The organism is Streptomyces sp. NPDC038280, from assembly GCF_055600045.1.
Window position 1 is genome coordinate 1 of record NZ_JBVJYZ010000018.1, and the last position, 54,495, is coordinate 54,495.

At 71.1% G+C, this 54,495-nt stretch carries 57 protein-coding genes (1 of these 57 only partly in view); 25 read left to right on the forward strand and 32 right to left on the reverse strand.

Annotation, left to right across the window (positions count from 1 at the left end; genetic code table 11):
• Positions 1 to 84: 84 nt before the first annotated feature.
• The 4 genes from ACZ7J0_RS27980 to ACZ7J0_RS27995 are packed head-to-tail and all read right to left on the reverse strand — an operon-like array spanning position 85 to position 3,856.
• Positions 85 to 750, reverse strand: a complete 666-nt coding sequence (locus ACZ7J0_RS27980) for a response regulator (RefSeq protein WP_470891900.1) — start codon at positions 748 to 750, stop codon at positions 85 to 87.
• The gene (locus tag ACZ7J0_RS27985) at positions 747 to 2,045 is read right to left on the reverse strand and encodes a sensor histidine kinase (RefSeq protein ID WP_470891902.1); all 1,299 of its coding nucleotides are present in this window, start codon (positions 2,043 to 2,045) and stop codon (positions 747 to 749) included. The genes ACZ7J0_RS27980 and ACZ7J0_RS27985 overlap by 4 nt, the downstream gene beginning before the upstream one ends.
• 24 nt (positions 2,046 to 2,069) lie before the next feature.
• Positions 2,070 to 2,936 carry an ABC transporter permease gene (locus tag ACZ7J0_RS27990; RefSeq protein ID WP_470891904.1) on the reverse strand — a complete coding sequence of 289 codons (867 nt, stop codon included), beginning with the start codon at positions 2,934 to 2,936 and terminating at the stop codon, positions 2,070 to 2,072.
• The gene (locus ACZ7J0_RS27995) at positions 2,933 to 3,856 is read right to left on the reverse strand and encodes an ATP-binding cassette domain-containing protein (RefSeq protein WP_470891906.1); all 924 of its coding nucleotides are present in this window, start codon (positions 3,854 to 3,856) and stop codon (positions 2,933 to 2,935) included. The genes ACZ7J0_RS27990 and ACZ7J0_RS27995 overlap by 4 nt, the downstream gene beginning before the upstream one ends.
• 147 nt (positions 3,857 to 4,003) lie before the next feature.
• On the opposite strand from ACZ7J0_RS27995, the gene ACZ7J0_RS28000 reads away from it, so the two are divergent.
• Positions 4,004 to 4,564 (forward strand): GNAT family N-acetyltransferase, encoded by a 561-nt coding sequence (locus ACZ7J0_RS28000; RefSeq protein ID WP_470891908.1) that lies wholly within the window; start codon positions 4,004 to 4,006, stop codon positions 4,562 to 4,564.
• Positions 4,565 to 4,875: 311 nt separating this feature from the next.
• Positions 4,876 to 5,316, forward strand: coding sequence for a hypothetical protein (locus ACZ7J0_RS28005; protein ID WP_470891909.1), 441 nt, complete (start codon positions 4,876 to 4,878; stop codon positions 5,314 to 5,316).
• 10 nt (positions 5,317 to 5,326) lie between these two features.
• Here ACZ7J0_RS28005 and ACZ7J0_RS28010 read toward each other — a convergent pair whose 3' ends face one another.
• The 6 genes from ACZ7J0_RS28010 to ACZ7J0_RS28035 all read right to left on the reverse strand — a co-directional run bounded on the left by ACZ7J0_RS28010 (position 5,327) and on the right by ACZ7J0_RS28035 (position 12,488).
• A complete protein-coding gene (locus ACZ7J0_RS28010; protein WP_470891911.1) occupies positions 5,327 to 6,910 on the reverse strand; it encodes a type IV secretory system conjugative DNA transfer family protein in 1,584 nt (527 codons plus the stop codon).
• A gap of 1 nt (position 6,911) precedes the next feature.
• Entirely contained in the window at positions 6,912 to 8,306 is a 1,395-nt protein-coding gene (locus tag ACZ7J0_RS28015; protein WP_470891913.1) for an ATP-binding protein, read from the reverse strand.
• Positions 8,307 to 8,327: 21 nt separating this feature from the next.
• Complete coding sequence (locus tag ACZ7J0_RS28020) at positions 8,328 to 9,881, reverse strand: SCO6880 family protein (RefSeq protein WP_470891915.1); 1,554 nt, start codon at positions 9,879 to 9,881, stop codon at positions 8,328 to 8,330.
• Positions 9,878 to 11,242 (reverse strand): hypothetical protein, encoded by a 1,365-nt coding sequence (locus ACZ7J0_RS28025; protein ID WP_470891917.1) that lies wholly within the window; start codon positions 11,240 to 11,242, stop codon positions 9,878 to 9,880. Before ACZ7J0_RS28025 ends, ACZ7J0_RS28020 begins: the two co-directional genes overlap by 4 nt.
• Complete coding sequence (locus ACZ7J0_RS28030) at positions 11,232 to 12,041, reverse strand: DUF8175 domain-containg protein (protein ID WP_470891919.1); 810 nt, start codon at positions 12,039 to 12,041, stop codon at positions 11,232 to 11,234. Before ACZ7J0_RS28030 ends, ACZ7J0_RS28025 begins: the two co-directional genes overlap by 11 nt.
• Before the next feature lie 138 nt (positions 12,042 to 12,179).
• On the reverse strand, positions 12,180 to 12,488 hold the full coding sequence (locus ACZ7J0_RS28035; protein WP_017945892.1) for a hypothetical protein: 309 nt from the start codon (positions 12,486 to 12,488) through the stop codon (positions 12,180 to 12,182).
• A 371-nt stretch (positions 12,489 to 12,859) separates the two neighbouring features.
• Here ACZ7J0_RS28035 and ACZ7J0_RS28040 point away from each other — a divergent pair, with 371 nt between their 5' ends.
• Both ACZ7J0_RS28040 and ACZ7J0_RS28045 read left to right on the forward strand, forming a co-directional pair.
• A complete protein-coding gene (locus ACZ7J0_RS28040) occupies positions 12,860 to 13,879 on the forward strand; it encodes a C40 family peptidase (protein WP_470891921.1) in 1,020 nt (339 codons plus the stop codon).
• A 290-nt stretch (positions 13,880 to 14,169) separates the two neighbouring features.
• A complete protein-coding gene (locus tag ACZ7J0_RS28045) occupies positions 14,170 to 14,877 on the forward strand; it encodes a phosphatase PAP2 family protein (RefSeq protein WP_470891923.1) in 708 nt (235 codons plus the stop codon).
• Between the two features lie 63 nt (positions 14,878 to 14,940).
• Here the strand turns inward: ACZ7J0_RS28045 and ACZ7J0_RS28050 are convergent, their stop codons facing one another.
• The gene (locus ACZ7J0_RS28050; protein ID WP_470891925.1) at positions 14,941 to 15,108 is read right to left on the reverse strand and encodes a hypothetical protein; all 168 of its coding nucleotides are present in this window, start codon (positions 15,106 to 15,108) and stop codon (positions 14,941 to 14,943) included.
• Positions 15,109 to 15,261: 153 nt separating this feature from the next.
• Between ACZ7J0_RS28050 and ACZ7J0_RS28055 the strand changes: the two genes are divergently transcribed.
• Together ACZ7J0_RS28055 and ACZ7J0_RS28060 are read left to right on the forward strand one after the other, a co-directional pair.
• Entirely contained in the window at positions 15,262 to 16,089 is an 828-nt protein-coding gene (locus ACZ7J0_RS28055; RefSeq protein ID WP_470891927.1) for an SCO4651 family lipoprotein, read from the forward strand.
• Between the two features lie 174 nt (positions 16,090 to 16,263).
• Positions 16,264 to 16,428 carry a hypothetical protein gene (locus ACZ7J0_RS28060; protein WP_468712629.1) on the forward strand — a complete coding sequence of 55 codons (165 nt, stop codon included), beginning with the start codon at positions 16,264 to 16,266 and terminating at the stop codon, positions 16,426 to 16,428.
• Between the two features lie 21 nt (positions 16,429 to 16,449).
• Here ACZ7J0_RS28060 and ACZ7J0_RS28065 read toward each other — a convergent pair whose 3' ends face one another.
• Entirely contained in the window at positions 16,450 to 16,815 is a 366-nt protein-coding gene (locus ACZ7J0_RS28065; protein ID WP_470891929.1) for a metal-sensitive transcriptional regulator, read from the reverse strand.
• Between the two features lie 194 nt (positions 16,816 to 17,009).
• Here ACZ7J0_RS28065 and ACZ7J0_RS28070 point away from each other — a divergent pair, with 194 nt between their 5' ends.
• Positions 17,010 to 17,630 carry a DUF47 domain-containing protein gene (locus ACZ7J0_RS28070; protein WP_468712624.1) on the forward strand — a complete coding sequence of 207 codons (621 nt, stop codon included), beginning with the start codon at positions 17,010 to 17,012 and terminating at the stop codon, positions 17,628 to 17,630.
• 6 nt (positions 17,631 to 17,636) lie between these two features.
• Entirely contained in the window at positions 17,637 to 18,635 is a 999-nt protein-coding gene (locus ACZ7J0_RS28075; protein ID WP_470891931.1) for an inorganic phosphate transporter, read from the forward strand.
• Positions 18,636 to 18,747: 112 nt separating this feature from the next.
• Here ACZ7J0_RS28075 and pstB read toward each other — a convergent pair whose 3' ends face one another.
• The 11 genes from pstB to mshD all read right to left on the reverse strand — a co-directional run bounded on the left by pstB (position 18,748) and on the right by mshD (position 30,559).
• Complete coding sequence (gene pstB / locus ACZ7J0_RS28080) at positions 18,748 to 19,524, reverse strand: phosphate ABC transporter ATP-binding protein PstB (protein WP_470891933.1); 777 nt, start codon at positions 19,522 to 19,524, stop codon at positions 18,748 to 18,750.
• A gap of 24 nt (positions 19,525 to 19,548) precedes the next feature.
• Positions 19,549 to 20,628: a phosphate ABC transporter permease PstA gene (pstA, locus tag ACZ7J0_RS28085; protein WP_470891935.1), complete on the reverse strand. Its 1,080-nt coding sequence runs from the start codon at positions 20,626 to 20,628 to the stop codon at positions 19,549 to 19,551.
• A 91-nt stretch (positions 20,629 to 20,719) separates the two neighbouring features.
• Complete coding sequence (pstC, locus tag ACZ7J0_RS28090; protein ID WP_470891937.1) at positions 20,720 to 21,715, reverse strand: phosphate ABC transporter permease subunit PstC; 996 nt, start codon at positions 21,713 to 21,715, stop codon at positions 20,720 to 20,722.
• A 101-nt stretch (positions 21,716 to 21,816) separates the two neighbouring features.
• Entirely contained in the window at positions 21,817 to 22,950 is a 1,134-nt protein-coding gene (gene pstS / locus ACZ7J0_RS28095) for a phosphate ABC transporter substrate-binding protein PstS (protein WP_470891939.1), read from the reverse strand.
• Between the two features lie 502 nt (positions 22,951 to 23,452).
• Entirely contained in the window at positions 23,453 to 23,860 is a 408-nt protein-coding gene (locus ACZ7J0_RS28100) for an NUDIX hydrolase (protein ID WP_470891941.1), read from the reverse strand.
• A complete protein-coding gene (locus ACZ7J0_RS28105) occupies positions 23,857 to 24,840 on the reverse strand; it encodes a CHAD domain-containing protein (protein WP_470891943.1) in 984 nt (327 codons plus the stop codon). Before ACZ7J0_RS28105 ends, ACZ7J0_RS28100 begins: the two co-directional genes overlap by 4 nt.
• Positions 24,827 to 27,067, reverse strand: a complete 2,241-nt coding sequence (locus ACZ7J0_RS28110) for an RNA degradosome polyphosphate kinase (RefSeq protein WP_470891945.1) — start codon at positions 27,065 to 27,067, stop codon at positions 24,827 to 24,829. The genes ACZ7J0_RS28105 and ACZ7J0_RS28110 overlap by 14 nt, the downstream gene beginning before the upstream one ends.
• 214 nt (positions 27,068 to 27,281) lie before the next feature.
• On the reverse strand, positions 27,282 to 28,256 hold the full coding sequence (locus ACZ7J0_RS28115) for a hypothetical protein (protein WP_470891947.1): 975 nt from the start codon (positions 28,254 to 28,256) through the stop codon (positions 27,282 to 27,284).
• Positions 28,253 to 29,122 carry an ABC transporter ATP-binding protein gene (locus tag ACZ7J0_RS28120; protein WP_470891949.1) on the reverse strand — a complete coding sequence of 290 codons (870 nt, stop codon included), beginning with the start codon at positions 29,120 to 29,122 and terminating at the stop codon, positions 28,253 to 28,255. Before ACZ7J0_RS28120 ends, ACZ7J0_RS28115 begins: the two co-directional genes overlap by 4 nt.
• Positions 29,119 to 29,508 carry a GntR family transcriptional regulator gene (locus ACZ7J0_RS28125; protein ID WP_468712670.1) on the reverse strand — a complete coding sequence of 130 codons (390 nt, stop codon included), beginning with the start codon at positions 29,506 to 29,508 and terminating at the stop codon, positions 29,119 to 29,121. Before ACZ7J0_RS28125 ends, ACZ7J0_RS28120 begins: the two co-directional genes overlap by 4 nt.
• Before the next feature lie 124 nt (positions 29,509 to 29,632).
• Positions 29,633 to 30,559, reverse strand: coding sequence for a mycothiol synthase (gene mshD / locus ACZ7J0_RS28130; protein WP_470891951.1), 927 nt, complete (start codon positions 30,557 to 30,559; stop codon positions 29,633 to 29,635).
• A 263-nt stretch (positions 30,560 to 30,822) separates the two neighbouring features.
• Here mshD and ACZ7J0_RS28135 point away from each other — a divergent pair, with 263 nt between their 5' ends.
• The gene (locus tag ACZ7J0_RS28135; protein ID WP_470891953.1) at positions 30,823 to 32,634 is read left to right on the forward strand and encodes a bifunctional metallophosphatase/5'-nucleotidase; all 1,812 of its coding nucleotides are present in this window, start codon (positions 30,823 to 30,825) and stop codon (positions 32,632 to 32,634) included.
• Between the two features lie 152 nt (positions 32,635 to 32,786).
• Positions 32,787 to 33,644, forward strand: coding sequence for a phosphatidylinositol-specific phospholipase C (locus ACZ7J0_RS28140; RefSeq protein WP_470891955.1), 858 nt, complete (start codon positions 32,787 to 32,789; stop codon positions 33,642 to 33,644).
• Here the strand turns inward: ACZ7J0_RS28140 and ACZ7J0_RS28145 are convergent.
• The 5 genes from ACZ7J0_RS28145 to ACZ7J0_RS28165 form a co-directional block, all read right to left on the reverse strand.
• Positions 33,624 to 35,045: a sensor histidine kinase gene (locus ACZ7J0_RS28145; protein WP_470891957.1), complete on the reverse strand. Its 1,422-nt coding sequence runs from the start codon at positions 35,043 to 35,045 to the stop codon at positions 33,624 to 33,626. The two genes, ACZ7J0_RS28140 and ACZ7J0_RS28145, sit on opposite strands and share 21 nt — an antisense overlap.
• Complete coding sequence (locus tag ACZ7J0_RS28150; protein WP_470891959.1) at positions 35,042 to 35,794, reverse strand: response regulator transcription factor; 753 nt, start codon at positions 35,792 to 35,794, stop codon at positions 35,042 to 35,044. The genes ACZ7J0_RS28145 and ACZ7J0_RS28150 overlap by 4 nt, the downstream gene beginning before the upstream one ends.
• 20 nt (positions 35,795 to 35,814) lie before the next feature.
• On the reverse strand, positions 35,815 to 36,798 hold the full coding sequence (locus tag ACZ7J0_RS28155) for a S1C family serine protease (protein WP_470891961.1): 984 nt from the start codon (positions 36,796 to 36,798) through the stop codon (positions 35,815 to 35,817).
• 163 nt (positions 36,799 to 36,961) lie between these two features.
• Positions 36,962 to 37,984: a LacI family DNA-binding transcriptional regulator gene (locus ACZ7J0_RS28160; RefSeq protein ID WP_470891963.1), complete on the reverse strand. Its 1,023-nt coding sequence runs from the start codon at positions 37,982 to 37,984 to the stop codon at positions 36,962 to 36,964.
• Between the two features lie 24 nt (positions 37,985 to 38,008).
• On the reverse strand, positions 38,009 to 38,806 hold the full coding sequence (locus ACZ7J0_RS28165) for a response regulator transcription factor (protein WP_470891965.1): 798 nt from the start codon (positions 38,804 to 38,806) through the stop codon (positions 38,009 to 38,011).
• Positions 38,807 to 39,108: 302 nt separating this feature from the next.
• Between ACZ7J0_RS28165 and ACZ7J0_RS28170 the strand changes: the two genes are divergently transcribed.
• From ACZ7J0_RS28170 to ACZ7J0_RS28200, 7 genes are all read left to right on the forward strand, one after another.
• A complete protein-coding gene (locus tag ACZ7J0_RS28170) occupies positions 39,109 to 39,927 on the forward strand; it encodes an alpha/beta hydrolase (RefSeq protein WP_470891967.1) in 819 nt (272 codons plus the stop codon).
• Between the two features lie 45 nt (positions 39,928 to 39,972).
• Entirely contained in the window at positions 39,973 to 40,227 is a 255-nt protein-coding gene (locus ACZ7J0_RS28175; protein ID WP_468712582.1) for a MoaD/ThiS family protein, read from the forward strand.
• A 10-nt stretch (positions 40,228 to 40,237) separates the two neighbouring features.
• On the forward strand, positions 40,238 to 41,317 hold the full coding sequence (locus tag ACZ7J0_RS28180; protein ID WP_470891969.1) for a hypothetical protein: 1,080 nt from the start codon (positions 40,238 to 40,240) through the stop codon (positions 41,315 to 41,317).
• A 97-nt stretch (positions 41,318 to 41,414) separates the two neighbouring features.
• Entirely contained in the window at positions 41,415 to 42,104 is a 690-nt protein-coding gene (locus tag ACZ7J0_RS28185) for an LmeA family phospholipid-binding protein (protein WP_470891971.1), read from the forward strand.
• Between the two features lie 394 nt (positions 42,105 to 42,498).
• Positions 42,499 to 43,338, forward strand: coding sequence for a sulfurtransferase (locus tag ACZ7J0_RS28190; RefSeq protein ID WP_470891973.1), 840 nt, complete (start codon positions 42,499 to 42,501; stop codon positions 43,336 to 43,338).
• Between the two features lie 67 nt (positions 43,339 to 43,405).
• Positions 43,406 to 43,693, forward strand: a complete 288-nt coding sequence (locus ACZ7J0_RS28195) for a DUF1416 domain-containing protein (RefSeq protein ID WP_328399094.1) — start codon at positions 43,406 to 43,408, stop codon at positions 43,691 to 43,693.
• A 175-nt stretch (positions 43,694 to 43,868) separates the two neighbouring features.
• On the forward strand, positions 43,869 to 44,132 hold the full coding sequence (locus ACZ7J0_RS28200) for a DUF3099 domain-containing protein (protein WP_468712574.1): 264 nt from the start codon (positions 43,869 to 43,871) through the stop codon (positions 44,130 to 44,132).
• A gap of 38 nt (positions 44,133 to 44,170) precedes the next feature.
• Here ACZ7J0_RS28200 and ACZ7J0_RS28205 read toward each other — a convergent pair whose 3' ends face one another.
• Positions 44,171 to 44,533 (reverse strand): DsrE family protein, encoded by a 363-nt coding sequence (locus tag ACZ7J0_RS28205; RefSeq protein WP_470891975.1) that lies wholly within the window; start codon positions 44,531 to 44,533, stop codon positions 44,171 to 44,173.
• A gap of 176 nt (positions 44,534 to 44,709) precedes the next feature.
• On the opposite strand from ACZ7J0_RS28205, the gene ACZ7J0_RS28210 reads away from it, so the two are divergent.
• From ACZ7J0_RS28210 to ygfZ, 6 genes are all read left to right on the forward strand, one after another.
• A complete protein-coding gene (locus ACZ7J0_RS28210) occupies positions 44,710 to 45,438 on the forward strand; it encodes a hypothetical protein (protein ID WP_470891977.1) in 729 nt (242 codons plus the stop codon).
• Entirely contained in the window at positions 45,435 to 46,268 is an 834-nt protein-coding gene (locus tag ACZ7J0_RS28215) for a hypothetical protein (RefSeq protein WP_470891979.1), read from the forward strand. Before ACZ7J0_RS28210 ends, ACZ7J0_RS28215 begins: the two co-directional genes overlap by 4 nt.
• Positions 46,265 to 47,236, forward strand: a complete 972-nt coding sequence (locus ACZ7J0_RS28220; RefSeq protein WP_470891981.1) for a hypothetical protein — start codon at positions 46,265 to 46,267, stop codon at positions 47,234 to 47,236. The genes ACZ7J0_RS28215 and ACZ7J0_RS28220 overlap by 4 nt, the downstream gene beginning before the upstream one ends.
• A 213-nt stretch (positions 47,237 to 47,449) precedes the next feature.
• Positions 47,450 to 48,022 (forward strand): heme-binding beta-barrel domain-containing protein, encoded by a 573-nt coding sequence (locus ACZ7J0_RS28225; RefSeq protein ID WP_469123156.1) that lies wholly within the window; start codon positions 47,450 to 47,452, stop codon positions 48,020 to 48,022.
• A gap of 83 nt (positions 48,023 to 48,105) precedes the next feature.
• Positions 48,106 to 48,543, forward strand: a complete 438-nt coding sequence (locus tag ACZ7J0_RS28230) for a Fur family transcriptional regulator (protein ID WP_470891983.1) — start codon at positions 48,106 to 48,108, stop codon at positions 48,541 to 48,543.
• Positions 48,544 to 48,553: 10 nt separating this feature from the next.
• The gene (gene ygfZ / locus ACZ7J0_RS28235) at positions 48,554 to 49,534 is read left to right on the forward strand and encodes a CAF17-like 4Fe-4S cluster assembly/insertion protein YgfZ (RefSeq protein WP_470891985.1); all 981 of its coding nucleotides are present in this window, start codon (positions 48,554 to 48,556) and stop codon (positions 49,532 to 49,534) included.
• A gap of 65 nt (positions 49,535 to 49,599) precedes the next feature.
• On the opposite strand, the gene dtd is transcribed toward ygfZ, so the two are convergent.
• Positions 49,600 to 50,025, reverse strand: coding sequence for a D-aminoacyl-tRNA deacylase (gene dtd, locus ACZ7J0_RS28240; RefSeq protein ID WP_470891987.1), 426 nt, complete (start codon positions 50,023 to 50,025; stop codon positions 49,600 to 49,602).
• A 117-nt stretch (positions 50,026 to 50,142) separates the two neighbouring features.
• Between dtd and ACZ7J0_RS28245 the strand changes: the two genes are divergently transcribed.
• Both ACZ7J0_RS28245 and ACZ7J0_RS28250 read left to right on the forward strand, forming a co-directional pair.
• Positions 50,143 to 50,745 (forward strand): RsiG family protein, encoded by a 603-nt coding sequence (locus ACZ7J0_RS28245; RefSeq protein WP_470891989.1) that lies wholly within the window; start codon positions 50,143 to 50,145, stop codon positions 50,743 to 50,745.
• 71 nt (positions 50,746 to 50,816) lie between these two features.
• On the forward strand, positions 50,817 to 52,061 hold the full coding sequence (locus tag ACZ7J0_RS28250) for a GNAT family N-acetyltransferase (RefSeq protein WP_470891991.1): 1,245 nt from the start codon (positions 50,817 to 50,819) through the stop codon (positions 52,059 to 52,061).
• A 22-nt stretch (positions 52,062 to 52,083) separates the two neighbouring features.
• Here the strand turns inward: ACZ7J0_RS28250 and ACZ7J0_RS28255 are convergent, their stop codons facing one another.
• Together ACZ7J0_RS28255 and ACZ7J0_RS28260 are read right to left on the reverse strand one after the other, a co-directional pair.
• Positions 52,084 to 53,055, reverse strand: a complete 972-nt coding sequence (locus tag ACZ7J0_RS28255; RefSeq protein ID WP_470891993.1) for a zinc-binding dehydrogenase — start codon at positions 53,053 to 53,055, stop codon at positions 52,084 to 52,086.
• 210 nt (positions 53,056 to 53,265) lie between these two features.
• Positions 53,266 to 54,495, reverse strand: partial view of an MFS transporter gene (locus tag ACZ7J0_RS28260; protein WP_470891995.1) — the 3' portion only. Its footprint extends 243 nt past the window's final position; only the last 1,230 of its 1,473 coding nucleotides appear in the window; its start codon lies off the right edge, out of view; it ends in the stop codon at positions 53,266 to 53,268.

The following is a 54,495-nucleotide window of genomic DNA, read 5'->3' on the forward strand; positions in this document are numbered from 1 at the left end:
GGGAAAGCCCCGCACCTTATGGTGCGGGGCTTTTCTGCGTTCAGGACCCGTTCTGCAAAGGCCCCTCCCCCTCCAGCCCGAGCATCAGGCCGGGGTCACCAATTGCGTGTCGTACGCCAGGATGACCGCCTGGACCCGGTCCCTCGCTCCCGTCTTCGCCAGAATGCGGCTGACATGCGTCTTCACCGTCGATTCGGCGAGGTGGAGCCGTTGCCCGATCTCCGTGTTCGTCCAGCCCTGACCGATGACCGTGAGGATCTCCCTCTCCCGCTCGGTGAGGGCGGCGATCCGGTCGTCCAGGTGTGGCGGGCCGCCCGGGGAGGCGGGCAGGTGGTGGACGTACGCGTCGAGGAGCCGGCGGGTGAGGCTCGGGGCGACGACGGCGTCGCCGCTCGCGACGGCCCGGACGCCCGAGAGGAGCTCCTCCGGCAGGGCGTCCTTGATCAGGAAGCCGCTGGCGCCGGCGCGCAGCCCCTCGTAGGCGTACTCGTCGAGGTCGAAGGTCGTGACGATGAGGATTCGGGTCCGAGCGCCCGCGGCGATGATGCGGCGGGTGGCCTCGATGCCGTCCAGGCCGGGCATCCGGATGTCCATCAGGGCGACATCCGGGCGGTGTTGGGCGACCATGCGGATGGCCTCGGTGCCGTTCGACGCCTCACCGACGACCGTCATGTCGTCCTGGCTCTCCAGCAGCATGCGGAAGCCGAAGCGCTGCATCGGTTGGTCGTCCGCGATGAGCACAGTGGTCACGAGGGGGAGTCCTCCAGGGGGAGTCGGAGTCGTACGCGCCAGCCGCCGGTCGCGAGGGGGCCGGCTTCGAGTGTGCCGTCGTAGAGGGCAGCTCGCTCCCGCATTCCCGCAAGTCCCTGACCGGGGGCGTCATCGGCGACGGGGCTTGTGCGAGGTTCCACGCCCCTGCCCGTGTCGGTCACCACTGCCTCCAACTCCCGTTCCCCCACCTCACTTCCGTAGGTGAGCCGGACATCGGCCGTCGCGTGCGGGCCCCCGTGCTTCAGCGTGTTCGTCAGGGCCTCCTGCACGACTCGGTAGACGGTCAGCTGGCGGCCGGCCGACAGGGGAGGTACGGGGGCGGGGAAGAGGGCGCGTACGGGCAGGCCTGCCGTCCGTACCGCCTCGACAAGAGCGTCGAGGTCGGCGAGCGTCGGCTGGGGGGCCCGGGCGGCTTCGGCCGGCTGGTCCCGCAACACGCCCAGCAGGCGACGCAGTTCCGCGAGGGCTTGGCGGCTGGTCGTGCCAATGGCTGTCAGGGCCTGGGCCGCGCGCTCCGGGCTCTTGGCCGCCGCGTAGGCGCCCCCGTCTGCCAGGCCGGTGATGACGGAGAGGTTGTGACCGATGATGTCGTGCATCTCCCGGGCGATGCGGGTCCGTTCGGCGGCGGCGGCGAGCTGGGCCTGCTGGTCGCGTTCGACCTCCAGCCGGCGGGCACGCTCGACCAGCGCGGCGGTGTAGTCCTGCCGGGTGCGGACCGCGATGCCGAGCAGGGCGACCATCGCGTACGCCCACAAGGTGGGGACGATCTGCTGGTCCCAACTGCCCCGTGGGTAGCGGGCGGCGCCCACGATCAGCGGTGGCGCGATCAGGGCGCACGTCCAGGTGAGTGTGCGCAGGGGCAGGCGAAGGGCGACGTTGAAGACGACGACGAGCTGGAGGAAGGCGGCTTGGAGGAGGGCGCCCGACCAGGAGTTGAGGACGGCGACGGCCGTCATCACGACGAGGACGGGCAGCGGGTGCCGCCGCCGCCACAGCAGTGGGAGTGCGAACCCCAGGCTCATGGCGACGACCAGCCACACCGGCACGTCGGCGTCGCGCGCGTTGTATCGCCAGCCTCCGTTCGCGTCCACGAGGACGGCGACGAGCCAGAAGAGGGTCAACACCGCGTCCCAGCCCCAGGGGTGGCGCCGGTCGAAGGCGCGTACGCGCTGCGCCCCGCGCTGGATGTACTGGCTGAGGGGCGGGGCGCCCTCGGACCAGTCCTGGTCCGGGGCGCCCCCACCCTCACCGCTCGCGTTCCTCTCGGTGGTCACGTGATCATCCTCGCCGTCCGTGCGTCACACGTCCCGGCGCTTGAGAAGAAAGAGCGGTACGGCGAGGGCGGCCGCCGCCCAGAGGCACAGGGCGAGGAGCGCCGGTCCGGCGGCGGCTGCTCCGGGGAGGGGGTCGGCGGCGCCGAGGGCTCCGGCCGCCTGGGTCGGGAAGTACCGGACGGCGGTCTCCACGGCGTCGTAGGGGAGCATCCCTAGGATCTCCGGGAGGATCATGACGCAGCCGATGAAGGCACCGATGGCGCCGGGCACGGAGCGCAGCAGCGCGCCGAGGCCGAGGCCGAGCAGGCTGAGCAGGGTGACACCGGCGGCGTTGCCGGCGATCGCGCCGAGGATGCCCGGGTCGGTGAGGGCGGCCTCCTGGTCGGTACCGGAGAGGAAGATCTGGGCGACCAGGAAGGTGGTCAGGGCGGTCGTCATCGAGACCGTGAAGACGGACGCCGTGAACACCGCCGCCTTCGCCCACAGGACCGGGGTGCGGCGCGGGACGGCTGTGAGTGAGGCGCGGATCATGCCGGTCGAGTACTCACCGGCGGTGACGAGGATGCCGAGGACGATCAGGCAGAGCTGGCCGAGCATGGAGCCGTAGAGGACGAGGACGACGGTGTCGACGTCGGAGTCGCCGCCGCCGGAGGTGTACGTGGTGCCCATGACGATGCCGATGCCGAGGGTCAGGGCGGCCGACGACAGCAGAGTGATCCAGGTTGAGCGCAGGGACCGCAGTTTGTGCCACTCGGAGCGCAGGACGCGGGTGGGCGTGACGCGGTAGGGGGCGGCGGGGACGGCGGAAGCATCGCCCGTGGTGGACGTGGTGGACGTGGTGGACGTGGTGGACGCGGGGGACTTGGCGGAGGTGCTGGTCGTGGTGGTCATGCCGGGGCTCCGGTCAGGGTGTCGGTGGTGGCCTGGTATTCGACGGCGTCATGGGTGAGGTCCATGAAGGCCTGTTCCAGGGAGGCGGTCTGCGGGGTGAGTTCGTACAGAGGGATGGCGTGGGCGGCGGCGGTGCGGCCGATGTGCGCGGCGTCCGCGCCGGTGACCCGGAGCGTGTCGGCGCTCTCCGGGGTGATCCGGGCGCCGGGCAGGAGGGTGCGCAGGCGGTCCGCCTCCGGGGTGACGACCTTGACGGAGGAGCCGCCCGCCTCCCGTACGAGGGCCGAGACGGTCGTGTCGGCGAGGAGCCGGCCCCGGCCGATGATGACCAGGTGGTCGGCGGTCAGTGCCATTTCGCTCATCAGGTGCGAGGAGACGAGGACCGTACGGCCTTCGGCGGCCAGGGAGGTCAGGAGGGTACGGATCCACAACACGCCCTCCGGGTCCAGGCCGTTGACCGGTTCGTCGAGGATGACCGTGGCCGGGTCGCCGAGGAGGGCGGCGGCGATGCCGAGGCGCTGGCCCATGCCGAGGGAGAAGCCCTTCACGCGGCGGTGGGCGACGTCGGTCAGGCCGGTCAGGCCGAGGACGTGGTCCACGCGGGACCGCGGGATGCCGTGCGTGTGGGCGAGGGCCATCAGATGGTTGAAGGCGGAGCGGCCGGGGTGGACAGAGCGGGCCTCCAGCAGGGCGCCGACCTCGGTGAGCGGCGCCGGGTGGGTGGCGTAGGCGCGGCCGCCGATGGTGGAGCGGCCGCGGGTGGGTGCGTCCAGGCCGAGGAGCATGCGCATCGTCGTCGACTTGCCGGCGCCGTTGGGGCCGAGGAAGCCGGTGACGGTGCCCGGGTGGACCGTGAAGTCGAGGTCCTGGACGACGGTCTTGTCCCCGTACCGCTTGGTGAGTTCGTATGCGCGGATCATGTTGTCGACGCTACGGAGCGGGCGGTGGCGGAGCGTCCGACCAGGGGCGGGAGCGTGAACGAGTGCGTAGTACCGGGGTACGACCGCGACCCCGGGGGAGGCGGGAATCATGTTGCCTCCGCGGGGCCCTTTCGTCAGGATCGGGGAATGGAACACGTCATACGGCCCATCCGCGCCGACGAGTGGGTGCAGACCCGCGATATCAGGCTGACCGCCCTGCGGGACCCCGCCGCGCCCGTCGCCTTCCTGGACACCTATGAGCTGGCCGTGGCCCGGCCCGACGCGTTCTGGCAGGAGCGGGCCGAGGGCGCGGCCGAAGGCAGTCCGGACATCCGGCAGTTCATCGCCGAGGCGCCGGACGGGAGTTGGTCGGGGACGGTGACGGTGCTCGTCGAGCGGCCGGACGCGGAGGTGAGGTTCGGTGAGGCGGCGACGGTCGACCAGACCCATCTGGTGGGCGTGTACGTCCGGCCGGAGGCGCGGGGTACCGGGCTGACGCAGGAGCTGTTCCGCGCGGCCGTGGAGTGGTCCTGGTCGCTGCCCGAGCCGCTGATCCAGCGGGTGCGGCTGTACGTCCACGAGAACAATCCGCGGGCGTCGGCGTTCTACCGGCGGTTCGGGTTCGAGCCGACGGGGAAGTCGGTCGCGGTGCCGGGGGACGGCGCGGCGCGTGAGCTGGAGTACGAGATCCGGCGGCCGGCCGCGTAGGGGCCTGCCACGCCCGGGCTGCCCCGAACGCGCTTCCGGGCGGAGGGGTGGTGCCGGGGGCCGCCGCCCTGCTTCACTCGGACGAGATCGACTACGGGGCTCGAGGGTCGGGGGTTTCGCGGTGGAGCAGCTGGCGGCGGAGGACCATCGTGGACGCCGACCCGGACGCGCCGGCCCCGTGGGTCGCCAGCGACTACATCGACGCGCCGGACCTGGCGGAACCCGCCCGGTGGATGTGCGGGTGCGCGTACACGCGAAGGTCCCCCCGGGGCCCGGGGGATGGCCGTCGTCGGGGGCATCGGGGGGGCGGCGTGGGACTCAGCGAGGGCCTACTCGGCCTGGCCGTGCTGGGCGTGGCCCTGCTGATCGGCGGCGCCATCGCCGTGGTCAGGCGGGAGAACTCCGTGGCGAACGTGGTCGGGGTGAGGGACTGGGGGCTGACCTGCCGCTTCTGGACGCATGAGTGGCAGCTCTCCTGGCACCAGCTCGAACGGGTCACCGTGGAATTGCGGGATGCCTCGGCGTCGAACCTGATCTGGCTGGTCTCCTTGTACCTGCGGGACGGGTCCGGGGTGAGCGTCCCGGTGCCCTTCCGGCTGGAGGGGCGGGCGGACGCCGCCGCGGTCGCGTTGCCGTTCACCGACCCGCGGGTGGCGCGTACGGAGCTCACGGCGTTGGACGCCGCTCTGCGCGCGTACGCCCCCGAGGTCTACGAGCGCGATGCCCATCTGGCCCGACTGCTCGGGTCCTAGGGTCCTAGGGTCAGTTGTGGGGCAGGGGCTCCGGCCAGCGTGCGCGGCCCTGTTCCTGGGAGCGGAGGAGGGCCAGGGCGGGCAGACCCTGGTCGTCGCCGCTGGTCAGCAGCTCCGGGAGCCGGGGCAGTGGGGCCACGGCGGCGATGTCGTCGAGAACGAGCGTCAGTGGTGGGTCGAGCCGACCGTCGGATGACCGTGCGGCCATGCGGCGGCCGTGCTCGACCACGCTGGAGGCGAGTGCCGTGAGCAGGGGCATCGCGCCGGGGTGGGTGCGGGGGTCCTCGATGGCTTCACCCACCACATAAAGAGTGCCCCCCTCGTCGATGAAAGATTCCAGCGTCAGCGAATCAGTTCGATTCGGAGTGCAGGCGTCGCGGATGTGGATGGACGACAGCGCGGACAGCGCCCGCGCGGTCAGTTCCTGGGCCATCTCCCGCCGTTCGGGATGTGCGGTGAGCGCGGACTCCAGGAGCCCGGCCTGGCCACCGGCGGCCTTGGGGTGGGTACGCAGGACCCGTACGGGTTCGTGGGCCGCTCCGCCCTGGGCCCAGCGATGGACCTGCTTGAACGGCCGGGCGTCCACCGCGGCGGCGTGCAGCCAGCAGCGCAGGAGCGTTTCGGCGGTGTCGGCGACGGCCGCGTCGAGGCGGGCGTGGGGCCGCACGGGGGCCAGCAGCGCGGCGGCGCGGGCCTCGGCGGTGGCGGGGTCCTCGCAGCCGGCGGCGGGTGACCAGTGGAGCCGGGCGGGGGTGTCGCAGAGGTGGCCGGGGTCGTAGACGAGGACGGGACCGAGCTTGGCCCGGGCGTCCTTCGTCTCGGACCACAGGGTCGTGTCGGAGGTGACGACGAGGGCGGCTCCCTCGGCGTCGCGGATGGCCTGGAGGGCGGCGGGGCGGCGGGTGGCGGAGTCGCCGTAGAAGAGGCGGGCGCCACGGGGGGAGGGGACGACGGGGGTCGGCACGGGAGAGGGGACGGGTTCAGGCACCGGTCCCAGTACCGGCACCGGCATCGCCGTGGGCTCCGCCTCATGGACCGGTTGTGGCTGCGGTTGCGGCTGCGGGGGTACGGACGCGGACGCCCGGACGGGGACCGGTGCCGGCGCCTTCGGCCGTCTCCCGGCGCCGTCCTCCGCCCCGTACTGCGACACGTAGTCCTGCTCGTAGCCCGTACCGTGCTCCCGCCCGTGTTCCCTGCCGTCCCCGGCGTCGTACTTCGTGCCGTACGAGCGGGCCTCGCGCGCCGCCCGTACCGCCCGCCAGCGCGCCACCGTCCCCAGGACGAACACGGTCAGGACCACCAGCACCATCAGCTCGCCGAGGAACAGGCCCCAGAACAGCCCGTATCCGGAGAGCTGCCCCGGTGGTGTGGCGGGCCAGGCGGCCGCCAGGTCGTGCGGCTTGGAGAGCAGGCCGCGCATCGCGGAGGGTGTGTGGGCGAAGGTCACGCCCCGCGGCCACGCGCCGTGCGAGAAGAGTCCCGCCAGGCCCGTGGCCGTCCACACCATGACCGTCAGGCCGAGCAGAAACCCCAGGAGCCCCACCAACAGGCCGTCCGGGATCCCGCGTTCCTCTCGGGGCTGCGCCGGCGGCATGTCACGCCACCGTCGATTCGGACGACTCGCTCAGGGAGGCGCGCTGCTCCGCCTCCCACTCCGCGGCCTGGAGTTCCTCCGGGAGGTCCGGAAGCGAGGACTCGGTCATCGCGCGGTCGGTGTAGACCAAAGGCCGTTCCGTCTCGGTGATGAGGTGTTTGACGACCTGGACATTGCCGTTGACGTCCCATACCGCGATACCGGGTGTCAGCGTCGGAATGATCTCGACCGCCCAGCGAGGCAGGCCGAGGACCCGGCCCGTCGCCCGTGCCTCGTCCGCCTTCTGGGCGTAGATCGTTCTGGTCGAGGCCATTTTCAGGATCGCGGCGGCCTCCCGCGCCGCGGCCCCGTCGACCACGTCGGAGAGATGGTGGACGACCGCGACGAAGGACAGACCGAGCCGCCGGCCGAACTTCAGCAGCCGCTGGAAGAGCTGGGCCACGAAGGGCGAGTTGATGATGTGCCACGCCTCCTCCACGAGGAAGATGCGCTTCTTGCGGTCGGGGCGGATCCAGGTGTGCTCCAGCCATACGCCCACGATCGCCATCAGGATCGGCATGGCGATCGAGTTACGGTCGATGTGGGAGAGGTCGAAGACGATCAGCGGCGCGTCAAGGTCGATGCCGACGGTCGTCGGACCGTCGAACATGCCCCGCAGGTCACCGTCGACCAGCCGGTCGAGCACCAGCGCCACGTCCAGGCCCCAGGCCCGTACATCGTCTATGTCGACGTTCATCGCCTCGGCCGAGTCCGCCTCCGGGTGGCGCAGTTGCTCGACGATGTCGGTCAGCACCGGCTGGCGGTCGGTGATCGTCTGGACGACGTAGGCGTGGGCGACCTTGAGCGCGAAGCCGGCCCGCTCGTCGAGGCCGTGGCCCATCGCGACCTCGATGATGGTGCGCAGCAGCGCGAGCTGGCCGGTCGCCGTGATGGCGGGATCCAGCGGATTGAGCCGGATCCCGTCGTCGACGGCGACCATCGGGTCGAGCCGGATGGGGGTTATTCCCAGCTCTTGGGCGATGAGGTTCCATTCGCCGACGCCGTCCTCGCCCTGTGCGTCGAGGACGACGACCTGTCGGTCCTTGAACCGCAACTGCCGCAGGACGTACGTCTTCTCCAGCGCGGACTTGCCGTTGCCGGACTCGCCGAGTACCAGCCAGTGCGGGGCGGGGAGCTGCTGTCCGTACAGCTGGAACGGGTCGTAGATGTATCCCTTGCCGCTGTAGACCTCCCGGCCGATGATCACGCCGGAGTCGCCGAGGCCGGGCGCGGCGGTCGGCAGGTAGACGGCCTGCGCCTGGCCGGTCGACGTCCTTACGGGCAGCCGGGTGGTCTCCACCTTGCCGAAGAGGAGGGAGGTGAAGGCTTCGGTGAGGAGGGACAGCGGATCTCGCATCAGTCAGGGCCCCTATCAGCGCTATCGGCGGATGCCGGTCGCGAACGGCAAGGTGTTCACAAAGGCCCGGTGGTGCTCGCGGTCGCACCACTCCAGCTTCAGATACGACTTGCCGGCCGAGGCCCTGATCGTCCGCTTGTCCCTGGCCAGGGCCTCGGGCGAACGCGACGACACAGTGATGTACCCGACAAGATTGACGCCTGCCGCGCCGCTGGCGAGATCTTCACCCCGCTGGTCGAGCCGGCCGTGGGCGGCGATGTCGCGGGGGTCGACGGTGCGGTTCATCTTCGCCGCCCGTGAGGCGTCGGCCTCGTCGTTGGTCTTCTCGGTCAGCATCCGCTCGATGGCGACCTCGGTGGGCTCCAGGTCCATGGTGACGGCGACCGTGCGGATCACATCGGGGGTGTGGACGAGCAGCGGGGCGAGGAAGTTGACGCCGACGGGCGTCATCGGCCACTCCTTGACCCACGCGGTGGCGTGGCACCAGGGCGCGCGGGTCGACGACTCACGGGTCTTGGCCTGGAGGTACGTGGGCTCCATGGCGTCGAGTTCGGCGGGCCAGGCGTTGCGCTTGGTCATGGCCTGGATGTGGTCGATGGGGTGGTCCGGGTCGTACATGGAGTGCACCAGGGACGCGAGCCGGCTCTGGCCGAGGGGCTGGCGGACGCGGATGTCGGCCTCGGCGAGGCGGGCGCAGATGTCGGTGAGTTCGCGGGCCATGACGACGGCGAGCCCGGCGTCCTTGTCGAGTTTCCTGCGGCCGGCGGCCTGAGCGGCGGCGCGTGCCATGGCCTGGCCCTCGGCGGCGAGCTCGCGGCTGTAGTGCATGCAGGCGACGAGGTAGGCGCGGTGCTGCTCGCTGGAGGTGGACACCATCGACTGGAGCTGGTCGTACGAGTCCTGGAGCCAGCCGGGGGCGTTGTGGTCGCCGCGCTGGGCGACGTCCTTGGCGTGAGCGTCGGGGTCGGCGGGGAGGGTACGGGCCAGCATCTGGAGGCGGGTGACGAAGCCGTCTCCGTTGGCGACGTGCTTGAGGAGGGTGCCGAAACGGTCCACCAGGGCTTCTTGGTCCTCGCTGTCGCGCAGTCCGACGCCCGGGCCCTCGATCTCGATGGCCGCGGTGACCGTCCTGCGGTCGGCGTGGAGCAGTACGGCGATCTCGTCGGGGCCGAAGGGCGCGGCGAGCCAGCCGATGCGGCCGATGCCGGGCGGCGGGCCGACCTCGACCTCGCGGCCGTCGATCCGGGTGCCCGCCTCCGCGGAGCCGGAGCGGTAGGCGGTGCCCCGCTTGAGCGTCCGCTTGTAACTGCGGTTGATCTCGAACCACTTGTAGAAGGTCCGGTGCTTGTACGGGACGTACACGGCGGCCAGCGCGAGCAGCGGGAACCCCATGAGCAGCACGATCCGCGCGGACAGGACGGGGACCAGCAGCCCGCTCATCATGCCGAGGAACGCGCCGGCGATGATCAGTGCGATCTCGCCGGTCTCGCGGTTCTTGCCGACGATCGCGTTCGGCCGGGCGCGGCCGATGAGATACGTACGACGGGGCGTGATCGGCTGGGACTGGGTCGTCAACGCCCTCCACCTCCTGTGCTTCCTGTACCTGTGCCGGTGCTCTTGCGGTTGCTGTGCGGGGTGCCCACGGCGGAGCTGCCGCTACGGGGCGGGGGTGCGGCGGAGGGGACAGTTCCGCCGCCGGCCCCGCCTCCGGACGTCGCCGTCCGGGAGCTGTGCGCCGCCACGCCCCCGGCCAGCGGGTTGACGGGACGGGCGCCTCCGCCACCGCTGCCCCCGTCGCCCTGGGGGCCGCGGCTGCTGTGGGTCTTGATGCCCTGCGAGACGAGGGCGGCCGGGGAGGAGATGACGGCGGCGGCCGCGTTCTCCCCGCCCTGGTGGAGGCGGTTGTTGCGGGAGGCGATGATCTCGTCGCCGAAGCCGGGTACGAAGCGGTAGATCATCGCGGACGCGAAGATGGCGAGCAGGATGATGGCGAGGCCGGAGACGACGGCGGAGAAGGAGTTCGGTCCGTCGTCGGAGGCGAGTGCCCCGGCGAGGCCCAGGACGATCACGATCACCGGTTTCACCAGAATGACGGCGATCATGATCCCGGCCCAGCGGCGGACGTGGCCCCACATGTTTTTGTCGACGAGCCCGGCGTAGACGACGACGCCGAGGAGGGCGCCGACGTAGAGCAGGACGGCCCTCAGGAAGAGCTCCAGATAGAGCACACCGGCGGCGAGCACGGTCACCAGCGACACGATGATCAGCATGATGGGCCCGCCACCGATGGAGTCGCCCTTCTGCAGGGCCTCCTTGAAGGACCCGAAGAAGACGTCGGTCTGTTTGCCGGTGCCGGAGGCGATGACCTCGGTGACGGCGTCGGTGGCGGAGACGACGGTGTAGAGGATCAGCGGGGTGAAGGCCGAGGCGAGAACGGTGAGCCAGAGGAAACCGATGGCCTCGGACAGCGCGGTGGTCAGGGGTACGCCGCGGATGGCGCGCTTGGCGACGGCGAGCAGCCACAGGAGGAGGGTGAGGACGGTGGCGGCGGCGAAGACGACGGCGTAGCGGGCGAGGAAGGCGGGGTTGGTGAAGTCGACGTCGGCGGTCTCCCTCACGGCTTTGGAGAGGGTGTCGACGATGGAGACGGCGGCGTCGGCGCATCCGCGGGCGAGGGAGGAGAGGGGGTCGAGTTGCTCGAGCGGGCTCCCGGGGTTCCCGCCTCCCGTCCCCGGATTCCCGTTCTGGCCCTGCTCGCAGTAGCGCTTGGCGTGGCCGCTCAGGTACCGGCAGACATCACTGCTGTCACTGGGAGAAGGGGTGGGCGTCGGTGAGGGAGCGGCGGTCGCGCGGGCGGCGAACAGGAAGGCCGCGGTCTGCAGTCCTGTCAGCAGCGCGACGACCGGATAGGTGCGGGAGCGAGGACTACCGGGCATAGGTGAACCCTCCAAAATCCTCTACTGCCTTGCTGATCTCGTCGGCGCTGGATGCCGCGACATCACCGGGTACGGGAGCGGGGCCGTCCCGTTCCGCATCCTGTGTGATCTTCCAGTCGCCGTTGGCCCACTGGAGGTCGAAGGTCCAGGTCTTCCACGTGGTGCGCACAGGATCGGTGGAACCGGTCCCTGACATGCCGATCAGTCCCGTGTACCAGACAGCGACCTTGGCCGTGTTTCCGGAGAAGGCCTCGACCTTGGTTCCCACGGGAATGACCCGGGAGACGAAGGTGCTGCCACTGGGAGGGTTCCCCTCGGGGTCCAGACCCAGCTTCTTGAGAAGTTCTGCCGAGTAGGCCTGGTCCTGATGCTCCTTCAGCTTCGCCGCCGCCGCGGTCGTGTAGAGCGTGTCCACGATCGTGTGGCGGCTGGCCCGCTTGAACATGCCGTCCGAGCCCAGCATGACCGCGAAGTTCGCCGCCGCGCTCTGCGCCCCCTGCTCGTCCCGTGCGAACCCCGACCCCACCGGTCTCACGCCCGTCGGCGCCGTCGGTGCCGCGCCGCCGCCCTTCGCGTTGGGCTCGGGTGTGGCCGACGTCCCGCCGTCGCGGTTCGCGAACGCGATGGCCGCGATCAGCAGCACCACCACCCCCACCACCGTGATCAGCGACCGCGACGCGCGGACCGGGCGCCGGGTGTCGCCGTAGACGTCGCCGGTGCCGCCGTCGGGGAGGCGCGTACGGGTCTGGCCCGCGCCGCCCATGCCGTCGAAGCCGTCGTTCTCGTCGCCGAGGCTCATGACGGGTTCGCCCCCTCAACCGATTGCAGGTAATACGACGGTAGCCGTGCTGGTTCCCGCGCGGGCGCGGTGTGGTGACTGGACATCAGGGAGACGCAACCTCGTGGGAACGGGAGGAAAGTGGGGTTGGCGGGGCGGCTAGACAGCCATCCCGTACACGATGGTGAAGAGCGTCCCCAGTGACCCGATGATGAAGACGCCGGTCAGACCGGCCACGATCAGGCCCTTGCCCTGCTCGGCGCTGAACGTGTCCCGGAGGGCGGTCGCGCCGATGCGCTGTTTGGCCGCTCCCCAGATCGCGATGCCGAGACAGAGCAGGATGGCCACGGCCATCACGACCTCGATCATCACTCGGGCCTCGTTCCCCAGGCTCCCGAAGGGCCCCCAGTTCGGGGCGATTCCACCGATGATGGTGGTGATGTCGCCCTTTTCGGCCGCCAGGTACATGTAACTCACCGCCCCTGTTGGGTAGTTCGTTGCCCCCTGCCTGATGGCATGGGTCATCGCCCTATCTTCGCTGATGAAACCGTCCGAGTATGCCGACTTGGCGGCTCTCTTTACCCGATCACCGCACATTTGACCGAACCGGCCGCGCTGACCTGCGACGGACGGACCGGTGGTGCGCGAGGAGTCGTATCGTCACTCTGTGTATCACGGGGGGTGACTCCGGGCAATGACTGTCGTTGTTGCACTCTTGGGGCCGCGCCCACGCATTCCGGCCCGGTGACCGGCACGAATCGGCCGACCTCCCCTCATGAGGGGCTCCGACACCTAGACTGACGGGCGGTGGACTGCCAAGACCCGAGGGGTGGTTGACGGTGCGTAAGGCCTGGCTCGTCGCCGCGGTGTCCTTCGGGGTCTGCCTGAGCTTCGTCGGGCTGCTCGTCGTCGGTACGTACTCCGCCGCCGCCGGCCTCATCGGCGGGGCGGGCACCGGGAAGAACGGGTCCGTGGGCCTGGCCAAGGGGTCCGTACCGGCCGCGTACCAGGCGCTGGTGCAGCGGTGGGGGAATCTCTGCCCCGCCATCAACCCCGCCCTGCTCGCCGCGCAGCTGTACCAGGAGAGCGGCTGGAACCCGAAGATCACCAGCCCGGCCAACGCCCAGGGCATCGCCCAGTTCATCCCCGGCACCTGGGCCGGGCACGGCATCGACGGGGACAAGGACGGGGACCGCGATGTGTGGGACCCGAACGACGCGATTCCGTCGGCCGCCTCGTACGACTGCGAGCTCGCCCAGTACGTGAGGAAGGTGCCCGGCGATCCGACGGACAACATGCTCGCCGCGTACAACGCGGGGGCGTACCGGGTCATCAAGTCCGGCGGGGTGCCGCGCATCAGTGAGACGCAGAACTACGTCAGGATCATCAGGACCCTGGAGAAGAGCTTCGCGCGGCCGATCGGACGGGTGGAGCCGTCGCGGCAGGCGGCCGGGGCCATCTACTTCGCGCAGAAGAAACTCGGAACGCCCTATCTGTGGGGCGGCAACGGGACGCCGGAGCAGGGTGGCCGGTTCGACTGTTCGGGGCTGACGCAGGCGGCGTACCGGACCGTGGACATCGAGCTGCCGCGTGTCGCCAACGACCAGTACAACGCGGGGCCGCACCCGTCCCGTGACGAGCTGCTCCCGGGCGATCTGGTGTTCTTCTCCGACGATCTGACGAACTCGCGCGCGATCCGGCATGTCGGGCTCTACGTCGGCGGGGGCTACATGATCAACGCGCCGTACACCGGGGCCGTCATCCGGTTCGACAAGATCGACACACCGGACTACTTCGGGGCGACCCGGGTCACCAAGGACGGCGCGGCGGCCCTGCCCCCCGCGCGGCCCCGGGTCTGACGACCGGTCGGGCACCCGACGACCATCTGACGCGGCGTCGGCGATGGCTGGAACTCTTCGTTGAGCCGAGGCCCTGAACTGCGACGATGTGTCACTCTTCGATAACGTCATGGTGATCGTTCGGTGGAGAGTGGAACGTACCCCTCGAGCGGGTCGTTCCCTGGTCTGGGACAGCCGCATATGACCATGCGACTGGCCGCGCAGTTCTGACCGCACGGATCACGGGGGTTGGAAGCGCGGCGCACACGGACGTGCGCCGCCGCAGGCGACAAGGCAAGGGGCCTCAGCAGATGGCTGGACTCGCATCGGACGGTTCGAACCCCGATGTCGGCCTGCTCTACGACATCAACGGGCTGGCGCGCAGCGCTCCGTCGTGGTTCGACCGGGTCATGGAGTTCGTCGGCGAGTACGGAATCATGCTCGCGATGGTGCTCGTCGTGCTCTGGTGCTGGTGGAGCGTCCGCCGGCGCGGTGCGCCGTCCGACTCGGTGAGCGCCGTCGCCGGGCTGGTCTGGGCGCCGCTCGCGGCCGGAATCGCCCTGCTGATCAACATCCCCATCCGCGGCTTCGTGGAACGGCCCCGCCCGTTCCTGGACCACGAGGGCCTCGAGGTCCTCGTCGCCGGCAAGACCGACTTCTCCTTCGTGAGCGACCACGCCACCCTGGCCATGGCGCTGGGCGTCGGCATCTTCGTCGCGCACCGGAAGTTCGGCCTCGCCGCGATCGGTCTCGCCCTGGCCGAGGGCTTCTGCCGGGTCTACATGGGCGTCCACTACCCCACCGACGTCATCGGCGGGTTCGCGCTCGGCACGGCGGCCGTGCTGCTGCTCGCCCCGCTCGCGCTGGCCCTGCTGACCCCGCTCGTCTCGGCCCTCGCCCGGTCCGGGACGGCCGGCCGGCTCGTACGCTCCCGGCGCGCGCCGGCCTTGGAGCGGCCCGAGGCCCTGGACATCCCCGAGGCCCACCTCGGCAGCGGCGAGAACGACCTGGCGGCCTGACGCCACTGTCGGACGCCGCCGGCCCCCCGCTGCGCGGCCTCGCGGTCCGGCCTCGCCGCGTCCTCAGACGCCCGGCTCGTGGTGCTGCGCCGCGTCCGTGCGGGCCCGGTCGCGCGAGCGGCGCGCGGGCCCCGTCCAGCCGCAGCTGCACCGGGCGATGCAGAACGAGCCACGTTCGACGGTGGTGGTCCGGTGTATGGGGCTGTCGTCGGGTGGGGCTTGCTGATGCACGGTTCCACGGTACTCGGCCCACGGCGTCCACCGCCCGCGTGACGGGGAGCCGGGGCAGTCGTTATCCGGATGGGTTGTCCCCAGGTCCCCGGACCCAGGGGACGGGTGGGGCTCTCGGGCAAGCGGCGGTCGGGCGTTGGGGGTTGGCAGGCGATGGTGGTGCAGCAGCACAGGCTCAAGGGCGGGGCGTTCGCCGTCACCGTCGCCGTGATGGGGGCGATGGCCGCCGGGTGCGCCGGAGAGGCGGCCGGGGCCAGAGCGGGCGGCGGCGACACGGACCCCGGGCGCACGGTGCGGGCGGCGTCCGACGTACTGCTCAGGTCCGGTACGTCCAAGGCGCGTACGTCCATGGAGATGGCGACCGGCGGGACCCGGGTCACCATCCGGGGCGAGGGCGGTTACGACTTCCGCCGCCGGCTCGGGCAGCTCAAGGTCGTCCTTCCCAAGGACGCCGCAGGGGCCAGTGAACACCGGCCCATCACCGAACTCCTCGCCCCCGGCGCTCTGTACATGAAGAACCGCGGCGCGGGCGTCCCCGACGACAAGTGGGTCAGGGTCGACACGACGACCCTGGAGGACGGCAACCTGGTCACCGGGGGCGCCACCGACCCGGCGGCCGCCGCCGAACTGCTGCGCGGTGCGCGGCAGGTGACCTTCGCCGGCGAGGAGGAGCTCGCGGGGGTGAAGGTCCGGCACTACCGCGGGACCACCGACATCGGTCATGCCGCACGGGCCGCGTCGCCCCAGCTGCGCGGCGCGCTCGCCGCGGCGGCGAAAGGGTTCGCCAAGGACAGCGTGCCGTTCGACGCGTACATCGACGAGGAGGGGCGGCTGCGCAAGGTGCGGCACCAGTTCAGCTTCGTCAACCAGGGCCGTTCGGTCGCGGTCGCGTCGACGACCCTGCTGTACGCCTTCGGCTCCCCGGTGGACGTACGGCTTCCCGATCCGAGGGACATCTACGCCGGGAAGATCAAGGCCTGACGCGGGAGCGGTCCCGCCACGGCGCGTGTGGGCGGCATGGGGCCCCTTGGCCGGAAAACGGTGGTCCGGGGTGGGCCCTGTGGGGCCGGAAGAATGGTCCGGACGTGCCATGCGCGGTGTGTGCCGCGGTCCCTACGCTAGGAAGTCGACACCGGCTGGAAGAGGTGAACGCACGTGGCACCGCCCAGTACGACAACCGTCCAGGACCACGTCGCCCTCGCCGAGATCGAGCTGTGCGGTGAGCTGATGATCGCGGCCGCCGCGGCGGCGGGGGAACGGCTCAGTTCCGACCGTATCGACGAGGTGCTGAAGGTGACCGCCGACCGGGCCGAGCGCTGAGGTCCGCGCCGCCCGGGCGGCTCAGGTGCGCATCATGCGGGCGATGGCCTTGGTGGCCTCCTCGACCTTCGCCTCGATCTCGTCGCCGCCCTTGAGCGCCGCGTCCGCGACGCAGTGGCGCAGATGCTCCTCCAGGAGCTGCAGCGCGAAGGACTGCAGTGCCTTCGTGGACGCCGAGACCTGGGTGAGTATGTCGATGCAGTAGACGTCCTCGTCGACCATCCGCTGCAGGCCGCGGATCTGCCCCTCGATCCGGCGCAGACGCTTGAGGTGTTCGTCCTTCTGCTTGTGGTACCCGTGCACCCCGTGGTCGTGGTCGGTCGCCGCGCCCGTGACCTCGGTGACCTCGTCCGTGACCGTGGGGCCGGTCGCCTCGGTGGTCGTCATCGCGTCCTCCCGTTGTCCAGAAAGGGTGTGTATACCCCGCGTGGGTATATGGTACCGATCCCCGCCTATCGCTGCGGGGGCCCGTGCGGAACACTGTGCCTGATGGGCGACACTGAAGGGACGCCGGTTAGCCGTGGCCGGATGATGCGCCTAGCATCAGCCTGACCGAAACCCATGCACCCCGAGGACCCCACGTGCGATTTCGTCTGACCCCCAGGGAGACGAGCTTCTACGACATGTTCGCCGCGTCCGCGGACAACATCGTCACGGGCTCGAAGCTCCTGATGGAACTGCTCGGTGCGGATGCTTCCGCCAGGGCCGAGATCGCGGAGCGGATGCGGGCGGCGGAACACGCGGGGGACGATGCCACCCACGCGATCTTCCACCAGCTGAACTCCTCGTTCATCACGCCGTTCGACCGCGAGGACATCTACAAGCTCGCCTCGTCCCTCGACGACATCATGGACTTCATGGAGGAGGCCGTCGACCTGGTCGTCCTCTACAACGTCGAGGAACTGCCCAAGGGCGTCGAGCAGCAGATCGAGGTGCTGGCGCGAGCCGCCGAGCTCACCGCCGAGGCCATGCCGCACCTGCGGACCATGGACAACCTCACCGACTACTGGATCGAGGTCAACCGCCTCGAGAACCAGGCCGACCAGGTGCACCGCAAGCTGCTCGCGACGCTCTTCAACGGCAAGTACGACGCCATCGAGGTGCTCAAGCTCAAGCAGATCGTGGATGTGCTCGAGGAGGCGGCCGACGCGTTCGAGCACGTGGCCAACACGGTGGAGACCATCGCGGTCAAGGAGTCCTGAGGCTTCGTGGACACCTTCGCGCTGATCGTGACCATCGGTGTCGCGCTCGGCTTCACGTATACGAACGGCTTCCACGACTCGGCGAACGCCATCGCGACCTCGGTCTCGACGCGGGCGCTGACCCCGCGGGCGGCGCTCGCGATGGCGGCCGTGATGAACCTCGCCGGTGCCTTCCTGGGCAGCGGGGTCGCCAAGACCGTCAGCGAGGGCCTGATCCAGACGCCCGAGGGCTCGAAGGGGATGGGCATCCTCTTCGCCGCGCTGATCGGCGCGATCGTCTGGAACCTGGTCACCTGGTACTTCGGGCTGCCCTCGTCGTCCTCCCACGCGCTGTTCGGCGGCATGGTGGGCGCGGCGCTCGCGGGCGGCACCGAGGTCATCTGGACCGGCGTCCTGGAGAAGGTCGTCATCCCGATGTTCATCTCGCCGTTCGTCGGGCTCATCCTCGGCTACCTGGTGATGGTGGCGATCCTCTGGATCTTCCGTAAGGCCAACCCGAGCAAGGCGAAGCGAGGCTTCCGGATCGCCCAGACCGTCTCGGCGGCGGGCATGGCGCTCGGACACGGCCTCCAGGACGCGCAGAAGACCATGGGCATCGTGGTGATGGCCCTGGTCATCGCCGATGTGCAGACCGCGGGCGACGCCATTCCGATCTGGGTCAAGGTCGCGTGTGCGCTGACGCTGTCGCTGGGTACGTACGCGGGCGGCTGGCGCATCATGCGGACGCTGGGCCGCCGCATCATCGAACTGGACCCGCCGCAGGGCTTCGCCGCGGAGACGACGGCGGCGTCGGTGATGTACACGGCGTCGTTCATGTTCCACGCGCCGATCTCGACGACGCATGTGATCACCTCGGCGATCATGGGCGTGGGCTCGACGAAGGGCTCCCGCGCGGTGCGCTGGGGTGTCGCCAAGAACATCGTGATGGGCTGGTTCATCACGATGCCGGCGGCGGCGATCGTGGCGGCGGTGAGTTACTTCGTGGTGCAGCTCTTCTTCGGCTGACCGCGGGTCGCCAGTACGCACCTGAGAACGAGAATGGGCCCGCCCCCGGGAGAGGGGGCGGGCCCTTCGCCTTGCAGTGGCACCGCCATGCAGCACTGCAAGTCCCTGTCGTCTATCCGAAGCGGCCGGAGATGTAGTCCTCGGTCGCCTGGACGGACGGGTTCGAGAAGATCCGCTCGGTGTCGTCCAGCTCGATGAGCTTGCCCGGCTGGCCCACGGCCGCCAGGTTGAAGAACGCCGTGCGGTCCGAGACGCGCGCCGCCTGCTGCATGTTGTGCGTCACGATGACGATCGTGAAGCGCTCCTTCAGCTCCCCGATCAGGTCCTCGATCGCGAGCGTCGAGATCGGGTCGAGCGCCGAGCACGGCTCGTCCATCAGCAGGACGTCCGGCTCGACCGCGATCGCGCGGGCGATGCACAGACGCTGCTGCTGGCCGCCGGAGAGACCGGAGCCGGGCTTGTTGAGACGGTCCTTGACCTCGTTCCAGAGGTTCGCGCCCTTGAGGGACCGTTCGACGATGTCGTTGAGCTCGCTCTTGCGGTACTTGCCGTTCAGCCGCAGGCCCGCCGCGACGTTGTCGAAGATCGACATGGTGGGGAACGGGTTCGGGCGCTGGAAGACCATGCCGACCGTACGGCGCACGGCGACCGGGTCGACGTGGGAGCCGTACAGGTTCTCGTCGTCCAGCATCACCTTGCCCTCGACGCGCCCGCCGGGGGTGACCTCGTGCATCCGGTTCAGGGTGCGCAGGAACGTGGACTTGCCGCAGCCGGACGGGCCGATGAAGGCCGTCACCGAGCGGGGCTCGACGGTCATCGAGATGTCGTCGATCGCCTTGTGGGCGCCGTAGTAGGCGGAGAGGCCGCTGACGTCGATTCGCTTGGCCATGTGAATCACTTCCAATCGACCGCGTCAGCGGCCGGTCTTCGGGGCCTTCCAGCGGGCGATGCCGCGGGCCACCAGGTTGAGGAGCATGACGAAGGCGATCAGCACGAGGGCGGCTGCCCAGGCGCGGGCGACCGATGCGTCGGTGCCCACCGCGTACTGCTCGTAGACGTACAGCGGCAGGGAGGCCTGAGCGCCTTCGAAGGGGTTCGGGTTGATCAGCTTCGTACCGAACACCAGGAGCAGCACGGGGGCCGTCTCACCGGTGATGCGGGCGACCGCGAGCATGACGCCCGTGGTGATGCCGCCGATCGCGGTGGGCAGGACCACCTTCAGGATCGTCCGCCACTTCGGGACGCCCAGGGCGAGGGAGGCCTCGCGCAGCTCGTTGGGGACGAGCTTGAGCATCTCCTCGGTGGAGCGGACGACCACCGGCATCATCAGGATGGCCAGGGCCATCGCGCCGGCGAATCCGGAGGGCCCGAAGCCCAGCATCAGATTCCAGGTGGCCAGGATGAAGAGGCCCGCGACGATCGAGGGGATGCCCGTCATCACGTCGACGAAGAAGGTGACGGCCTGGGAGAGCTTCCCGCGTCCGTACTCGACGAGGTACACCGCGGTCAGCATGCCGATCGGCGCGGCGATCAGGGTCGCGATGCCGACCTGCTCGATGGTGCCGAGCAGCGCGTGGTAGATGCCGCCGCCGGTCTCGGCGTCGAGGACGCCGTTCATCGAGTGGCCGAGGAAGTACGGGTCGAGGACCTCCAGGCCCTTGCTGATGGTGACCCAGCCGAGGGACAGCAGCGGTACGACGGCGAGGATGAAGCACACCCAGACGAGGCTGGTGGCGACCCGGTCCTTCGCCTGGCGGCCGCCTTCCACCTTGGCGGTGAGCAGGTAGGTCGCGGCGACGAAGATCAGGGCGGCGATCATGCCCCACTGGACGCGGCTGTGCCAGCCCGCGGCGACGCCGAGTCCGGCGCCGGCGGCGATCGATCCGGCGGCGATGCCGAGCGGGGTCCAGCGGGGGAGCCGGGCGTGGCGCAGCGGGTCGTGGCGGACGGCGCTCGCGACCGGGCGGTCCTGGACGGCGTGGCTCTGGCTCATGCTGCTCCCCTTACGTTCTCTTCTCCGCCCGCGCGGCACAGGGGTGCGGGTTTCGTCGTTGTCTGCGGCACGGCGGCCGAGCGTGCGTCGTTCACGCGGCGGCCCCCGAGTACTCCTTGCGGCGGGCGATGATCCACCGGGCCGCGCCGTTGACCAGCAGCGTGATGAAGAAGAGCACCAGACCGGAGGCGATCAGCGCGTCGCGGCCGAACTCGTTGGCCTCGTTGAACTTGGCGGCGATGTTCTGGGCGAACGTGCCGCCGCCCGGGTCGAGGATGTGCGCCGAGATGACGAAGCTCGGCGAGAGCACCACGGCGACGGCCATGGTCTCGCCGAGGGCGCGGCCGAGGCCGAGCATCGAGGCGCTGATGATGCCGGAGCGGCCGAAGGGGAGGACCGAGAGCCGGATGACCTCCCAGCGCGTGGCGCCGAGGGCGAGGGCGGCCTCCTCGTGCATCTTCGGGACCTGGAGGAACACCTCACGCGTGACGTTGGTGATGATCGGAAGGATCATGATCGCCAGCAGGATGCCGACGGTGAAGAGGTTGCGCGCGAGGCCCTCGCCGGCCTTGTCGAAGATGTACGTCCAGCCGAAGTACTCGTCGAGCCACTTGTTGAGGCCGTCGAGGTACGGGACGAGGAAGATCGCGCCCCACAGGCCGTAGATGATGCTGGGCACGGCGGCGAGCAGGTCGACGATGTACGCGAGCGGGCCGGCGAGCCTGCGCGGCGCGTAGTGCGAGATGAACAGCGCGATGCCGATGGCGACCGGGACGGCGATGGCCATCGCGATGACCGAGCTGACGATCGTGCCGAAGACGAGGACGGCGATGCCGAAGGCCGGGGGCTGGCCCGCCGGGTTCCACTCGGAGGTGGTGAGGAAGTTCGCGTCGTCCTTCGAGATGGCGAGGGCGGCGCGGTAGGTCAGGAAGACCGCGATCGCGGCCATGATCACCAGAAGGGTGATGCCGGACCCGCGGGACAGGCCGAGGAAGATCCGGTCACCGGGGCGGGTCGTGCTCTTGGACCGCTCGGCGCGTATGTCGGAGCGCCTGGGCGGTGGTACTTGGTTGGTCGTCGTAACCATCGGAATCTCCGGTCTGCGGAACCCTCACGGGTTCCTGGCGGCGGTGCACCGGATGCCGGGCCGGCCCGTCAGGGGTGTGGACGGGCCGGTCCCGGCAGGGATCAGGACAGGGTGGGGACGATCGCGCGGACCTTCGCCGCGATCTCCGCCGGGAGCGGGGCGTAGCCGGCGTCGGAAAGGACCTTCTGGCCCTCCTCGCTGGCGGTGTAGTTCAGGAACGCCTTCAGGGTCGGCAGGTTCTCCGCCTTGTTGCCCTTGTCGCAGGCGATCTCGTACGTGACCAGGATGATCGGGTAGGCACCCTCGGCCTTGGTCGCGTAGTCGAGGCTCAGGGCCAGGTCGTTGCCCGTGCCCTTGACCTTGGCGGCGGCGATGGCCTTGGAGGCGTTGGCCGTGGTGGCCTCGACCGGGGCGGCGGCGCCGGTGTTCACCTTGACCGTGCTGATCTTGCCGGCGGTCGCGTAGGAGAGCTCGAAGTAGCCGATCGCACCGTTGGCGTCCTTGACCGCGGAGGCGACACCGGAGGAGCCGTTGGCGGCCTGGCCGCCCTGGGCGGGCCACGACTTCGACTTCGGGTCGTGCTTCCAGTCGGCCGGGGCGGCCTGGCTCAGGTACTTGCCCAGGTTCTGGGTGGTGCCGGACTCGTCCGAGCGGTGGAAGGCCTGGATGGCGGTGTCGGGGAGCTTCACGCCGGGGTTGAGCTTGGCGATCGCCTCGTCGTTCCACTTCTTGATCTTGTCGTCGAAGATCTTGGCGAGGGTGGGGGCGTCGAGGACGAGGTTGTCCACGCCGTCCAGCTTGTAGCCGATGGCGATGGGTCCGCCGACCATGGGGAGGTTGATGCCCTTGCCGTCCTTGCAGACCTTCTGCGAGGCGGCGACCTCCTCCTCCTTCAGGGCGGAGTCGGAGCCGGCGAGGGCGACCTGGCCCTGGTTGAACTTGGTGATGCCGCCGCCGGAGCCGATGGCCTGGTAGTTGACCTCGACGCCGGAGCAGGCCGCCTGGAAGTTCTTGACCCAGAGGTCCATGGCGTTCTTCTGCGCGGTGGAGCCGGCGGCCAGGAGCTGGCCCTTGGCGCCGTCGCACTTGATGTTCGAGGCGGCGGAGGTCTTGGTGCCGCCGTCCTTGGTGCCCGTGTTGTTGTCCGAACCACACGCCGTGAGGGCCAGGGCGCCGGAGACGACAAGGGCACCGACCGCAGTGGCGCGAAGCCCGATCTTGCGCGAAAGCTTCACTTTCGGGTGTTCCTTCCAGAAGCCGCCTGCCGTGGACCTGTGTCCTGACGTTGTACGGCGGCGTGTGTCGGGGTGGTGGGTGCGGCGCATTGCCGGGCACCGTGTAAGGCCGAAATTAGGCAGAACAGGTGAAGCGGCCGACGGGGAAGGATGAACGGGAAGTGAACCGTGCCGGTCGCCTCGGTGCCGGGGCGATGGGCGGCCGGAGGGGTGGGGGAGCGGTGGGGTTTCGGCGGCGGGCGGCGGGGGCGCGGATGGCGACCGTGGGCCCTGGGGCGGCCTCCGGGACCCGCCTCGCGGCGCCGGTTTCCCCGTCGAGGCGGTGGTCGCACCGCCGGCGACCGACAGGGCGCGGCCTGCCCGGCCGGTGGCGGCTTTCGGTGGCCGCTGGTCGCGAGCCCGCGCCGCCGCGGGGTCTCTCCCGGCCCGGCCTGGGTTGGCGGCCTGCGCGCCCGGCGCTCCTCGGCGCGCCTCAACGCCTGCCTGGCGCCCAGGCACCGGGCTACGCCGACGACAGGGTCCTCAGCAGCGCGTCCACCAAGGGCCGGTCGCGGGGGTGGGTCAGGCGGTGGTGGGCTGCCGCAGGGGGGAGCCAGAGGAGGCGGTCGACCTCTGCGGTGGGGGTGAAGGTGCCGCCCGTCGATTCCGCCGCCCAGTAGGAGACCTCCTTCGGGCGGCCGTTCGCCAGGTAGTGGGCGGTCGGGAGGCGGGAGCCGAGGGCGCAGGTGTGGCCCGTTTCCTCGAGGACTTCGCGGAGGGCCGCCCTCCGCGCGTCCTCGCCCCGCTTCAGCTTGCCCTTCGGCAGGGACCAGTCGTCGTACTTCGGCCGGTGGACGAGACAGATCTCGATGCCGCCGTCCCCGTACGGCGAGCGTCGCCACAGCACGCACCCGGCCGCCAGGACCGTCATGGGACCGCGACCGTCGCGCGCTGCCGCCAGGCGTGCTGGAAGGCGAAGCGGGCCGCCTCGACCTCGTGGCGCTGGTCGGCGTGGAGGACCCCGAGGGCGTAGGCCGTGGCCGGGGCGATGCGCGGGGTGCGGGCCGCCGTCGAGGCCGCGGACGCCGCGTCCGAGGCGTCGCGGTGGCGGTCGAGGGCGCGCCCGGCCTCGTACAGCACGGGGTCCGGATCGCCGCCGGTGCGGACCTCCTCCGCGTACCGGTGGAGCCGCAGCAGCAGCCGTGCCTGGTGCCAGGGCGCGTCCTGGGCCTCACCGGCCGAGAGCGCCAGGGCGTCCGCGTTGTACGGATGCGCGGCGCGGCCCAGCGGAAGCGCCGCCACCGCGTCGAGGAGCCGCCGTTCGACCGTTTCGGCCGGCACGTCGAGAACCTCCAGGGCGGGGGCCGCCGCCGCCGGGCCGAGCGGGACCTCGGAGGCGAGCAGCGCGACCGCGTCCGCGACCGCGTGGAAGCGGGACGAGCCGAGGGCCTGGAGCGCCGCGGAGTGGGCCCGTGTCCGGGCGAGCGTCAGCTGCCGTTCGAGGAGCGCCCCAGCCCGCGCGGCGCCCACGGTCAGTCCGCCGCCGTCCGCTCCCCGGGCGGCGGGCACGGGCCCGCTCACGCCCGACAGGCGGGACAGCGCGTCCACCAGGCGGACGAGCCGGGACGTGCAGGCGTGCTCGAGGGCGAGCGTGCCGGACAGCCAGGCGAGTTCGGACCGCAGGTGGTCCGCCCAGGACGCGTCGAGCAGCGGGCGGAAGGTGTGCAGCGTTCCGCTGATCCGCCGTGCCGCACCCCGCAGCGCCCGGGTGGCCCGCTCCGCGCCCGACGTGTCCGCGCCGGCCTCCGCGTGGACTCGCAGGCTCCGCAGGAAGTCCGCCGCCTGTGCGTGGAGATACGGCGCCAGGACCTCCCCCGCCGTCACGTCACGCGTGTATTCAGGGCTGTGCACGCCGGCGCCTCCGCGCGTCTATGAGCATCGCCTGGACATGTCGCAGCGGCTGGCCCTCCGCGTCGTGGGCGTGCCGCGTCCAGTTGCCGTCCGGGCCCAGGTGCCAGGACGAGGTGGTGTCGGACATCCCGGTCTCCAGCAGCCGCGAGAGCGTGGCGCGGTGGGCCGGGTCGGAGACGCGGACCAGGGCTTCTATCCGCCGGTCCAGGTTCCGGTGCATCATGTCGGCGCTGCCCAGCCAGACCTCCGGCTCGCCACCGTTGCCGAAGGCGAAGATCCGGGAGTGTTCCAGGAAGCGGCCGAGGATCGAGCGGACCCGGATGTTCTCGGAGAGGCCGGGGACTCCGGGGCGTACGGCACAGATGCCGCGGACCCAGATGTCCACCGGTACACCGGCCTGGGCCGCGCGGTAGCAGGCGTCGATGATGGCCTCGTCGACCAGCGAGTTGACCTTGATGCGCACGTAGGACGGCCGCCCGGCCCGGTGGTGGGTGACCTCCTTGTTGATCCGGGAGACCAGCCCGTCGCGCAGGGACTTGGGGGCGGTGAGCAGACGCCGGTAGGTCTCGCGACGGGAGTAGCCGGAGAGCCGGTTGAAGAGGTCGGAGAGGTCCGCGCCGACCTGCGGGTCGGCGGTCAGCAGCCCCAGGTCCTCGTAGAGGCGGGCCGTCTTGGGGTGGTAGTTGCCGGTTCCGACGTGGGAGTAGCGGCGCAGGGTCTCGCCCTCCTGGCGGACCACCAGCGACAGCTTGCAGTGCGTCTTCAGGCCGACCAGGCCGTAGACGACATGGCAGCCCGACTCCTCCAGCTTCCGGGCCCACTTGATGTTGGCCTGTTCGTCGAAGCGGGCCTTGATCTCGACGAGGACGAGGACCTGCTTGCCCGACTCCGCCGCGTCGATCAGGGCGTCGACTATCGGGGAGTCGCCGGAGGTCCGGTACAGCGTCTGCTTGATCGCGAGGACGTCCGGGTCGGCCGCCGCCTGCTCCAGGAAGGCCTGGACGGAGGTGGAGAACGAGTCGTACGGGTGGTGCAGCAGGACGTCCCGTTCGCGCAGGGCGGCGAAGATGTCGGGGGCGGACGCGGACTCGACCTCCGCCAGGTCCCGGTGGGTGCCGGCGATGAACTTCGGAAACTTCAGCTCCGGCCGGTCCAGCGCCGCGATGCCGAACAGGCCGGTGAGATCCAGTGGTCCGGGCAGCGGGTAGACCTCGGCGTCGGAGACCTTCAGTTCGCGTACGAGCAGGTCGAGGACGTACGGGTCGATGGACTCCTCGACCTCCAGGCGCACCGGCGGTCCGAACCGGCGCCGCATGAGCTCCTTCTCCAGGGCCTGCAGGAGGTTCTCGGCGTCGTCCTCCTCGACCTCCAGGTCCTCGTTCCGGGTCACCCGGAACATGTGGTGGGCCAGCACCTCCATCCCCGGGAAGAGCTCCTCCAGGTGCGCCGCGATGACGTCCTCCAGCGGCACGTACCGCTGAGGAGAGGCCTCCAGGAACCGGGAGAGCAGCGGCGGGACCTTCACGCGGGCGAAGTGGCGGTGGCCGCTGACCGGGTTGCGGACGACGACGGCGAGGTTGAGCGAGAGCCCGGAGATGTACGGGAAGGGGTGCGCCGGGTCCACCGCGAGGGGGGTGAGGACCGGGAAGATCTGCTGCCGGAAGAGCGTGAACAGCCGGGCCTGCTCGCTCTCGGTCAGCTCGGGCCAGCGGATGAGATGGACGCCCTCGTCGGCGAGCGCGGGCGCGATGTCCTGCTGGAAGCAGGCCGCGTGCCGGGCCATGAGTTCGCGCGAGCGGGTCCAGATCTGCTCCAGGACCTCGCGGGGCTGCAGGCCGGACGCGGAGCGCGTCGCGACGCCGGTGGCGATGCGGCGCTTGAGACCGGCCACGCGGACCATGAAGAACTCGTCCAGGTTCGACGCGAAGATCGCGAGGAAGTTCGCTCTTTCGAGGAGCGGGGTCGCCGGGTCCTCGGCGAGCTCCAGCACCCGCTCGTTGAAGGCGAGCCAGCTGCGCTCGCGGTCGAGGAAGCGGCCGTGGGGGAGCTCGGCGTCGAAGCCGTCCTCCTCGTACGCGTCGAGATCGGCGTCGATGTCCGGCTCCAGGCCGTTGGTCGGCCCGGTGGCCACGGTGTGGGTCCGGTGCGCGGCTATGGAGCCGACGGAGGGCTGGGCGGCGACGGAAGCGGACGACTGGACCGGGACCTCGGCGGGCTGCTGGCTCATGGCCCTATTCTTCCGCGCGAAGGGGTGGTCGGGCGCGTCGGAGCGGGCCGTGGTGGAGGGAAGTCTCCCCTTGGGGAGCGCGGACACGGCGGGCTTCATTCGGTGAGCGTTGCAAGCGTGTCTGAATGGCCGGTAACGGTCACATGACGTGCGGGATATCGGGGCGGGCCCCCGAGGTGCGCCGGCGCCCCCGCGAGCCCGCCCCGGTGCCCCCTCACGCGTGCCGCGCCCCCAGCACCCTGAAGGCCGCGAAGACCGCCAGGGCCGCGACCGCCAGCGCGATGCCCGTCTCCATCAGCTGGAGCGGCCAGTAGTGGGACGCCGGATGGACGTCGAGGAAGTCGACGACACCGCCGCGTGACGCCATGCAGCCGTTCACGTCCTGGCCCGGTCGCACGGTGGCCCAGCAGTCCTCCCAGAGGACCCGCTCCCCGGAGGCCGTGAGCATGCCGCTGCGCAATTGCCAGGTACTCCCCCGAGGGGACAGATCGTGGCCCGTCAGCGTCTGGAGGGGCCAGAGCCCCGCGCGCACGGCGGCGAAGGCGGCCAGGAGCAGACCGGTGAGCAGCGCGGCGCAGCTCATGGCGGCCACCGTCCGGCGTACGAGCAGGCCGGTGAGTGTTCCGACGGCGAGTCCGAGCAGGGCGTGGGCCACCGGCACGGTGCCGTACGAGACGAACATGGTGGGCTCGTACCAGTACGTGGGGAAGTCGTTGGACGGGCCGGTCGACCAGGACCAGTGGAAGAGCAGGCTCAGCAGTGAGGCGCCCGACAGGACGCACACGGCGGGCACGGCCAGCTTGGCGACGAGCCAGCGCGCCGGGGTGATGGACTGGGTCCACGCCAGCGCGTGGGTGCCGCTCTCCAGCTCACGGGCGATCATCGGGCCGGCCACGAACGCGCCGACCACACCGGGCAGGACGAGCATGCCGAGCGCGACGTACTCGAGGAGGTTGCGGGCGAACCACCGGGTGTCCGTGTAGTCGCGGGCGGGCTGGAAGCAGGTCTGTTCGGCGCTGTCCACGGCGCAACCGGCGGCCCGCAGCGCCTCCTCCGCGCTGTCCGCCCACAGCCGTGAGGTGATCAGCGCGGCGGCGGCGAGCGCCACCAGGGCGAGGGCGCACCACAGCGCACGCCGGTGCTGGCGTACGGCGACCCACTCCGGACCCTTCAGGGCGATCGCGCTCATGCCGACTTCACCGCTTCCGCGCTCGGCGTCAGCAGGACAGGGGCCTCGGGGGAGCGCAGATGGGCCAGCAACAGCTCCTCCAGGGAGGGTTCGGTGGTCTGCCAGGGGCCCTCGACCGGGCCCTCGGGGCGTATGAGCGCGGTGAGCTGGCGGCCCGTCGTGCGGGATTCGACGACCGTGTGCGGGGCGAGGTCGGCGACCGGGCCGGTCAGCAGGGTGTGGGCGGCGAGGATGTCGTCGATGGCGCCCCCGAGGCGGATGTGGCCGCCGTCGACGAGGAGGAGGTAGTCGCAGGCGCCCTCGAGCTCGGTGAGGATGTGCGAGGACATCACGACCGTGGTGCCGCGTTCGGCGGCGTCGGCCATGAGCGTGCCCATGAGCTGGTGGCGCGCCAGGGGGTCGAGGTCGGCCATCGGCTCGTCGAGCAGCAGCAGTTCTGGACGCTTGCCGAGCGCGAGGGCGAGCGCGACGCGGGTGCGCTGGCCGCCGGAGAGCGTGCGGATCCGGGCCGTGGGTTCCAGGCGGCCGTCGTCCACGATCCGCCGGGCGGTCGCCTCGTCCCACTGGCCCGGGTTGAGTTCGCGGCCCATCCTGAGCGTCTCGTCGACGGTCAGCTGGGGGTAGAGCGGTTTGGCCTGGGCGACGTACGCCAGCCGCTCACGCGACGGGGCGTGGAGAGCGCCCTCGGTGGGCCGCAGCAGGCCCGCGGCGAGGGCGAGCAGCGTGGACTTTCCGGCGCCGTTGGGTCCGACGAGGGCGCAGACGCGACCGGCGGGGAGCCGGAAGGAGCAGTCCCTGAGCGCCCAGCCGCGCCGTCGTCCGTAGCGTTTGCCGAGGCCGTGCGCCTCGATGACCGATGAGGTCACTGGTCGTCGTCCCCCTTGAAGTGTGCGTCGAGTACGGAAGTGAAGAGCGCGGCCACGTCGTCCCGTTCGAGGCCGGACGCGCGGGCTCGGAGGGCCCAGGCGTCGAGTTCGGAGCGGAGCGGGGAGTCGGCGGGGGCGCTGCCCAGGGTTTTCCGTACGAAGGTGCCGAGGCCCCGGCGGGCCTCGACGAGGCCCTCGCGTTCCAGTTCGCGGTAGGCCTTGAGCACGGTGTTCGGGTTGATGGCCGTCGCCTCGACGACCTCGCGGGCGGTGGGCAGCCTGTCGCCGGGTTCCAGCAGGCCCAGGCGGAGGGCCTGTTTGGTCTGCTGGACGATCTGGAGGTAGGTGGCGACGCCGCTGCGCCGGTCGATGCGGTACTCGACCACGATCCCTTGCACCACCCTTTCACTAATTGAGTAGTGAAAGGGTGGTGCAAAAGAGGGGGCGGTGTCAACCGCCCCCTCATCGCGCGGGGTTGCCGTGTCGGGTCAGCCCGCCGGGTTCACCGGTTCAGGACTCGGTGCGGTACATCAGGTCCACCTCGTGCGTCACGAAGCCCAGGCGCTCGTACACCGTCACCGCCGCCGTGTTGTCGGCGTCCACGTACAGCATCGCCGTCGGCAGCCCCTGCGCCGCCAGGTGCCGCAGCCCGATCGCCGTCAGGGCCTTGCCGAGGCCGCTGCCCTGCGCGTCCGGGCTGATGCCGACCACGTAGACCTCGCCGAGCCGCTCCTCGGCGTGCACCTTCGTCCAGTGGAAACCGACGAGCCCGCCGTCCTTCTCCGCCAGGAAGAAGCCCTTCGGGTCGAACCAGGGCTCCGCCTTGCGGTCGTCGAGGTCCCGCTGGGTCAGGGAGCCCTGCTCGGGGTGGTGGGCGAAGGCGGCCGCGTTGACCTCGAGCCAGGCGGCGTCGTCCTGGCCCGGTACGAAGGTGCGCACGGTGATCCCCTCGGGGAGCGCCGGCTCGGGGATGTTCAGCGGGCTCAAGGAACGGCGCAGCTGGCGCAGTTCGCGGAACAGGGTCAGGCCGAGAACCTGCGCGAGATGGCGGGCCGCGGACTTGCCGCCGTGCGCCCAGACGCGCAGCCGCTTGCCCGTCGCGGCCAGGAGCGCGGCGCCGAGCGCCCGGCCGTGGCCGCGGCCGCGGTGCGCGGGGTGGACGACCAGCTCGGCGGCCGGTGCCTCCACCGGGTCGGTGTCCTCCAACTGGGCGTATCCGAGAAGCTGGGAGCCGACGGTCAGCAGGAAGTGCCGTACGCCCTCGCGCCGGCCGCCGCGCAGGTACAGCCGGCCCTGCTCGGACACGGCCTGCATGCCGTCGGCGCGGGCGGCCGCCGCGAGCAGGTCGTTGACCTGCTCGACCTGGTCCGGGCCCAGCTCGTCGAGGGTGTGGATCTGCCGTCCTGGCTCAAGGGCTGCTGGTGCGTCAGTCGTCATACGTACGAGCGTACGGCGGAGGGCAGCCGGGCCGACGGCGACCGGGCCAGCGGCCTCTCGCGCCACCCCGATCGGGGACCGCCACCCCCCGCCTCGGGGCGCCGGATCCCTCCCCGACCGGGCGCCCCAGCAGCCCCGCCGTCCTCAAAGGCAACCAGCTCGTAACCCGCGCCCCCCTGTTGCGCTACGCGCGTTGACCCTAGGCTGCGCTGGCCAGACTTGCGCTGGCCACACAAGAGACACGCTGAATCACAAGGGGACAGATGTCAGCGACACCGCAGAAGAACCGAGCGGCCCGGCGGATACTCGCCGCCGGCGCGGGGATCGCCACCCTGGGTGCGCTCGTCGCGGCGCTGCCCGCGGGGGCGTCCGAGACCACCGGGACCGGGGGCGGGGGATACGGGCAGGGGCGCTACGCCGATGTGCAGCTGCTCTCCTTCAACGATCTGCACGGAAACCTGGAGCCGCCGGCCGGCTCGTCCGGGCGGGTCACGCACACCAACGCGGACGGCACCACCAAGACCATCGACGCGGGCGGTGTCGAGTACCTCGCCACGCACCTGCGCGAGGCCCGCAAGGGCAACCCGTACACCATCACCGCCGCCGCGGGCGACATGATCGGCGCCTCCCCGCTGGTCTCCGGGCTCTTCCACGACGAGCCGACCATCGAGGCCCTGAACCGGCTGAAGCTGGACGTGACCTCCGTCGGCAACCACGAGTTCGACGAGGGCGCCAAGGAGCTGGCCCGGATCCAGAACGGCGGCTGCCACCCGACGGGCGGCTGCTACGAGGAGGGCAAGACCTTCAAGGGGGCGAAGTTCCCCTACCTCGCGGCCAACGTGACGGACGAGAAGACCGGCAAGCCGCTGCTCGACCCATACTTCATCTGGGAGAAGAACGGGGTCAAGATCGGCTTCATCGGCGTGACCCTGGAGGGCACGGCGAACATCGTCTCCGCCGAGGGCATCAAGGGCCTCTCGTTCGGCGACGAGGTCGAGACGATCAACAAGTACACCAAGGTGCTGGAGCGCAAGGGCGTCAAGTCGATCGTCGCCCTGCTGCACGAGGGCGGGCTGCCGGCCTCGGGGTCGTACAACTACAACTGCGACAGCCCCGGCCCGGGCGACGGCATCTCCGGCCCGATCGTCGACATCGCCAAGAACGTCAGCCCGCAGGTCGACGCCCTGGTCACCGGTCACACCCACCAGGCGTACGCGTGCAGCATCCCCGACCCGTCGGGCAAGCCGCGCACGGTCACCTCGGCGGCGTCCTTCGGCCGGCTCTACACCGACACGACGCTCACCTACGACCGCCGCACCAAGGACATCGTCCGTACGGCCGTCGCCTCCGCGAACCACGTCGTGACGCGTGATGTGGCCAAGGCCGAGGACATGACCCGGCTGATCACCCGCTGGAACGCGCTGGCCGCGCCGATCGCCTCACGGCCCGTCGGCTACATCGCCGGTGACATCGACAACCCCGCCGACGCGTACGAGAAGCCCCTGGGCGATCTGATCGCGGACGCGCAGCTCGAGGGCATGACCCCGGCCGACAAGGGCGGTGCCCAGCTCGCGCTGATGAACCCGGGCGGCGTGCGCGCGCCCCTGGTGCACAAGGCGTCCGGCAGCGAGGGCGACGGCGTGGTGACCTACGGCGAGGCCTACACCGTCCAGCCGTTCACCAACATGATGACGGCCGTGGACCTGACCGGTGCCCAGCTGATCACCGCGCTGCAGCAGCAGGTCAGCGGCGCGAACCAGGCGGCGCCGAAGATCCTGCAGGTCTCGAAGGGCTTCACCTACACCCTGGACATGACGAAGACCGGCGCCGACCGGATCGTGACCGGTTCGGTGAAGCTGAACGGCGAGGCGATCGACCCGGCGAAGACCTACCGGGTCGCGATGAACGAGTTCCTCGCGGGCGGTGGCGACGGCTTCGCCGTCCTGAAGGAGCACAAGAACAAGCTGGTCGGCGCGTCCGACCTGGACCTGTTCACCGCCTACCTGGCGGCCCACTCCAGCGCGAGCGCCCCGCTGGCGCCGCCGGCGACGGGCCGGATCACCGTCATCAAGTAGGTGACCACCCCATGAAGTAGGCCCGAGCGCGGGGGGAGGGGCGGCGGACACGAGGTCCGCCGCCCCTTCGTCGCGTTCTTCGCGTTCTTCGCGCCGGGGACGGCGTCCGGACCCTGGTGCTTTTTGACGTGGACCCGTCATAATCCCGCTTCATGGAGCGACGAAGCTTTCTCGCCGGTGCCCTGGCCGTCTCCGCGACCGCCCTCATCGGCGCCTCCGCCCCGGCGTCGGCCCTCGGCGTCCAGGACTGGATGGCCGGCCACGGCGACGCCACCCCGCTGCGGCAGCTCACCATCCCCGGCACCCACGACTCCGGAGCCCGCTACGGCGGTCTCTGGGTCGCCTGCCAGAACACCACCATCGCCCAGCAGCTGAACAGCGGAATCCGCTTCCTGGACGTGCGGTGCCGGGTCACCGGCGACTCCTTCGCCATCCACCACGGCGCGTACTACCAGAACCTGATGTTCGGCGACGTCCTGATCGCCTGCCGCGACTTCCTCGCGGCCCACCCCTCCGAAACCGTCCTGATGCGCGTCAAGCAGGAGTACTCCGAGGACTCCGACGCCACCTTCCGCCGGATCTTCGACCTCTACCTGGACACCAAGGGCTGGCGGCCCCTCTTCCGCATCGGCGACGGGCTCCCCTCCCTCGGCGAGGCACGCGGCAAGGTCGTCCTCCTCGCCGACAACGGCGGACTGCCCGGTGTCCGCTACGGCGACGGCGCGCTCTTCGACATCCAGGACGACTACATGGCCGAACCCGGTGCCAAGTACCCGAAGATCGAGGCGCACTTCCGCAAGGCCGTCCAGCAGCCCGGCAGGCTGTACATGAACTACGTCTCCACCTCGGCCCTGCTCCCGCCCCGCTGGAACTCCGACCGCCTCAACCCGAGGGTCCACTCCTTCGTCGACGGCGGCGAGGCGGGCGGCTGGAAGGGCCTCGGGATCGTCCCGATGGACTTCCCGCAGACCCGCTCCGGCCTCATCGAGTCACTCATCCGCCACAACTGACACCGGCGGCGGTGGCGTCGGCGCGCCCGGGAGCCGGATCACCGCGCTCGTGCCGCCGCCCTCGGCCGCCGTCAGCGACACCGTGCCGCCCGCGTGCTGCACCGTACGGGCCACGATCGACAGGCCGAGCCCCGAGCCCGGCAGGCTGCGGGCCGACGGAGAACGCCAGAACCGCTCGAAGACGTGCGGCAGTTCCTCGTCGGCGATCCCCGGCCCGTGATCCCGTACGGTCAGCTCCCCGTCCGCCAGCGTGACCTCGATCGTGCCGCCCGGCGGCGAGAACTTCACCGCGTTGTCCAGCACGTTCACCAGCGCCCGCTCGAGGGCCGCCGACTCCGCCCGTACGAACCAGGGGTCCACGGCCGCCGTGATCGTCAGCTCCGGGCCGCGCAGCCGCGCACGCTCCAGGGCGGCGCCCACGATGTCGTGCAGCCCCACCACCTCCAGCGGGCCCGGATGCACCGCGTCCGGCCGTGACAGCTCCTGCAAGTCGCCGATCAGCGACGCCAGTTCCGTCATCTGCGCGGTCACCGACGCCATCAGCGCCCTGCGGTCGTCGGGCGGGATCGCCCGGCCAGTCTCCTCGCTGCGGGCCAGCAGTTCGATGTTCGTCCGCAGCGAGGTCAGCGGGGTGCGCAGCTCGTGTCCCGCGTCGGCGATCAGCTGCGCCTGCCGGTCGCGGGAGGATGCCAGAGCGGCGGTCATGGAGTTGAAGGACCGGGACAGCCGGGCGATCTCGTCCTCGCCCTCGACCGGGATGCGGACGGTCAGATCCTCCGTACGGGCCACGTGCTCCACCGCCCCGGTGAGCCGGTCCACGGGCTTGAGCCCGGCCCGGGCGACCCACAGACCGGCGGCCCCCGCGCCGACGATGCCGCCCCCGGACACGGCCAGGAGCACCCAGGCGAGCGTGGACATCGAGTTCTCGATCTCGGTCAGCGGGCGGGCGATCGAGACCGCGACGAGATCCCGGCCGTTGTACGGATACGGATAGGTGTAGACCCGCATCTCCGTGCCGTCCTGGGCGGTCGAGGTGTGCAGCACGTCCGGGATCACCCTGCGCGCCACCGCGATGTCGCTCGCGTCGGCGGGAATCGGGGAAGAGCCGTTGATGCACGTGGTGCCGTTGGCGAGGACGATCCGCATGGTGTAGCCGACGGGCGCCGACGGCACCGCCGAGTCGCCCCCGGCCGCGCACGAGGCCAGCAGCCCCTGCACCGTTCCCTCCGGGAACCGGCTGTTGCGCAGGGTCGCGTCGAACTCCTGCGTGAGCTGCGCCCGTGTCACGAACCAGCACGCCGCGGAGACCGCCGCCACCGCCACCGCGACCGCCGTCGCCGTCAGCAGTGCCAGCCTGGACCGCAGCGGCAGCGTCCGGAACCGCCCAGTCAGCCCCCTCATCCGTCACCGCCCGCGGCGCCGCCGGCCCGCAGCACGTACCCCACCCCGCGCACCGTGTGCACCAGGCGCGGTTCGCCGCCACCCTCGGTCTTGCGCCGCAGGTACATCACATACACATCCAGGGAATTGGAGCTCGGCTCGAAGTCGAAGCCCCACACGGCCTTGAGGATCTGCTCCCGGGTGAGCACCTGACGCGTATGCGTCAGGAACATCTCCAGGAGCGTGAACTCCGTCCGGGTCAGCTCCACGCGTCGGGTGCCCCGGGTGACCTCGCGCGTCGACAGGTCCATCCGCAGATCCGCGAAGGACAGCACGTCGGCGTCGGCGCCGGGAAGCTCCCCCGCGCCGGCCGCGTACGAGCTGCGCCGCAGCAGCGCCCGGATCCGCGCGAACAGCTCGTCCAGCTCGAACGGCTTGACCAGATAGTCGTCGGCGCCCGCGTCCAGGCCGGTGACCCGGTCGCCGACGGTGTCCCGGGCGGTCAGCATCAGGATCGGCACGGTCGAGCCGCCCGCCCGGATCCGCCGGGCGGCCGTCAGCCCGTCCATCCGGGGCATCTGGATGTCGAGGACGATCAGGTCGGGCGCGTACGCCTCCGCCTTGGCGAGGGCGTCGATCCCGTCCACGGCCACCTCGGTGCCGTACCCCTCGAAGGCGAGGCTGCGTTGCAGCGCCTCCCGGACGGCGGGCTCGTCGTCGACGACGAGAATGCGGTCGGGCTCGGCGGCGTGCGGGGGCGGCGTCGTCATGGAATCAGCCTCGCACGCGTTCAGCTGTCGCCGCCGGAGCGCAGGCTTTCCAGGTCCGCCTTGACGGTGTCGACGGGGATGGCGAAGCCGAGGCCGACACTGCCCGCGTTGGAGCCACTCGAGGAACTGGGCGAGTACATGGCCGAGTTGATGCCGATGATCTCCCCGTTCATGTTGATCAGGGCGCCGCCGGAGTTGCCGGGGTTGAGCGAGGCGTCGGTCTGCAGGGCCTTGTACGTCGTCTTCGACGAGCCGGTGTCGCCGTTGAACTGCTGCCCGCCGAACTCGAACGGCCAGCCCTGGCGGGGATCCTGCTGCGGCTGCCCGCCCCCCTCGTCCTTGGCGACGGTCACATCGCGGTCGAGGGCGGAGACGATCCCGCTGGTGACCGTGCCGGTGAGGCCCTCGGGCGAGCCGATCGCGACGACCTCGTCACCGACCTTCACCTTGGACGAGTCCCCGAGCGTGGCGGCCTTCAGGCCCTTCGCGCCCTTCAGCTTGATCAGCGCGAGGTCCTTGTCGGGGTCGGTGCCGACGACCTCGGCGTCGTAGGTCGTGCCGTCGCTGAGCCGGACCTTGACGGACTGGGCGCCGGAGACGACATGGTTGTTGGTGATGATCTCGCCGTCCCCGGTGATGATCACCCCGGAGCCGGTGGACTTGCCCGCGTTCGAGGTCGCGTTGATCTCGACGATGGAGGGAGAGACGGCCTCGGCGACCCCGGCGACGGTCCCCTTGCTGCTCTGCGACACGGTCGTACCCGAGACGCCGCTTCGCGACGTGCCGGTGCCCCCGTCGGTGAACTCGTTCACGAGCACGGAGGCGCCGCCGCCGACGACCGCCGCCAGGATCGCCACGGCGGCGAGCAGCGCCACGGGCCGCTTGGCGCGCGGCGCGGCGTGCGTGGGCCCGGGGGCGTAGGGAGGCGGAGGCGGGAAGGCGCCGGCCGGCTCGGAGGGGTACGGGGTGCCGTCTTCGCCGCTGCGGCGGTAGTAGTCCGTCATGGCTAGGACTCTCGGAGCCGTACATGAGAACCGTCTGAGGACGGTCTGAGAACCCGGAAAGAAGCGTGTATGTCCCACATAAAGGCGCCTGCGCAGAAAGCGCCCCCAGTCCGCCGCGCGAAGCCCGACGCGTGACCGCCGCCGGGCGACTACGGCTTCCGGCTCACCCGCAGCCGCAGGACCGTCGCACGATCAGTGCGGACGGGAACTGCTTGACCCGCTCCCGGCGCGAACCGACCACCCGCAGCCCGTCGTCCAGCACCAGGTCGACCGCCGCGCGGGCCATCGCCGGGCGGTCCGAGGCGACCGTCGTCAGCGGCGGGTCCGTCAGCCCGGCCTCCTTGACGTCGTCGAAGCCGGCCACCGCCAGCTCCGTCGGCACGTCGATCCGCAGCTCACGGGCCGCCCGCAGGACACCGATCGCCTGGTCGTCGGTCGCACAGAAGATCGCCCGCGGCCTGTCGGGGGCGGAGAGGATCTTCAGGGCGACGAGATAGGCGTCGTAGCGGTTGTACGGGGCCTGGAAGAGCCGGCCCTCGACCGAGCGGCCGGACTCCAGCATCGCGCGGCGCCAGCCCTCGACGTGGTCGGCGACCGGGTCACCGACGGCCGGGGTCTCCTCGATACCGCCGAGGCAGGCCACGTACTCGTACCCGTGCTCGAGGAGGTGCCGGGTGGCGAGCTGCGCGCCGCCGATGTCGTCCGTCACCACCGCGACGTCGTCGATCGCCTCGGGCCGCTCGTGCAGCAGCACCACCCGCGCGTCCCAGGCCTCGATCTCCTGCGCCGCCCGCTCGCTCGGGCCCTGGCTGACCAGAATCAGCCCGGAGACCCGCATCCCGAGGAACGCGCGCAGATAGTGCACCTCGCGCTCGTCCCGGTAGTCGGAGTTCCCGACGAGGACCATTTTCCCGCGCTCGGCCGCCGCCTGTTCGACCGCGTGCGCCATCTCCGCGAAGAAGGGCTGCCGCGCGTCCGGCACGATCATGCCTATGAGGTCGGTCCGCCGCGACGCCATCGCCTGGGCGACCCGGTCGGGCCGGTACCCCAGCTCCTTGATCGCGGCGAGGACACGCTCGCGCGTGGCCGGGGCGACCGGCCGGGGTCCGTTGTTGATGACGTAGCTGACGACCGCGGTCGACGTACCCGCCAGTCGTGCCACATCGTCCCGCGTCACCTTGGCCACGGCCGGAAGTCTACGCGGGGTGACCTACCTCTTGGCAGGTCGTACCGCTGCTTCCTCGATCTTCACGGCATCCTCCGAACGGGGGACCGCCGCGGCCGCCTCCTTGACCCGTGCCTCCTGGGCCCTCGCCTCCTCCGCCGCGCGCTCCACCTTCTCGGGCGTCACGAAGCGGTATCCGACGTTTCGCACGGTCCCGATCAGCGACTCGTGCTCGGGGCCGAGCTTCGCCCGCAGACGCCGTACGTGGACATCGACCGTTCGGGTGCCGCCGAAGTAGTCGTACCCCCAGACCTCCTGGAGCAGCTGGGCACGGGTGAAGACCCGGCCCGGGTGCTGCGCCAGATACTTCAGCAGCTCGAACTCCTTGAAGGTCAGGTCCAGGACCCGGCCCTTCAGCTTCGCGCTGTACGTCGCCTCGTCCACCGACAGGTCTCCGTTGCGGATCTCCATGGGGGAGTCGTCGGAGACGATCTGCTGGCGGCCCATCGCGAGCCGCAGCCGCGCCTCGACCTCGGCGGGTCCGGCGGTGTCCAGCAGGACGTCGTCGATGCCCCAGTCGGCGGTGACGGCGGCGAGACCGCCCTCCGTGACCACGAGGATCAGCGGGCAGCCGGGCCCGGTGGAGCGCAGCAGCTGGCAGAGCGAGCGGACCTGGGGAAGGTCACGCCGGCCGTCGATCAGGATGACGTCGGCACCGGGGGTGTCGACGAGAGCGGGTCCTTCGGCGGGGGCCACCCGCACGTTGTGCAGAAGCAGTCCGAGGGCGGGGAGCACCTCCGTCGACGGCTGAAGGGCATTGGTCAGCAGCAGAAGTGAGCTCATCGCGCCCCACCCCCGAGCTCGTCGCTCCGGTCGAGCAGGGGGGATCCCCATGCCCGGGCCGTCCCTGCCTGGTTCGTCGTCTCTCGGTCGTGCACGGTTCGCTCGCCCATAACGTCGGTTCCTCCTCGGTCCCTGCGAGGACGTTGCGGCACTGCTTCGTACTCCTACTCGCCCCACCACGGTTCTCGCGCCCTGCGAACCGTCTGTGAGCGTTTGTTCACCCAGCCGTAACAACGGTCGGGAAACACAAAAGGACCCGGGGGCTGCGTTGCCCGGATCCTCTTCCCAGCACAATAGCCCACATGAGTTCCGAGGCAGAGGGCCGATTTCACATGGTGGATGTCTCCTCGATCACGTGCGGACTCCGGCGCGCAACCCTGACGACCGACGACGGTGTCGCGATCGACGCGGTGTACCAGCCATTCACGCACGGTCCGACGGATACCGCCATCGTGGTCGCCCACGGGTTCACCGGGTCCGCCGACCGGCCCGCCGTCCGGCGGGCGGCAGCGGTGTTCGCCCAGCGTGCGGCCGTGGTCACCTTCTCCTTCCGGGGACACGGGCGCTCGGGCGGCCGCTCCACCGTCGGCGACCGCGAGGTCCTCGATCTGGCGGCCGCCGTCGCCTGGGCGCGTGAGCTCGGCCATCCGCGTGTGGTGACCGTCGGCTTCTCGATGGGCGGTTCGGTGGTGCTCCGGCACGCCGCGCTGCACGAGCCGTCGCACGGGGGGCGCACGGACGCGCGCTCCGACGCGGTGGCCGCCGTCAGCGCCCCCGCGCGCTGGTACTACCGGGGTACGGCCCCGATGCGCCGGCTCCACTGGGTCATCACCCGGCCCGCCGGGCGGCTCGTCGGCCGCTACGGCTTCGGTACCCGTATCCACCCCCAGGAGTGGGACCCCGTACCGCTCTCGCCCGTGGAGGCCGTTCCGCTGATCGCCCCGACGCCGCTGCTGATCGTCCACGGCGACCGCGACCCGTACTTCCCGCTCGACCACCCCCGGACGCTGGCCGCCGCCGGTGACGCCGAGCTGTGGCTGGAGACCGGCATGGGGCACGCCGAGAACGCCGCGGGGGACGAGCTCCTCGGCCGCATCGCGGACTGGCTCACGCGCCGATAGCCCATCATGGGAGGCGGCGCGCAGACCAACGAAGGGAGTGCCGCTATGGCAGCGGGGACCATCCGCTACTGGGCCGCGGCCAAGGCCGCCGCCGGTGTCGCCGAGGAGCCGTACACGGCGGAGAACCTGGCGCAGGCGCTGGACGCCGCCCGTGAGAGGCACCCGGGCGAGCTCGTCCGCGTGCTCCAGCGGTGTTCGTTCCTGGTCGACGGTGACCCCGTCGGTAAGCGCGGACATGAGACGGTACGGCTGGCCGAGGGCGGCACGGTCGAGGTGCTCCCGCCGTTCGCAGGAGGGTGAACCGCACGTCATGAGCAGCGATCAGCAGTATCCGTACGACCCGTACGCCCCGCAGGGCCAGCACGGCGGGCACGGTCAGCAGTACGGGTACCAGGAGCCCGCCACCCAGACCTGGGAGGGCCAGACCTGGGACACCCAGTACCAGCCGACCGTGCGGCCCCAGGCGCAGCCGGCCGCCGCGGACATGGCGTATCTGCCGCCGCAGGCACCGGCGCATGCCCACCCCCTGCCGCCGGAGGTTCCGGTCGACCCCGTGGCGTACGACCAGCGGCAGGAGCCGCCGGCCGCCGCGGGGCCGACCTACAGCGCCCCCACCACCCTGGGCAACGCCCGTGTCACCGACGCGCAGCGCGCCCGGGCCGAGGGGCGCTCGCCCGTCATCGAGCCGGGCATCCAGCCCGCGGGTCTGACGGCCGTGCTCGGTCTGCTGCTCGCGGTGAGCGCGTCCGTCGGTTCGTACGCGCTGCTCGTCCCGCTGATCCTGCTCCAGGCCGTGACCGCCGCCGGCTGGTTCCGTCTCAACGGCATGTGGCCCGCCCGGCAGGGCATCGCGCTCGCCTTCGCCGGTGGTGTGACCGCCGACATCGCGCTCCTCGCCGTGGGCCGTGAGAACGCGCCCGCCGCGATCATCGGAACGCTCGGCGTGTGGGTGCTGCTCACGCTCGTCCTCCAGCTGCGCAGCCACGCGGGCGCGGACGAGCGGATGTACGGGCTGATGGCCACGGTCGCCTCGGCCGCCCTGACCGTCGTCGCCGCCGGGTACCTGGGGGCCGAGCCCGACGCGGTGGTCGTCGGCGGTGTCGCCGTCGCGGTCGCCACGGCGGCCCGCGCGCTGCCGTTGCCCGGGCCCGTCTCCGTCGTGGTGGCCCTGCTGGCCGCCACGGGCGCCGGGATCGCGGCCGGCGGGCTCACCGACCTGGGCGCCTCGGGCGCGCTGCTGGGGCTCGGCGCCGGGGTGTGCGCCCTGGTCGGACTGAGGGCGGCGAGCTACGACTACCCGTCCCGGTTCGTCCACATGACCGCCGGAGTCGCCCTGCCGCTCGCGGCCGCCGCGCCCGCCGTCTACCTGCTGGGCCGCGCGCTCGCCTAGGGAGTGACCGGGGAACCATCCGGCCCTCCGGCACGTCGATCATTGATGTCGGGGGGCCGGACCAGGGGCCCGGACCACAGGTGGGGGACTGAGACCAATGCGGGCACTGCGGATCGTGCTGATCGTCGCCGTGATACTCGGCGGCGTCTTCGTCGCCCTCGACCGGATCGCGGTGAACTACGCCGAGTCCGAGGCCGCGGACCGGATCAAGCTCGGCCCCGCGCGAGCCGCCTCCACGGACGTCTCCATCACGGGCTTCCCGTTCCTCACCCAGGCCCTCGACAAGCGCTTCGACGAGGTCGACGTCACCCTGACCGGCGTCGAGACGACCGCGGGCAGCCGCCGTCTGCGGATCTCGGAGATGTCCGCCGAGCTGCACGACGTACGGGTCGAGGACGACTACGCGGGCGCCACGGCCGCCACCGCGACCGGCACCGCGCTCATCTCGTACGAGGACCTCACCCGCGCCGCGAACAGCAATGTCAGCCTCTCCTACGGCGGGAGCGGCAAGGTCAAGGTCACCGGCGGGTTCGAGATCCTCGGCCGCACGCTCACGCGCAGCGTGGTCTCCACCGTGACCCTGGTCGACGGCGACACCATCCGCGTCAGGGCCGACCGGGTGCCCGGCGAGGGCATCCCGGGCCTGGCCGGCCTCATCCGCGAGCGGACCGACTTCGACCGCGAGATCGGCGGGCTGCCCGAGGGGCTGAAGCTGTCCAAGATCGAGGCGCGGGCCGACGGGGTCGCGATAGCGGTCACCGGCCGGAACGTCGTCCTGGCGGGCTGAAGAACGGCCTTCGGCCATATGGTGAGACACCGCCGTCCGGTCCGTAGATGCGGAACGGCCCCCGGCCCGTCCCCAGGGCCCCGGGGATGGACGACACAGTGATCACGTCCCGCATCGTGGACGATCGCGTCTCAAAATACGACACACCGGTGACATGGCCGCCTGTCCGTCCCTACGATCGACGCATGAAGCGACAGGCGGATCTCACGAAGCGGCGGGCAGTAGACCTGTGCCGCGTCGCCGCCATGCTCTGTCGTTCCGTCTGAGCGGGTGCTCACGCCCCGCATTCCCCCGGCCCTTTGACCGCGTTCAGGGCCGAACCGTGCTCACCGTACGCACGCGATGCCGCGTACCCGCACCACCCCGCCGCACACTGCCCCGGAGGAGAAACAGCATGAGCCGCAGCGACGTCCTGGTAGACGCCGACTGGGTCGAGGCCAACCTCGACGACCCGAAGGTCGCCATCGTCGAGGTCGACGAGGACACCTCGGCCTACGAGAAGAACCACATCAAGAACGCCATCCGGATCGACTGGACCAAGGACCTCCAGGACCCGGTCCGCCGTGACTTCGTCGACCAGGAGGGCTTCGAGAAGCTCCTGTCGGCCAAGGGCATCGCGAACGACACGCTCGTGGTCCTCTACGGCGGCAACAACAACTGGTTCGCCTCCTACGCCTACTGGTACTTCAAGCTCTACGGTCACGAGAACGTGAAGCTGCTCGACGGCGGCCGCAAGAAGTGGGAGCTCGACTCCCGCGATCTCGTCGCCGAGGTGCCGGTCCGTCCGGCCACCGAGTACAAGGCCAAGCCGCAGAACACCGCAATCCGCGCGTTCCGCGACGACGTCGTCCAGGCGATCGGCGCGCAGAACCTGGTCGACGTGCGCTCCCCCGACGAGTTCAGCGGCAAGCTGCTCGCCCCGGCGCACCTCCCGCAGGAGCAGTCGCAGCGCCCCGGCCACGTGCCGAGCGCCCGCAACATCCCCTGGTCGAAGAACGCCAACGACGACGGCACCTTCAAGTCGGACGACGAGCTCAAGGCCCTTTACGAGGAGGAGCAGGTCGACCTGGCGAAGGACACCATCGCGTACTGCCGCATCGGTGAGCGCTCCGCGCTGACCTGGTTCGTGCTGCACGAGCTGCTCGGTGTCGAGAACGTCAAGAACTACGACGGCTCGTGGACCGAGTACGGCTCCCTCGTCGGCGTGCCGATCGAGCTCGGCGCCAACAAGTAGGACCCCGGGCCCCTCTCCCGGACCCCTCCCGGACCACCCGGAACCTCCCGACCGTAAGGACAGAAACATGTGTGGAGCGCAGGTCGGCGGCCCCGACGCCTCGACGATCAAGCCCGGTGAGACCACGATTCAGGGCCAGGTGACCCGCGACGGCCAGCCCGTCACCGGTTACGTGCGCCTGCTGGACTCGACCGGCGAGTTCACGGCGGAGGTCCCGACCTCCGCGACCGGCCAGTTCCGCTTCTACGCGGCCGAGGGCACCTGGACCGTCCGCGCGCTGGTGCCGGGCGGCACCGCCGACCGTACGGTCGTGGCGCAGACGGGCGGCCTGGCAGAGGTCGCCATCGCCGTCTGACGGCGACGCACTACCGGCCGAAGGGCCGCACCTCCTGGGGGGTTGGACGCCATTCCAGGACCTGAGGTGCGGCCCTTCGGTCTTTCCGCGCGGGGCGCGCGCTCCGGGCTCCGCGCCGCCGCGCCGCACTCCGTCCGCCGGTCTCCGGCGGCCCCTTCGGTCGTACGCTGAAGGTATGTACGCGCGTCGACGGCACGTCTACTTCCTGATGATGGGGGTGTGCCTGGCGCTCTTCGTGGGCGCCTGGGCCGTCGTCAGGCTGTGGTCGATGCCCGTCGCGATCGGGATGTGCGTCGTCGCCATGGTCATCCCGCCGGTCGCCGCCATGATCGCGAACCGGCGCGGGCCCGAGGACCGTTGGTGGGACGATCCCTCGGGCGACCCGAAGTCCGACGAGTGGTGGGACGAGCTCGACGGCAAGAAGCGCCGCGAGCCCTGAGCCGTGGGAGTCCGTCCGGGCCCCGTCGCGGGCCGGAACTAGTAGACGAGCGCCTGCACGTCGTCCGCGGTGATCTCCTGGACGAAGACCTGAGCGCCGGCGATCCGTACGCCGTCCAGGACGTCCCCCTCGGTGATCTCGCGACGGGCCGCGCACTGGGTGCACAGCGTGATCCGCCCGGAGGCCTGGATCGCCGCGAGCAGGTCCGGCAGCGGGGCGGCGTGGGGGAGTTCGAACTCGGCGGCCTTGCCGGGCAGGGCGAACCAGGAGGACTCGCCGGTCAGCCAGAGCGACACGTCGAGCCCGCTGGCCACGGCGACGGCGGCCACCGTGAAGGCCTGCGAGCAGCGTTCGGGGGCGTCGGCCCCGGCGGTCACCTTGATCACGAGCTTCTTCGCCATATGCCGAACTGTAATACGCGGGGGTACAACCCCGGCCGTGCGTCACGGGTCAGTTGGATGCGCGGGTGACGGAACCCGCGATTCAGGTCTTGTGGGGGACCCCGTTGGATATCGATCAACCCGTAGAAACCGTTCCTGACCAGCAGGAACCGGCCGAGACACCGCCCGTCGCGCCCGTGCGCCGCCGCGCTCGCGGCCGTACCGCCCTGATCCTCGCCGTGGCCGCCGTCCTCGGCGTCGCCGGTGGCACCGCCGTCGGCTACACGATCCAGGCCGACCGCGACCCGACACCGCTGCCCCCGCTGAACCAGCCGGACCTCGCGTATCCCGCGAAGCCGCTCCCGAAGGGCAGCACCCCGGAGCCGCTCACCGCCGCGGAGGACCGCAAGGTCAAGACGGACGGCGACCTGCGGACGCTGCTGCTGTCGAGGCCTTCGGGCGCTCGCGAGCCGGAGTTCTGGCGGGGCGACGGCTGGGTCGATGTCGCCTCCTACTCCGAGGGGTTCAAGGACGAGGGCTACATGCTCGAGTCCCTGTCGGAGAGCCGGATCCGCCGGATCGCGGCCGCCTCCTGGGAGCAGGGGGAGCACCGCCGGACGATCATCCATCTGGTGCAGTTCCGTCCGAGCGACGTGACGGGCGCGGCGGACCACGCCGAGGGCCAGCTCGAGTACATGCCCGACGCCGAATACGCGGACAACGCGGGCGACGCGATCAAGGGGAGCGGCAACGGCCGCTACTTCCTCTACCCCGTCGAGAAGAAGGCCGGCTACCTGGACATGTACCGGGCCCGCGCCCTCTTCCACCGTGGGGACGTGATGGTCGACATCACCATCTTCGACACCGAGCGGATCACCAAGGACGCCATCCGAGCGGTGGCCGAACGACAGCTGGAGCGTCTGTGACCGAGGAACAGCCCGACGTGTCCGTGGCGACCGTCCCCGCGCCCGTCCCCTCGGACGGGACCTCGGCGAGAAGGGGCCGCAAGCTGCTCACCGTAATGCTCCCCGCCGTCCTCGTCGTCGGCGCCGTCGGCGGTGCCGGCACGTACACCGCCGTCACCGTGAACGCCGCCGACCGCACCGCCGAAACGACCGTGTGGGAGCCGCCCACGGGCACGGCGCCCAAGGACCCGGCAGCCGGAGTCGCCCGGGGCCGCGCCTCGACCCCGCTCAGCAAGCTGCTGCTGCCCGTACCGCAGGGATACCACCTCGGCCCGGACATCGACGCCTACGGCAATGACGGTGAGCTCACCGAGAAGCAGGCGGTCGCCCTGCTCAAGGAGGAGGGGCGCGGTCTCTCCGGCAAGAAGCGCCGCGACTACGAGAAGCGGGTCGACACGCTCGGCGTGCGGGGCGTCGCGATGCGCTCCTTCAGCGCGAGCGCGAACGATCTCGTCGTGGAGGTGGAGATCATCCGGATGAAGAACAAGAGCCGGCTCCACGACATGTACGAGGTGAAGAGCGAGCTCTACACCCTCCTGGAGTTCCCCAAGGGCCCGACGATCAAGGGCCACAAGAACTCGGCGTGCTTCCTGATGCCCAAGCGCAAGCGCGACGGCGACGGCGAAGAGAAGAAGAGGTCCGAGCTCGACGGGATGACGTGCGCGGCGTACGACTCCGAGCTGTTGGTGACGGTGTCCGCGTCCGGGAGCAAGCCCTTCGACAAGGGCGCCGTCTCCGAGCTGGTGAAGAAGCAGCTCGACCACATCTCGTCCCCGGGGGAGTACGTATGACCGAGCAGCAGCCCGAAGTGATCGAGCCGACCGACCGGCCGGAGGCGACCGCCCCGGCCGAGCAGCCGGCGGGCACCCCCGCCGCCCCGCCGGCCCCGGCGACTCCGGAGCCGCCGGCCGCTCCGCAGGCCCAGCCCCAGGAGACCGCGGCGACTCCCGGGCCTCCGACGGCCCCGCAAGCCCCGGAGGCGCAGCCCGCCGGGGACGGCGCGCCGCGTCGTCGCGTGCTCGCGGCCGTCGCCCTCTGGGCCGCCGCCGTCGTCGTCTGCGGCGGACTCGGCGCCGGTGTCACGGCCGGGATCACGGCCATGGAGCGCACCGACGTCCCCGGTCTCGCCACCGCGGACGACGGTCGCTGGGCGTACCCGAAGCTCGCCCTGCCGGCGCTCGCCGAGGGGACTCCGCGCCCCTTCAGCGAGGGCAACGAGGCCGAGATCCACCACGCCGACCTGCGGAAGCTGCTGCTGCCCGCCCCGGCCGGCGCGACCGCCCACGCGACGTTGACCGGCGGCTGGACGAGTGTCGACGCGTACCTCTCCGAGTACGCGCCCGACAAGCGCGCGGGACTCGAGCAGGCGCTCACCGACTCCGCACTCCGGCACGTCGCCGCCCGGGGCTGGACCATGCCGGACGGGACGTCGACGCGGATCTATCTGGTCCAGTTCCATTCGGTCGCCTACGCGGAGGCCTTCAAGGACGAGGAGATCGAGATCGGGATGACGGCCGGCACCCCGCTCGTCGGCAACCCCACCCGGGTCCTCGACGAGGACTGGTCGGCCTCCGCCTCCGTGAGGCGGACCAGTGCCTATGTGTACGAGGAGACCAAGCCGTACGGCCCCGAACAGACCCGCCTCGCCTATGTCCAGGCCGGTGACACCTTCGCCGTGATCGTCCAGTCCCGCAAGGGCGGCGCGGCCAGGGTGCCGTTCCACCAGACGGTGATCCTCCAGAACCAGCTCCTGGGCTGACGCGCACCTCACACGGATGGCCGTCTTCCCGCCCACTAAGCTGGGAGACGGCCCGTTCCGCCTCCACGCTCATTCGAGGAGCACCTGTGATCGTTTTCTTCGAAGCCCTTCTGGCTCTGGTCTGCGTCGGCGTGCTCGCCTTCACCGGACTGGCTGTGAAGAAGCTGTACCAGGGTCAGCGTTAATCACCTCTACAGATCGACAGAGCTGCTCATGATCGAGATCCCGTCCGACCTCAATCCGGACCTCGTCCCCCTCGCGTTCCTCCTCGGCACGTGGGAGGGCGCGGGCGTCTCCGACTTCCCCGGCGCCGAGAAGTGCAACTTCGGCCAGTCGGTCACCTTCAGCCACGACGGCCGGGACTTCCTCGAGTACGTCTCGCGGACCTGGGTCCTCGACGACGAGGGCAACAAGGTCAAGCCGCTGGAGAGCGAGTCCGGCTACTGGCGGATCGACAAGGACCGCAAGGTCGAGATCGTCATGGTCCGCGACCACGGCGTCGTGGAGATCTGGTACGGCGATCTCGCCGACCAGAAGCCGCAGATCGACCTGGTGACGGACGCCGTCGCCCGCACCGCCGCCTCCGGGCCGTACAGCGGTGGCAAGCGGCTCTACGGCTACGTCAAGGGCGACCTGATGTGGGTGGGCGAGAAGGCCACCCCGGAGGTCCCGCTGCGGCCGTACATGTCGGCGCACCTGAAGAAGGTCGTCTCTCCGGAGGACGTCGCCGCCATGGCCAGGGGCCTCGGTGACCTCCCGGACGACGGCATCGCCTTCTTCAAGTAGACCCCCGCGAGAAGCGGGCCCCCCGCGGGGGTCCGGCCGCACGCGCGGCAGTCGCACCACCACGCCGACCTACACTGGACGGCGTGGTGAGCACCGACTGGAAAAGCGATCTGCGGCAGCGCGGGTACCGGCTGACCCCCCAGCGCCAGCTTGTCCTGGAGGCAGTCGACGTGCTGGAGCACGCGACGCCGGACGACATCCTGGGGGAGGTGCGCAAGACCGCCTCCGGGGTGAACATCTCCACCGTCTACCGGACGCTGGAGCTGCTCGAGGAGCTGGGCCTCGTCAGCCACGCGCACCTCGGGCACGGCGCCCCGACGTACCACCTGGCCGACCGCCATCACCATCTGCACCTGGTCTGCCGGGACTGTACGGAGGTGATCGAGGCCGACACGGAGGTCGCGGCCGAGTTCACCGCGAAGCTGCGGGAGACCTTCGGCTTCGAGACGGACATGAAGCACTTCGCGATCTTCGGCCGGTGCGCGGACTGTTCCGCGAAGGCGGCGACGCCCGAGTCGTAGGCTTATCCGTATGCAGCGACATTCAACGATCAGCCCTCTCCTGTCCCTGCCCGGCGCCGTTGCGGCCGAGGGGAGCGACGAAGGTGTGGCCGCGCACTACGGTGACCTGTTCCGCGAGCAGCGGACCCTCGCCGACGGCGCCGGCCTGGTCGATCTCTCGCACCGCGGAGTCATCACCGTCACCGGCGACGACCGGCTGAGCTGGCTGCATCTGCTGCTCACCCAGCACGTCAGCGAGCTTCCGCCCGGCCGGGCCACCGAGGCGCTGATCCTGTCGGCGAACGGCCACATCGAGCACGCGCTCTATCTCGTGGACGACGGCGAGACGGTCTGGGCGCATGTCGAGCCCGGTACGCAGGAGGCGCTGCTCGGCTATCTGGAGTCGATGAAGTTCTTCTACCGGGTCGAGGTCGCCGACCGCACGGAGGAGTTCGCGGTCGTCCACCTGCCGGCCGGCTCCATCGCCGACGTCCCGGAGGGCGTGATCGTACGGGAGACCGCGCACGGCCGGGACCTGTTCCTGCCGCGCGCCGACCTCGCGTCGTACGCGGCCGGGCACGGCCCGGTGGCCGGGATCCTGGCGTACGAGGCGCTGCGCGTCGAGTCGCACCGGCCCCGGCTCGGCTTCGAGACGGATCACCGGACCATCCCGCACGAGCTGGGCTGGATCGACAGCGCGGTCCATTTGCAGAAGGGCTGCTACCGGGGACAGGAGACGGTGGCGCGCGTCCACAACCTGGGGAAGCCGCCGCGCCGGCTGGTCTTTCTGCACCTGGACGGCAGCGAGGTGCATCTGCCGGGGCACGGCACGCCGGTGCGGCTGGCCGAGGACGGCGCCGAGGGCCGCCAGCTGGGCTTCATCACCACCTCCGCCCGGCACCACGAGCTCGGGCCGATCGCCCTGGCGATGATCAAGCGCAATGTGCCGCTGGACGCGCGGCTGATGGCGGGGGACACGGCGGCGGCGCAGGAAGTCGTCGTCGAGCCGTAGTTCCGCGGCCGGGGCGCGACCGCCGTCGCCGGCGGCCGGGCGGTTGCGCCGCGTCCCCGGCCCCGCTAGACCTCGATGATCACCGTGAACGGGCCGTGATTCGTGAGCGAGACGCGCATGTCCGCTCCGAACCGGCCCGTCTCCACGCGCGCCCCCAGCTGCCGCAGCTGCCTGACCACCTCGTCGACGAGCGGTTCGGCGACCTCGCCGGGCGCCGCCGCGTTCCAGGTGGGGCGGCGGCCCTTGCGGGCGTCCCCGTAGAGGGTGAACTGAGAAATCACCAACAAGGGCGCATTCACATCCGAACAGGATTTCTCACCCTCCAAAATCCGGACGGACCAGAGCTTTCTGGCCAACTGTGCCGCTTTCGCCCCAGTGTCCTCGTGGGTCACTCCCACCAGCACACACAGTCCCTCACCGACGATCTCGCCGACCGTCTCTCCGGCCACCACGACGCTCGCGCCGTCGACCCTCTGCACCACCGCACGCATACAGACCAACCTATCCGGCGGCTGAACGGGTGCAGAGCGCCTGCACGTCCACAGGGAGGAGTGGCACCATGCCAGTCAGGCGGTGCGGCTCCGCACCGGTCGAGGGGACGGATCCACATGAACACACCTGGCGCCGGGCAGTCGCCCGGTCCCGTACCGATGACCCGAGCCGGCGCCGGTGCCACCGGCGCCGTGCGCCCGCCTGCGCAGCGGTCGGCCGAGGCGGCCCTGCCGGAACAGCGGCAGCCGGAGATCTCCGCGATGCATCTGCCGGAGCTGCGCGCCCTGCGCCGTGACTCGCAGGGCGACGAGGCGGACCTGAGCTATGTGCGGCGGCTGCTGCAGGGGCGCATCGACATCCTCCGGGCGGAGCTGGCACGGCGTACGGGCCCGAAGGCCCCGGTCGTCGACCGGCTCTCGGAGATCCTGGCCGATGTCCCGTCCCGGCACCGCACCTCCGCCCGCCATGTCACGCTCTCCACACCGCGCGGCGAGGAGTACCGGCGGCTGGCCGCCGAGATGCTCTCCGAGGTGGAGCTGTCCGACCTCGGCGCGCGCACGGACGAGGAACTGCACACGGCGATGGGCCGGCTCGCGGGCTACGAGCACCAGGTCTCGCGCCGCCGCCAGCAGTTGCAGCGCACGGCCGACGACTGCAGCGCGGAGATCGCCCGTCGGTACCGCGAGGGTGAGGCGCAGGTCGACGACCTGTTGAGGTGAGGAGCCGCCCCGGGGAGCGGCGGAGAGGAAACCGGGTGCGTGCCGCGCGGCCGTGTGCCTAGCGTGGGGGCATGAGCCTTGACCTCCGCACGGTCACCGAGTCCGAGTTCGCCGACTGGCTGAAGGCCCTGGGCACCGGCTTTCTGCGGCCGCCGGTGGTCTCGGAGGAAGAGGCCGCCGAACGGCTGGGCTGTATCGACCTCTCCCGCGTCCTCGGCGTCTTCGACGACGGCCGCGTCGTCGCCACCTACCGTTCCTTCGAGCAGGAGCTGACCGCCGTCGGCGGGGCCCCGCTCGCCGCCGACGCGGTGACCCAGGTGACCGTCTCGCCGACCCACCGTCGCCGCGGCCTGCTCAGCCGGATGATCACCACGGACCTGGTCGCGGCGAAGGAGCGCGGGGATGCCGTCGCCACGCTGATCGCGGCCGAGTACCCGATCTACGGGCGGTACGGCTTCGGCCCCGCCACCTGGACCACCGAGTGGACCGTGGACGTCCGGCGCGCCGGGCTCGACCCGCGCTGGGCGGGGCCCGGGGACGGGGGCCGGATCGATCTCACGGACGGCGACGAGGTCCGCAAGGCCGGTCCCGAGCTGCATGAGCGACTGCGGGCCGTGCGACCCGGCGTGATCACCCGCGACGCGCGTGTCTGGGACCTCGCCACCGGCCGGGCGCGGCAGGCCAGCTACCCCTTCACCGAGCCCTTCTACGCGGTCTACCGCTCCGCGGCCGGGGAGATCGAGGGCCTGGCGGCCTACACGGCGGACGACCTGTGGGGGGACAGCAAGCAGCCCCAGAACACCGCGACCGTGCAGGACCTGATCGCCGTCTCCCCGGCGGCCGAGCGCGCGCTGTGGCACTTCCTCTGCTCGGTCGACTGGATCGAGACCGTGAAGAGCGGCTACCGCGCCCCCGACGACCTGCTTCCGCTGCTGCTGCCCGACCCGCGCGCGGCCAAGGTCACCACGCACGCCGACATGTTGTGGGTGCGGGTGCTCGATCCCGTACGGGTCCTGGAGACGCGGACGTACGGCACCTCGGCGCGTCTGGTCCTGGAGTTGCGCGACGCGATGGGGCTGGCCGGCGGCCGATTCCTGCTGGATGCCACACCGTCAGGGGCGTCCTGCGTCCCGACCACGCAGTCCGCCGATCTCGCCCTGGACGTCAGGGAGTTGGGGGCGCTGTTGCTCGGTGACGAGTCGGCGGTCCGGCTCGCGGCGCTGGGCCGGATCGAGGAGCCGACGGCGGGCGCCGCGGCGGTGGCGGAGGCACTGTTCCGCACCCCGCGCCGGCCCTGGTGCCCCGACATCTTCTGACGAGGCCCCCGCGCCCGGCCGGTCAGACGGTGATCACCGTCTTGCCCAGCAGCTCGCGGCTCTCGATCGCCCGGTGCGCGAAGGCCGCCCGCTCCAGCGGGAACGTCCCGCCGATCACCGGCCGCAGCCGGCCCCCGGCCGCCGCGCGCAGCGCCTCGGCCGCCAGTTCCGCGTGCTGAGCGGCCGTCAGCTGTACGTCTCCGATGCCGAGCAGGCGCACCTGACGGGCCTCGGCGTCGGCGGGGTCCACCGCCGCGAAACCGCCGGTCGGAGCCCCATGGGCGGAGAACCGGCCGCCGGCCGCCACCAGTGAGAACGCGGCCAGGCCGACCTCGCCGCCCACCCCGTCCAGGACGACATCCGCCCCGCTGCCGCCCAGGGCGGCACCCGCCCGCTCGACCCAGTCGGGGAGGGTCGCGTCGATGACGGCGTCGGCGCCCAGCTCGCGGACGAGTGCGGTCTTGCGGTCGCCGCGCGCCACACCGACGACCCGGGCGCCCGCCGCCTTCGCGAGCTGCACCAGCAGGGTGCCCATGCCGCCCGACGCGCCGGTGATCAGTACCTGCTCGCCGCGCCGGACGGCCGTCGTGGCCAGCAGCTTCGTGGCGGTCACACCGTCGTGCACCAGGGCTGCCGCGTCGGTGAAGGAGACCTCGTCCGGGATGGCGGCGAGTGCCTCGGCGGGCGCGACGGCCCGTTCCGCGTATCCGCCGGTGAATCCGAGGGAGGCGACGACCCGGCGGCCGGTCCAGGCCGCGTCCACACCCTCGCCGGTGGCGAGGACCGTGCCGGCGACGCCGCCGCCGGGGACGTACGGCGGGGTGATCGGGAAGTAGTCGGCGCCCCAGCCGCCCCGGACCTGGGTCTCCACGAAGATCGTGTCCACGGCGGCGACGGAGATCAGCACCTGGCCGGGGCCCGCGACCGGTTCGGGCGCCTCCGCCGGGACCAGTACCTCCGGGCCGCCGAACTCGATCGCCTGTGTGACACGCATACCGTTCACCCCTCCGTTCGGGCCGTGCCGGTCCGTCCGGCGCCCGTGCGGTGAGTCTCGGACGTCAAGCGCGGTTGAGGTCAAGCGCCGGCCGGGCCGGGCTCCAGGGGCGCTGACGCGGGGCCGCCGGGCGCTGCGCGCCGTACAACGCCAGGAGTTCCGCGGCCAGTTCCACGCCATGCGCCCGCACGGGGGAGTTCGGACGGGATCTCAGAGGGCGGCGTGGGCGGCGGCCGGGGTCTGCGTCCCGGCGCCGGGCCGCTCCGGCCGGCGCAGGACGGTGAGGGCGACGACGAACGCGGTGACGAGCAACCCCGCGCCGACGGCGAAGGCCAGGTGATAGCCGTCGGTCAGCGCCTCGGCCGGGGTACGGCCGTCGGAGAGGCGGGTCTCGGTGCGGGAGGCCGCCAGGGTGGAGAGGACCGCGACACCGAGGGCCATCCCGATCTGCTGGGTGGTGTTGAACAGCCCGGACGCGAGGCCGGCGTCCTCCTCCTTCGCGCCGGACATGCCGAGCGTGGTCAGAGCGGGGAGCGCGAGGCCGAAGCCCGCGGCGAGCAGCATGACGGGCAGCAGGTCGGTGACGTACGAGGCGTTGACCGGGACGCGGGCGAGGAGTCCGAGGACACCGACGAGGAGGACGAGGCCGGTGAGGAGGACGCCCCGCTCCCCGAAGCGGGCGTTGAGGCGGGCGGAGACGCCCAGGGAGACGGCGCCGATGACCGCGGCGGCCGGGAGCATCGCGAGACCGGTCTCGGCGGCGCCGTATCCGAGCACCTTCTGGAGGTAGAGGGCGACGAGGATCTGGAAGGAGAACAGCGCGGCGACCATCAGCATCTGGACGAGGTTCGCGCCGGCGACGCTGCGGGAGCGGAAGACGCGCAGCGGGATGAGAGGGGTCGAGGCGGTCGCCTGGCGGACGACGAAGGCGGCGAGCAGGAGGACGGCGAGGGCCCCGAGGCCCAGGGTGTGTCCGGAGGTCCAGCCGTACTGCTCGACCTTGACGACCGTGTAGATGCCGAGCATCAGACCGGCGGTCACCAGGAGCGCGCCCATGACGTCCGCTCCGGCCCGCAGGCCCAGGCCGCGGTCGGCCGGGAGTACCGGGACGGCGACGGCGAGCGCGGCGAGACCGATCGGCAGGTTGATGAAGAAGATCCAGTGCCAGTCGAGGGCGTCGGTGAGGACCCCGCCGAGGACCTGGCCGATGGAGGCCCCGGCCGCGCCGGTGAAGCTGAAGACGGCGATGGCCCTGGCACGCTCCTTGGGCTCGGTGAACAGCGTCACGAGGATGCCGAGACTGACGGCCGCCGCCATCGCGCTGCCGATGCCCTGGAGGAAGCGGGCGGCGATCAGGAGGGCGGGGGAGGTCGCGACGCCGGCCAGCAGTGAGGCGGCGGTGAAGGCCGCGGTGCCGGCCAGGAACATCCGCTTGCGCCC

Excerpts from the sequence above, each read along its gene's own strand:
- ygfZ (WP_470891985.1), top strand. The coding sequence starts at position 48,554 with ATGCAGCGACATTCAACGATCAGCCCTCTCCTGTCCCTGCCCGGCGCC.
- ACZ7J0_RS28220 (WP_470891981.1), top strand. The coding sequence starts at position 46,265 with ATGACCGAGCAGCAGCCCGAAGTGATCGAGCCGACCGACCGGCCGGAG.
- ACZ7J0_RS28025 (WP_470891917.1), bottom strand. The coding sequence starts at position 11,242 with ATGCCCGGTAGTCCTCGCTCCCGCACCTATCCGGTCGTCGCGCTGCTG.
- ACZ7J0_RS28170 (WP_470891967.1), top strand. The coding sequence starts at position 39,109 with ATGAGTTCCGAGGCAGAGGGCCGATTTCACATGGTGGATGTCTCCTCG.
- ACZ7J0_RS28225 (WP_469123156.1), top strand. The coding sequence starts at position 47,450 with ATGATCGAGATCCCGTCCGACCTCAATCCGGACCTCGTCCCCCTCGCG.
- ACZ7J0_RS28035 (WP_017945892.1), bottom strand. The coding sequence starts at position 12,488 with ATGTACCTGGCGGCCGAAAAGGGCGACATCACCACCATCATCGGTGGA.
- mshD (WP_470891951.1), bottom strand. The coding sequence starts at position 30,559 with ATGACGACTGACGCACCAGCAGCCCTTGAGCCAGGACGGCAGATCCAC.
- ACZ7J0_RS28135 (WP_470891953.1), top strand. The coding sequence starts at position 30,823 with ATGTCAGCGACACCGCAGAAGAACCGAGCGGCCCGGCGGATACTCGCC.
- ACZ7J0_RS28000 (WP_470891908.1), top strand. The coding sequence starts at position 4,004 with ATGGAACACGTCATACGGCCCATCCGCGCCGACGAGTGGGTGCAGACC.
- ACZ7J0_RS28175 (WP_468712582.1), top strand. The coding sequence starts at position 39,973 with ATGGCAGCGGGGACCATCCGCTACTGGGCCGCGGCCAAGGCCGCCGCC.
- ACZ7J0_RS28045 (WP_470891923.1), top strand. The coding sequence starts at position 14,170 with ATGGCTGGACTCGCATCGGACGGTTCGAACCCCGATGTCGGCCTGCTC.
- pstB (WP_470891933.1), bottom strand. The coding sequence starts at position 19,524 with ATGGCCAAGCGAATCGACGTCAGCGGCCTCTCCGCCTACTACGGCGCC.
- ACZ7J0_RS28055 (WP_470891927.1), top strand. The coding sequence starts at position 15,262 with ATGGTGGTGCAGCAGCACAGGCTCAAGGGCGGGGCGTTCGCCGTCACC.
- ACZ7J0_RS28245 (WP_470891989.1), top strand. The coding sequence starts at position 50,143 with ATGAACACACCTGGCGCCGGGCAGTCGCCCGGTCCCGTACCGATGACC.
- pstC (WP_470891937.1), bottom strand. The coding sequence starts at position 21,715 with ATGGTTACGACGACCAACCAAGTACCACCGCCCAGGCGCTCCGACATA.
- ACZ7J0_RS28065 (WP_470891929.1), bottom strand. The coding sequence starts at position 16,815 with ATGACGACCACCGAGGCGACCGGCCCCACGGTCACGGACGAGGTCACC.
- ACZ7J0_RS28140 (WP_470891955.1), top strand. The coding sequence starts at position 32,787 with ATGGAGCGACGAAGCTTTCTCGCCGGTGCCCTGGCCGTCTCCGCGACC.
- pstA (WP_470891935.1), bottom strand. The coding sequence starts at position 20,628 with ATGAGCCAGAGCCACGCCGTCCAGGACCGCCCGGTCGCGAGCGCCGTC.
- ACZ7J0_RS28250 (WP_470891991.1), top strand. The coding sequence starts at position 50,817 with ATGAGCCTTGACCTCCGCACGGTCACCGAGTCCGAGTTCGCCGACTGG.
- ACZ7J0_RS27995 (WP_470891906.1), bottom strand. The coding sequence starts at position 3,856 with ATGATCCGCGCATACGAACTCACCAAGCGGTACGGGGACAAGACCGTC.
- ACZ7J0_RS28185 (WP_470891971.1), top strand. The coding sequence starts at position 41,415 with ATGCGGGCACTGCGGATCGTGCTGATCGTCGCCGTGATACTCGGCGGC.
- ACZ7J0_RS28200 (WP_468712574.1), top strand. The coding sequence starts at position 43,869 with ATGTACGCGCGTCGACGGCACGTCTACTTCCTGATGATGGGGGTGTGC.
- ACZ7J0_RS28010 (WP_470891911.1), bottom strand. The coding sequence starts at position 6,910 with ATGCCGCCGGCGCAGCCCCGAGAGGAACGCGGGATCCCGGACGGCCTG.
- ACZ7J0_RS27990 (WP_470891904.1), bottom strand. The coding sequence starts at position 2,936 with ATGACCACCACGACCAGCACCTCCGCCAAGTCCCCCGCGTCCACCACG.
- ACZ7J0_RS28100 (WP_470891941.1), bottom strand. The coding sequence starts at position 23,860 with ATGACGGTCCTGGCGGCCGGGTGCGTGCTGTGGCGACGCTCGCCGTAC.
- ACZ7J0_RS28015 (WP_470891913.1), bottom strand. The coding sequence starts at position 8,306 with ATGCGAGATCCGCTGTCCCTCCTCACCGAAGCCTTCACCTCCCTCCTC.
- ACZ7J0_RS28150 (WP_470891959.1), bottom strand. The coding sequence starts at position 35,794 with ATGACGACGCCGCCCCCGCACGCCGCCGAGCCCGACCGCATTCTCGTC.
- ACZ7J0_RS28145 (WP_470891957.1), bottom strand. The coding sequence starts at position 35,045 with ATGAGGGGGCTGACTGGGCGGTTCCGGACGCTGCCGCTGCGGTCCAGG.
- ACZ7J0_RS28255 (WP_470891993.1), bottom strand. The coding sequence starts at position 53,055 with ATGCGTGTCACACAGGCGATCGAGTTCGGCGGCCCGGAGGTACTGGTC.
- ACZ7J0_RS28115 (WP_470891947.1), bottom strand. The coding sequence starts at position 28,256 with ATGAGCGCGATCGCCCTGAAGGGTCCGGAGTGGGTCGCCGTACGCCAG.
- ACZ7J0_RS28190 (WP_470891973.1), top strand. The coding sequence starts at position 42,499 with ATGAGCCGCAGCGACGTCCTGGTAGACGCCGACTGGGTCGAGGCCAAC.
- ACZ7J0_RS28205 (WP_470891975.1), bottom strand. The coding sequence starts at position 44,533 with ATGGCGAAGAAGCTCGTGATCAAGGTGACCGCCGGGGCCGACGCCCCC.
- ACZ7J0_RS28165 (WP_470891965.1), bottom strand. The coding sequence starts at position 38,806 with ATGAGCTCACTTCTGCTGCTGACCAATGCCCTTCAGCCGTCGACGGAG.
- ACZ7J0_RS28180 (WP_470891969.1), top strand. The coding sequence starts at position 40,238 with ATGAGCAGCGATCAGCAGTATCCGTACGACCCGTACGCCCCGCAGGGC.
- ACZ7J0_RS28030 (WP_470891919.1), bottom strand. The coding sequence starts at position 12,041 with ATGAGCCTCGGCGACGAGAACGACGGCTTCGACGGCATGGGCGGCGCG.
- ACZ7J0_RS28195 (WP_328399094.1), top strand. The coding sequence starts at position 43,406 with ATGTGTGGAGCGCAGGTCGGCGGCCCCGACGCCTCGACGATCAAGCCC.
- ACZ7J0_RS28155 (WP_470891961.1), bottom strand. The coding sequence starts at position 36,798 with ATGACGGACTACTACCGCCGCAGCGGCGAAGACGGCACCCCGTACCCC.
- ACZ7J0_RS28110 (WP_470891945.1), bottom strand. The coding sequence starts at position 27,067 with ATGAGCCAGCAGCCCGCCGAGGTCCCGGTCCAGTCGTCCGCTTCCGTC.
- dtd (WP_470891987.1), bottom strand. The coding sequence starts at position 50,025 with ATGCGTGCGGTGGTGCAGAGGGTCGACGGCGCGAGCGTCGTGGTGGCC.